Source organism: Acinetobacter sp. 25-47-122, from assembly GCF_056779695.1.
Window position 1 is genome coordinate 173,014 of the sequence record NZ_JBWYIJ010000005.1, and the last position, 57,671, is coordinate 230,684.

The 57,671-nt window shown below is 39.4% G+C and carries 58 protein-coding genes and 1 riboswitch (2 of these 59 only partly in view); of the genes, 41 read left to right on the plus strand and 17 right to left on the minus strand.

The window, feature by feature from the left end:
* The 3 genes in view from AC1M9P_RS06515 to AC1M9P_RS06525 are tightly spaced (at most 1 nt apart) and all read left to right on the plus strand, a layout consistent with a single transcriptional unit that may run on beyond the window.
* Window positions 1-170: the final stretch of a FecCD family ABC transporter permease gene (locus AC1M9P_RS06515; RefSeq protein WP_481587080.1), read on the plus strand. It extends 847 nt beyond the left edge of the window; 170 of the gene's 1,017 nt are visible here — the last part of the coding sequence; its start codon lies off the left edge, out of view; the stop codon is at window positions 168-170.
* Window positions 167-931: an ABC transporter ATP-binding protein gene (locus tag AC1M9P_RS06520; protein WP_481587081.1), complete on the plus strand. Its 765-nt coding sequence runs from the start codon at window positions 167-169 to the stop codon at window positions 929-931. The genes AC1M9P_RS06515 and AC1M9P_RS06520 overlap by 4 nt, the downstream gene beginning before the upstream one ends.
* Before the next feature lies 1 nt (window position 932).
* Window positions 933-1,436, plus strand: coding sequence for a GNAT family N-acetyltransferase (locus tag AC1M9P_RS06525; RefSeq protein WP_481587082.1), 504 nt, complete (start codon window positions 933-935; stop codon window positions 1,434-1,436).
* Window positions 1,437-1,490: 54 nt separating this feature from the next.
* Here AC1M9P_RS06525 and AC1M9P_RS06530 read toward each other — a convergent pair whose 3' ends face one another.
* Window positions 1,491-2,159: an epoxyqueuosine reductase QueH gene (locus tag AC1M9P_RS06530; RefSeq protein ID WP_092766431.1), complete on the minus strand. Its 669-nt coding sequence runs from the start codon at window positions 2,157-2,159 to the stop codon at window positions 1,491-1,493.
* Window positions 2,160-2,495: 336 nt separating this feature from the next.
* On the opposite strand from AC1M9P_RS06530, the gene AC1M9P_RS06535 reads away from it, so the two are divergent.
* The 9 genes from AC1M9P_RS06535 to uca all read left to right on the plus strand — a co-directional run bounded on the left by AC1M9P_RS06535 (window position 2,496) and on the right by uca (window position 13,393).
* Window positions 2,496-3,479 (plus strand): putative oxygenase MesX, encoded by a 984-nt coding sequence (locus AC1M9P_RS06535; RefSeq protein WP_481587083.1) that lies wholly within the window; start codon window positions 2,496-2,498, stop codon window positions 3,477-3,479.
* Window positions 3,480-3,529: 50 nt separating this feature from the next.
* Window positions 3,530-4,573, plus strand: a complete 1,044-nt coding sequence (locus tag AC1M9P_RS06540; RefSeq protein ID WP_481587084.1) for a methionine synthase — start codon at window positions 3,530-3,532, stop codon at window positions 4,571-4,573.
* A gap of 96 nt (window positions 4,574-4,669) precedes the next feature.
* Window positions 4,670-5,164 carry a flavin reductase gene (locus AC1M9P_RS06545; RefSeq protein WP_180027880.1) on the plus strand — a complete coding sequence of 165 codons (495 nt, stop codon included), beginning with the start codon at window positions 4,670-4,672 and terminating at the stop codon, window positions 5,162-5,164.
* 43 nt (window positions 5,165-5,207) lie between these two features.
* Window positions 5,208-6,008: a sulfite exporter TauE/SafE family protein gene (locus AC1M9P_RS06550; protein ID WP_481587085.1), complete on the plus strand. Its 801-nt coding sequence runs from the start codon at window positions 5,208-5,210 to the stop codon at window positions 6,006-6,008.
* 103 nt (window positions 6,009-6,111) lie between these two features.
* Entirely contained in the window at window positions 6,112-7,029 is a 918-nt protein-coding gene (locus AC1M9P_RS06555; RefSeq protein ID WP_481587086.1) for a LysR family transcriptional regulator, read from the plus strand.
* A 300-nt stretch (window positions 7,030-7,329) separates the two neighbouring features.
* Window positions 7,330-8,004 carry a hypothetical protein gene (locus tag AC1M9P_RS06560; protein ID WP_481587087.1) on the plus strand — a complete coding sequence of 225 codons (675 nt, stop codon included), beginning with the start codon at window positions 7,330-7,332 and terminating at the stop codon, window positions 8,002-8,004.
* A 220-nt stretch (window positions 8,005-8,224) separates the two neighbouring features.
* Window positions 8,225-8,336: riboswitch (guanidine-I (ykkC/yxkD leader) on the plus strand.
* Between the two features lie 28 nt (window positions 8,337-8,364).
* On the plus strand, window positions 8,365-9,102 hold the full coding sequence (locus AC1M9P_RS06565) for an urea amidolyase associated protein UAAP1 (protein WP_481587088.1): 738 nt from the start codon (window positions 8,365-8,367) through the stop codon (window positions 9,100-9,102).
* Between the two features lie 14 nt (window positions 9,103-9,116).
* Window positions 9,117-9,770 carry an urea amidolyase associated protein UAAP2 gene (locus tag AC1M9P_RS06570; protein WP_179998177.1) on the plus strand — a complete coding sequence of 218 codons (654 nt, stop codon included), beginning with the start codon at window positions 9,117-9,119 and terminating at the stop codon, window positions 9,768-9,770.
* Between the two features lie 2 nt (window positions 9,771-9,772).
* A complete protein-coding gene (gene uca, locus AC1M9P_RS06575; RefSeq protein WP_481587089.1) occupies window positions 9,773-13,393 on the plus strand; it encodes an urea carboxylase in 3,621 nt (1,206 codons plus the stop codon).
* Between the two features lie 23 nt (window positions 13,394-13,416).
* On the opposite strand, the gene AC1M9P_RS06580 is transcribed toward uca, so the two are convergent.
* Window positions 13,417-15,399, minus strand: coding sequence for an AAA family ATPase (locus tag AC1M9P_RS06580; protein ID WP_481587090.1), 1,983 nt, complete (start codon window positions 15,397-15,399; stop codon window positions 13,417-13,419).
* 225 nt (window positions 15,400-15,624) lie between these two features.
* Entirely contained in the window at window positions 15,625-16,002 is a 378-nt protein-coding gene (locus AC1M9P_RS06585; RefSeq protein ID WP_481587091.1) for a winged helix-turn-helix transcriptional regulator, read from the minus strand.
* A gap of 128 nt (window positions 16,003-16,130) precedes the next feature.
* On the opposite strand from AC1M9P_RS06585, the gene AC1M9P_RS06590 reads away from it, so the two are divergent.
* The 10 genes from AC1M9P_RS06590 (at window position 16,131) to AC1M9P_RS06635 (ending at window position 24,930) form a co-directional block, all read left to right on the plus strand.
* On the plus strand, window positions 16,131-16,988 hold the full coding sequence (locus tag AC1M9P_RS06590) for an SDR family oxidoreductase (RefSeq protein WP_481587092.1): 858 nt from the start codon (window positions 16,131-16,133) through the stop codon (window positions 16,986-16,988).
* A gap of 41 nt (window positions 16,989-17,029) precedes the next feature.
* The gene (locus AC1M9P_RS06595) at window positions 17,030-17,662 is read left to right on the plus strand and encodes an NAD(P)H-dependent oxidoreductase (protein ID WP_035263843.1); all 633 of its coding nucleotides are present in this window, start codon (window positions 17,030-17,032) and stop codon (window positions 17,660-17,662) included.
* Between the two features lie 253 nt (window positions 17,663-17,915).
* Window positions 17,916-18,041, plus strand: coding sequence for a hypothetical protein (locus AC1M9P_RS06600; protein WP_257219874.1), 126 nt, complete (start codon window positions 17,916-17,918; stop codon window positions 18,039-18,041).
* Window positions 18,034-18,477: a CopG family ribbon-helix-helix protein gene (locus AC1M9P_RS06605; protein ID WP_035263841.1), complete on the plus strand. Its 444-nt coding sequence runs from the start codon at window positions 18,034-18,036 to the stop codon at window positions 18,475-18,477. The genes AC1M9P_RS06600 and AC1M9P_RS06605 overlap by 8 nt, the downstream gene beginning before the upstream one ends.
* Window positions 18,478-18,488: 11 nt before the next feature.
* A complete protein-coding gene (gene atzF, locus AC1M9P_RS06610; RefSeq protein WP_481587093.1) occupies window positions 18,489-20,297 on the plus strand; it encodes an allophanate hydrolase in 1,809 nt (602 codons plus the stop codon).
* The gene (locus AC1M9P_RS06615; RefSeq protein ID WP_481587094.1) at window positions 20,294-21,310 is read left to right on the plus strand and encodes an ABC transporter substrate-binding protein; all 1,017 of its coding nucleotides are present in this window, start codon (window positions 20,294-20,296) and stop codon (window positions 21,308-21,310) included. Before atzF ends, AC1M9P_RS06615 begins: the two co-directional genes overlap by 4 nt.
* A gap of 270 nt (window positions 21,311-21,580) precedes the next feature.
* Window positions 21,581-21,829: a TIGR03643 family protein gene (locus tag AC1M9P_RS06620; RefSeq protein WP_481587095.1), complete on the plus strand. Its 249-nt coding sequence runs from the start codon at window positions 21,581-21,583 to the stop codon at window positions 21,827-21,829.
* A 20-nt stretch (window positions 21,830-21,849) separates the two neighbouring features.
* A complete protein-coding gene (locus AC1M9P_RS06625; RefSeq protein ID WP_481587096.1) occupies window positions 21,850-23,019 on the plus strand; it encodes an efflux RND transporter periplasmic adaptor subunit in 1,170 nt (389 codons plus the stop codon).
* Between the two features lie 71 nt (window positions 23,020-23,090).
* Window positions 23,091-24,233 (plus strand): ABC transporter permease, encoded by a 1,143-nt coding sequence (locus AC1M9P_RS06630; RefSeq protein ID WP_481587132.1) that lies wholly within the window; start codon window positions 23,091-23,093, stop codon window positions 24,231-24,233.
* Entirely contained in the window at window positions 24,226-24,930 is a 705-nt protein-coding gene (locus tag AC1M9P_RS06635; protein ID WP_481587097.1) for an ABC transporter ATP-binding protein, read from the plus strand. The genes AC1M9P_RS06630 and AC1M9P_RS06635 overlap by 8 nt, the downstream gene beginning before the upstream one ends.
* Window positions 24,931-25,021: 91 nt before the next feature.
* Here the strand turns inward: AC1M9P_RS06635 and AC1M9P_RS06640 are convergent, their stop codons facing one another.
* Together AC1M9P_RS06640 and AC1M9P_RS06645 are read right to left on the minus strand one after the other, a co-directional pair.
* The gene (locus AC1M9P_RS06640; RefSeq protein WP_416224313.1) at window positions 25,022-25,915 is read right to left on the minus strand and encodes an ABC transporter ATP-binding protein; all 894 of its coding nucleotides are present in this window, start codon (window positions 25,913-25,915) and stop codon (window positions 25,022-25,024) included.
* The gene (locus AC1M9P_RS06645) at window positions 25,915-26,859 is read right to left on the minus strand and encodes an ABC transporter permease (protein ID WP_481587098.1); all 945 of its coding nucleotides are present in this window, start codon (window positions 26,857-26,859) and stop codon (window positions 25,915-25,917) included. The genes AC1M9P_RS06640 and AC1M9P_RS06645 overlap by 1 nt, the downstream gene beginning before the upstream one ends.
* Before the next feature lie 240 nt (window positions 26,860-27,099).
* On the opposite strand from AC1M9P_RS06645, the gene AC1M9P_RS06650 reads away from it, so the two are divergent.
* The 5 genes from AC1M9P_RS06650 to AC1M9P_RS06670 all read left to right on the plus strand — a co-directional run bounded on the left by AC1M9P_RS06650 (window position 27,100) and on the right by AC1M9P_RS06670 (window position 34,236).
* Window positions 27,100-27,537 carry a cation efflux protein, CzcI-like gene (locus AC1M9P_RS06650; protein ID WP_481587099.1) on the plus strand — a complete coding sequence of 146 codons (438 nt, stop codon included), beginning with the start codon at window positions 27,100-27,102 and terminating at the stop codon, window positions 27,535-27,537.
* Window positions 27,538-27,583: 46 nt separating this feature from the next.
* A complete protein-coding gene (locus AC1M9P_RS06655; RefSeq protein ID WP_481587100.1) occupies window positions 27,584-28,903 on the plus strand; it encodes a TolC family protein in 1,320 nt (439 codons plus the stop codon).
* Window position 28,904: 1 nt separating this feature from the next.
* Window positions 28,905-30,122, plus strand: a complete 1,218-nt coding sequence (locus tag AC1M9P_RS06660; RefSeq protein ID WP_481587101.1) for an efflux RND transporter periplasmic adaptor subunit — start codon at window positions 28,905-28,907, stop codon at window positions 30,120-30,122.
* Complete coding sequence (locus AC1M9P_RS06665) at window positions 30,112-33,255, plus strand: efflux RND transporter permease subunit (protein ID WP_481587102.1); 3,144 nt, start codon at window positions 30,112-30,114, stop codon at window positions 33,253-33,255. Before AC1M9P_RS06660 ends, AC1M9P_RS06665 begins: the two co-directional genes overlap by 11 nt.
* Window positions 33,256-33,330: 75 nt before the next feature.
* The gene (locus AC1M9P_RS06670) at window positions 33,331-34,236 is read left to right on the plus strand and encodes a cation diffusion facilitator family transporter (protein WP_035263822.1); all 906 of its coding nucleotides are present in this window, start codon (window positions 33,331-33,333) and stop codon (window positions 34,234-34,236) included.
* A 49-nt stretch (window positions 34,237-34,285) separates the two neighbouring features.
* Here AC1M9P_RS06670 and AC1M9P_RS06675 read toward each other — a convergent pair whose 3' ends face one another.
* Complete coding sequence (locus AC1M9P_RS06675) at window positions 34,286-35,701, minus strand: LLM class flavin-dependent oxidoreductase (RefSeq protein WP_481587103.1); 1,416 nt, start codon at window positions 35,699-35,701, stop codon at window positions 34,286-34,288.
* 207 nt (window positions 35,702-35,908) lie between these two features.
* Here AC1M9P_RS06675 and AC1M9P_RS06680 point away from each other — a divergent pair, with 207 nt between their 5' ends.
* Window positions 35,909-37,159 (plus strand): SfnB family sulfur acquisition oxidoreductase, encoded by a 1,251-nt coding sequence (locus AC1M9P_RS06680; RefSeq protein WP_481587104.1) that lies wholly within the window; start codon window positions 35,909-35,911, stop codon window positions 37,157-37,159.
* A gap of 13 nt (window positions 37,160-37,172) precedes the next feature.
* Window positions 37,173-38,435, plus strand: a complete 1,263-nt coding sequence (locus tag AC1M9P_RS06685; protein WP_481587105.1) for an acyl-CoA dehydrogenase family protein — start codon at window positions 37,173-37,175, stop codon at window positions 38,433-38,435.
* Window positions 38,436-38,593: 158 nt separating this feature from the next.
* Here the strand turns inward: AC1M9P_RS06685 and AC1M9P_RS06690 are convergent, their stop codons facing one another.
* Window positions 38,594-39,913 (minus strand): acyl-CoA dehydrogenase family protein, encoded by a 1,320-nt coding sequence (locus AC1M9P_RS06690; RefSeq protein ID WP_481587106.1) that lies wholly within the window; start codon window positions 39,911-39,913, stop codon window positions 38,594-38,596.
* Between the two features lie 196 nt (window positions 39,914-40,109).
* Here AC1M9P_RS06690 and AC1M9P_RS06695 point away from each other — a divergent pair, with 196 nt between their 5' ends.
* Entirely contained in the window at window positions 40,110-40,319 is a 210-nt protein-coding gene (locus AC1M9P_RS06695; protein ID WP_481587107.1) for a hypothetical protein, read from the plus strand.
* A gap of 46 nt (window positions 40,320-40,365) precedes the next feature.
* Here the strand turns inward: AC1M9P_RS06695 and bioB are convergent, their stop codons facing one another.
* Window positions 40,366-41,355, minus strand: coding sequence for a biotin synthase BioB (gene bioB, locus AC1M9P_RS06700; RefSeq protein WP_481587108.1), 990 nt, complete (start codon window positions 41,353-41,355; stop codon window positions 40,366-40,368).
* 290 nt (window positions 41,356-41,645) lie between these two features.
* Window positions 41,646-42,749 carry a tRNA epoxyqueuosine(34) reductase QueG gene (gene queG, locus AC1M9P_RS06705; RefSeq protein WP_481587109.1) on the minus strand — a complete coding sequence of 368 codons (1,104 nt, stop codon included), beginning with the start codon at window positions 42,747-42,749 and terminating at the stop codon, window positions 41,646-41,648.
* 20 nt (window positions 42,750-42,769) lie between these two features.
* Between queG and AC1M9P_RS06710 the strand changes: the two genes are divergently transcribed.
* A complete protein-coding gene (locus AC1M9P_RS06710; protein ID WP_481587110.1) occupies window positions 42,770-44,281 on the plus strand; it encodes an NAD(P)H-hydrate dehydratase in 1,512 nt (503 codons plus the stop codon).
* 15 nt (window positions 44,282-44,296) lie between these two features.
* Window positions 44,297-44,575, plus strand: coding sequence for an acylphosphatase (locus AC1M9P_RS06715; RefSeq protein ID WP_092766403.1), 279 nt, complete (start codon window positions 44,297-44,299; stop codon window positions 44,573-44,575).
* A gap of 23 nt (window positions 44,576-44,598) precedes the next feature.
* On the opposite strand, the gene ruvC is transcribed toward AC1M9P_RS06715, so the two are convergent.
* A complete protein-coding gene (gene ruvC / locus AC1M9P_RS06720; protein ID WP_035263804.1) occupies window positions 44,599-45,144 on the minus strand; it encodes a crossover junction endodeoxyribonuclease RuvC in 546 nt (181 codons plus the stop codon).
* Window positions 45,145-45,266: 122 nt separating this feature from the next.
* Here ruvC and AC1M9P_RS06725 point away from each other — a divergent pair, with 122 nt between their 5' ends.
* Both AC1M9P_RS06725 and AC1M9P_RS06730 read left to right on the plus strand, forming a co-directional pair.
* Window positions 45,267-45,851, plus strand: a complete 585-nt coding sequence (locus AC1M9P_RS06725) for an FxsA family protein (protein ID WP_035263802.1) — start codon at window positions 45,267-45,269, stop codon at window positions 45,849-45,851.
* 106 nt (window positions 45,852-45,957) lie between these two features.
* Window positions 45,958-46,599: a LysE family transporter gene (locus tag AC1M9P_RS06730; RefSeq protein WP_179998148.1), complete on the plus strand. Its 642-nt coding sequence runs from the start codon at window positions 45,958-45,960 to the stop codon at window positions 46,597-46,599.
* On the opposite strand, the gene AC1M9P_RS06735 is transcribed toward AC1M9P_RS06730, so the two are convergent.
* Window positions 46,543-46,752, minus strand: a complete 210-nt coding sequence (locus AC1M9P_RS06735; protein WP_035263798.1) for a hypothetical protein — start codon at window positions 46,750-46,752, stop codon at window positions 46,543-46,545. The genes AC1M9P_RS06730 and AC1M9P_RS06735 overlap by 57 nt on opposite strands.
* Window positions 46,753-47,059: 307 nt before the next feature.
* Between AC1M9P_RS06735 and AC1M9P_RS06740 the strand changes: the two genes are divergently transcribed.
* Window positions 47,060-47,302 carry a hypothetical protein gene (locus AC1M9P_RS06740; protein ID WP_035263796.1) on the plus strand — a complete coding sequence of 81 codons (243 nt, stop codon included), beginning with the start codon at window positions 47,060-47,062 and terminating at the stop codon, window positions 47,300-47,302.
* Window positions 47,303-47,347: 45 nt separating this feature from the next.
* Here the strand turns inward: AC1M9P_RS06740 and metK are convergent, their stop codons facing one another.
* Window positions 47,348-48,514: a methionine adenosyltransferase gene (gene metK, locus AC1M9P_RS06745; protein ID WP_035263794.1), complete on the minus strand. Its 1,167-nt coding sequence runs from the start codon at window positions 48,512-48,514 to the stop codon at window positions 47,348-47,350.
* A 443-nt stretch (window positions 48,515-48,957) separates the two neighbouring features.
* On the opposite strand from metK, the gene tkt reads away from it, so the two are divergent.
* Both tkt and AC1M9P_RS06755 read left to right on the plus strand, forming a co-directional pair.
* A complete protein-coding gene (tkt, locus tag AC1M9P_RS06750) occupies window positions 48,958-50,946 on the plus strand; it encodes a transketolase (RefSeq protein ID WP_481587111.1) in 1,989 nt (662 codons plus the stop codon).
* Between the two features lie 114 nt (window positions 50,947-51,060).
* A complete protein-coding gene (locus AC1M9P_RS06755) occupies window positions 51,061-51,276 on the plus strand; it encodes a hypothetical protein (RefSeq protein ID WP_035263790.1) in 216 nt (71 codons plus the stop codon).
* Between the two features lie 59 nt (window positions 51,277-51,335).
* Here AC1M9P_RS06755 and AC1M9P_RS06760 read toward each other — a convergent pair whose 3' ends face one another.
* Window positions 51,336-51,863: a nuclear transport factor 2 family protein gene (locus AC1M9P_RS06760; RefSeq protein WP_035263788.1), complete on the minus strand. Its 528-nt coding sequence runs from the start codon at window positions 51,861-51,863 to the stop codon at window positions 51,336-51,338.
* A 330-nt stretch (window positions 51,864-52,193) separates the two neighbouring features.
* Here AC1M9P_RS06760 and AC1M9P_RS06765 point away from each other — a divergent pair, with 330 nt between their 5' ends.
* Window positions 52,194-52,781 (plus strand): YceI family protein, encoded by a 588-nt coding sequence (locus AC1M9P_RS06765; protein ID WP_481587112.1) that lies wholly within the window; start codon window positions 52,194-52,196, stop codon window positions 52,779-52,781.
* Between the two features lie 47 nt (window positions 52,782-52,828).
* Here the strand turns inward: AC1M9P_RS06765 and AC1M9P_RS06770 are convergent, their stop codons facing one another.
* From AC1M9P_RS06770 to AC1M9P_RS06780, 3 genes are all read right to left on the minus strand, one after another.
* A complete protein-coding gene (locus AC1M9P_RS06770; RefSeq protein ID WP_481587113.1) occupies window positions 52,829-53,455 on the minus strand; it encodes a LysE family transporter in 627 nt (208 codons plus the stop codon).
* 94 nt (window positions 53,456-53,549) lie between these two features.
* Window positions 53,550-54,251 (minus strand): glutamine amidotransferase, encoded by a 702-nt coding sequence (locus AC1M9P_RS06775; RefSeq protein ID WP_481587114.1) that lies wholly within the window; start codon window positions 54,249-54,251, stop codon window positions 53,550-53,552.
* Window positions 54,252-54,334: 83 nt separating this feature from the next.
* Window positions 54,335-54,907, minus strand: a complete 573-nt coding sequence (locus AC1M9P_RS06780) for a TetR/AcrR family transcriptional regulator (protein ID WP_035263783.1) — start codon at window positions 54,905-54,907, stop codon at window positions 54,335-54,337.
* A gap of 86 nt (window positions 54,908-54,993) precedes the next feature.
* Here AC1M9P_RS06780 and AC1M9P_RS06785 point away from each other — a divergent pair, with 86 nt between their 5' ends.
* The 3 genes from AC1M9P_RS06785 to AC1M9P_RS06795 all read left to right on the plus strand — a co-directional run bounded on the left by AC1M9P_RS06785 (window position 54,994) and on the right by AC1M9P_RS06795 (window position 57,543).
* Complete coding sequence (locus tag AC1M9P_RS06785) at window positions 54,994-55,764, plus strand: SDR family oxidoreductase (RefSeq protein WP_035263780.1); 771 nt, start codon at window positions 54,994-54,996, stop codon at window positions 55,762-55,764.
* Window positions 55,765-55,786: 22 nt separating this feature from the next.
* Window positions 55,787-56,389: a 2-hydroxychromene-2-carboxylate isomerase gene (locus AC1M9P_RS06790; protein WP_481587115.1), complete on the plus strand. Its 603-nt coding sequence runs from the start codon at window positions 55,787-55,789 to the stop codon at window positions 56,387-56,389.
* Between the two features lie 101 nt (window positions 56,390-56,490).
* Entirely contained in the window at window positions 56,491-57,543 is a 1,053-nt protein-coding gene (locus AC1M9P_RS06795; RefSeq protein WP_481587116.1) for an NAD(P)-dependent alcohol dehydrogenase, read from the plus strand.
* 59 nt (window positions 57,544-57,602) lie between these two features.
* Here AC1M9P_RS06795 and exaC read toward each other — a convergent pair whose 3' ends face one another.
* Window positions 57,603-57,671, minus strand: the end of a protein-coding gene (gene exaC / locus AC1M9P_RS06800; protein WP_481587117.1) for an acetaldehyde dehydrogenase ExaC. It continues 1,443 nt past the right edge of the window; the window shows 69 of its 1,512 coding nt (coding positions 1,444-1,512); its start codon lies beyond the right edge, outside the window; it ends in the stop codon at window positions 57,603-57,605.

A 57,671-nucleotide genomic window follows, 5' to 3' on the forward strand; every position in this document is an offset into this window, starting at 1 on the left:
GCTACAGTATTCCTGCCAACATGATTCTAGGCGGTAGTTTTTTACTGCTGATTGATAATTTTTCACGAGTTTTACTGAGCTTTGAAATTCCAATCGGCATTTTCACCATGCTCCTCGGTGCGCCATTTTTCTTATTATTAATCAAAACACAAAGGACGGCTTGGGCATGATTCATATTGAACAGTTGAACTATGCCTATGGGCATAAACACGTGTTAAAAAATATTCAGCTTGAATTTCCAGCCCATCAGTTCTCGGTGATTTTAGGTCGCAATGGTTGTGGCAAATCTACCCTATTTAAACTGATGGCAGGTTTAGAACAGACCACAGATGGGCAAGTACTTTATGCAGGTCGAGCTTTAGAAAACATAAAAGGTAAAGAAAGGGCCGCGCTACTTGGATTTTTACCGCAGTTCCATAAAACGGTTTTCCCATTTTTAGTTAAAGATGTGGTGATTACAGGTCGGGCTGCATTTAGTCGATTTCGTCCATCTAAACAAGATTGGGATATGGTCGATCAGGCTTTAATTGATCTCGATATCGAACATTTAAAAGAACGCCCTTATACCGAGCTGTCAGGCGGAGAGCGTCAATTGGTGATGATTGCCCGTATTTTGGTGCAAGCACCAAAAGTGATTTTATTAGATGAGCCGACCAATCATTTGGATGTCTATTATCAATCTTATTTGATGAAAAAACTGCGTCAATTGTCACGGCAGAATTTTACTGTGATCGCCATTATGCATGACCCGAATTTGGCATTTTTATTTGCCGATCATTTGTTCTTTATGCGTGAACATGAAGTGATTCGCCCTGATTCAAAAGCGCGTCTCACCGATCCGAAATTTTTAAAAAGCGTCTACGATGTGGAGTTTCATGAAGCCATGATTCAAGACAAGACCATTGTTATCCCTGATCATTCTTGGTTGTAAAATGAATTTATCCTATGAAACACTGCAATCCGCTGATCAATCTGTCATTCAATTTGCTTTAGATTCACGGCAGCTTTTATTTCCAGAACTGTATGGTGCTTGTATTCCAAAAGATATTGCCCAGTTTGAGCAGTACTATGTGGACAGTCCTTTAGGCTGTTTTATCGTGGTCAAAAATCAAGCCAAAATTATTGCAACGCTTGCTTACCGTGCCTATGACGGACGTTTTGATTTGGATATTGCTGAAGGTGCTGTTGAGGTGGTCAAACTTTTTGTACTGCCTGAATATCGTCGACAAGGCATTGCCACGCAACTGTGTCAGTTATTATTTACACATGCCGAGCAACACGGCATAGAAACCTTGTATTTGCATACACATCCCTTTTTACCTGCAGCGGAGCAATTTTGGCGTTTACAAGGTTTCGAAGTGATTAAACGTGAGTGGTTAAAAACTTACAATACCATTCATATGTTAAAAACTATAAAATCTGATCAACAATTTTGAAATTTAGCCATAAGCTTAATTATTTATATAGATTATAGCTAAATACTGAAGTAATCAGTCTAGATCATCCAGAGCATTTGAATAGAATTTCACACCTATTTTGATGCGATCACGCCCTTGGCTCATACGCCAACGATTAGTATCACGTAAGGAATAGACGCAACCACAATATTCCTGTTGGTAAAACTCCTCTTTTTTGCTGATTTCGAGCATACGCACAGCACCACCATTCTTACGCCAGTTGTAATCCCAATAAGTTATCCCTTCATAATGTGAAGCTGAACGATGACCACAGTCGTTGATTTGCTTCATATCTTTCCAACGGGAAATACCAAGCGAACTACTTATTAGACTGAAGCCATTTTCAGCTGCATATAAAGCTGTACGTTCAAAACGCATGTCAAAACACATAGTACAACGAATGCCTTTTTCAGGTTCATTTTCCATACCTTTGGCGCGTGCAAACCAATTGTCTGTATCGTAATCACAGTCGATAAAAGGAATGTTATGTTTTTCGGCAAAGCGAATATTTTCTTCTTTACGAATTTCATATTCTTTGACAGGATGAATATTGGGGTTATAAAAAAAGATCGAAAAGTTGATGCCTGATTCAATCAGGGTTTCCATCACTTCACCCGAGCATGGTGCACAGCAGGAATGAAGTAGAAGTTTGTCGTGACCTGCTGGGAGAGACAGTTTTTGACGTTCAAGTTTGTTTGACATGGTTATATAGGTTTAAATTTAAACCCTATATTTTAAAGATTGAGTTGATAATTAAACCTCTAATAAGCTGATATTTTCTAAGGTTAGGTTGAGATAAATTCACTTGAGCACCATTTGAGTGAACGGAATCGCATCCGTATACCAGTGATCTACTCATTAACTGCATGGATAAGTTAGCTCATCTATTCTAAATCGCTTTGAAATAGCGAATATGCTTTAACATGAGGGATTCTCATCTTAAGTTGAATTTATATCGTTTTACTCACTTTATTATTCACGTTTAAATACAGCCATTCAGAAATTTAGTTTTTTATAAAATTTTAGGTGGCAATCTCCATGAGTACAGCATTTGAGTGTTCAATTAAACGTATCCGTTTTGATGAAAACTATACGCCAGCAGAAAGTACACGTTTGACTACAAACTTTGCTAATTTGGCTCGTGGTGAAAGTCGTCAGGAAAATCTGCGCCGTACACTTGCGATGATCAACAACCGTTTTAATAGCTTGGCGACTGTCGATAATCCTAAAGGTGATCGCTATTCACTTGAGATCGACATCATTTCTGCAGAAATTGATATCGAAGGCAATGGACAAACTTTCCCATTTATTGAAACACTGAAAAGTGTGGTGATTGACCACCAAACAGGTGAACGTATTGAAGGTATGATTGGCAATAGCTTCTCATCTTATGTGCGTGATTATGACTTCAGTGTGGTATTGCCTCAGTTGGGTTGTGGCGTGGGTGAAAAACCTGAAGATTTTGGTAATCTACATGGCAAATTGTATAAACATCTGGTGAATTCAGCAGTATTTAAAGCAGAATTCAACAAAGAACCGGTAATTTGCTTAAGTGTTTCAACCTCTAAAACCTATTATCGTACATCCAATGTACATCCTATTTTAGGTGTGGAATACAAAAATGATGAATATTCACGTACCGATGAATATTTTGCCAAAATGGGCTTACGTGTACGTTATTTCAAACCTGAAGGTGGTAACGCACCACTCGCATTCTATTTCGCTGGAGATTTACTTCGTGATTACACTGATTTTGAATTGATCAGTGCGATTGCGACCATGGAAAGTTTCCAACGCATCTATCGACCTGAAATCTACAACACCAATTCTCCTGCAGGCGTGGAATATAAACCAAGCTTAAGCTATGGCGACTACTCACTAACTCGTATTGTTTATGACCGTGTAGAACGTGCTGAGTTAGCAGTCAAACAAGGTAAATGGACAGAAGAAAATTTCATTAAGCCTTATCAAGACATTTTAAATAAATGGGCTGAAAATTTCGAAGTCGAAACAGCTGCTTAAAACATCCAATTGATATACAGATTCACGAATTTAGAGAAAGAAGATTAGACATGGCACTTACACCACCGAAATTATTACTCCCAACTTCAACTGCGGGTAGTTCACCGAAACCATCTTGGTTAGCTGAGCCTGAAAAACTATGGTCTGCATGGAAACTCGAAGGGGAAGAGCTTCTTGAGGCAAAACGTGATGCATTGAAATTATCATTACATGAGCAAGTCACTGCTGGTATTGATATCGTGAGTGATGGTGAACAAACCCGTCAGCACTTCGTCACTACATTTATTGAGCATCTTGAAGGTGTGGATTTCGAAAAGCGTGAAACCATGCGTATTCGTAATCGTTATGATGCAAGTGTACCTTCTGTTGTGGGCGAAGTTTCTCGTAAACAAGCAGTATTTGTAGACGATGCGAAATTCTTGCGTAGCCAAACCAATCAGCCAATTAAATGGGCGTTGCCTGGTCCAATGACCATGATTGATACTTTATTTGATGGTCACTACAAGAGCCGTGAAAAATTGGCTTGGGAATTTGCCAAAATTTTAAACCAAGAAGCTTTAGAGCTTGAAGCAGCAGGCGTGGATATTATCCAATTCGATGAACCGGCGTTTAACGTATTCTTCGATGAAGTAAATGATTGGGGGGTACCAACCCTAGAGCGTGCACTTGAAGGTTTAAAATGTGAAACTGCGGTTCATATTTGCTACGGTTACGGTATTAAAGCCAATACCGATTGGAAACAAACTTTGGGTAATGAATGGCGCCAATACGAAGAGTCATTTCCGAAGCTACAACAATCTAAGCTCGATATTATTTCGCTTGAATGCCAAAACTCACGTGTGCCAATGGATTTGATTGAATTGATTCGTGGTAAGAAAGTCATGGTCGGTGCAATTGATGTGGCAACTAATCAAGTTGAAACCGCAGTAGAAGTCGCGAATACCCTGCGTAAAGCTTTGCAATTTGTGGACGCGGATAAGCTTTATCCATCAACGAACTGTGGTATGACGCCGCTCTCTCGTCAAGTGGCACGTGGCAAGCTTGAGGCTTTAAGTGCTGGAGCTGCCATTGTCCGTAAAGAGCTAGAAGCTTAATCAAACGTAGTCTTGTATTAATCAGGGCAAATCGTCGCAAGATCATTTGTTCTGTCTAATGTACGACACGTCATATGTATATTTGAGATGAAAGAGATGATTGAAGCAACAGACTTTAGAAATGCAATGTCTTTACTTACAACTGCGGTAAATGTGATTACAACCACAGGCGAAGCAGGGATGCATGGCTTTACTGCATCTGCGGTATGTAGTGTCACAGATACTCCGCCAACACTATTAGTCTGTATGAATCAGTCCTCTCGTTCACATGTACATTTTGTTGAAAATAAAATCTTAGCTGTAAACGTACTGAGTACTCAGCATGAACAGCTTTCGAATGCTTTTGCTTCAAGCAAACTCAGCTCAGAAGATCGCTTCAGACTAGGTGATTGGATTGATTTAAAAACTGGGTCGCCGATTTTAGAAGATGCTTTAGTCAGTTTTGATTGCGAGATTGAGAATATTCAACAAGTCGGTACACATAGTATTTTTTTATGCCGGGTGACTGCAGTAAAGCAAAGTAATCAAGAAGAAAGTTTGGTGTACTTTAACCGTGCTTATCATCAAGTGGGTCAGTTGGAACACGCTTAACTCAACCCCTTAATCCCTTCATCTTTTTAAAAGTTAGTCTATTGTGGAACTTATAACCTTTTTAATCATCGGTGCATTTGCTGGTTTTGCGGCTGGGCTGTTTGGTGTAGGCGGTGGTACGATTATTGTGCCACTACTTTTTATTGTCTTTACCCAAATGGGTTATGATCCTGATGTCATTATGCATCTGGCACTAGGTACATCTTTAGCAACAATCGTTGTCACTTCGATTAGCTCATTAATGGCACACCATAAAAATGGTGCTGTGCTATGGCCTGTATTTAAAAATTTAGCTCTACCCATGGCCATCGGCTGTTTTGCAGGTGCTGGAATTGCTGGTTTGTTACCGGGATTACATCTTCAAATCATGGTCGGCTTATTTTTGATTTGGGTGGCGTATACTATGTTTACAGGCGCGAACAAAGCAATGAATTCAACAATGGCTCTTCCTTCATCAAGTCAGCAAGTTGCAGCAGGTAGTGTCATTGGGATTGCATCTGCACTCTTTGGGATAGGTGGTGGTAGTCTGACCGTTCCATATCTGAATCGTTATGGGGTGGTGATGCAAAAGTCTGTCGGTACATCTGCTGCTTGTGGATTACCAATAGCTCTAGCTGGTGCTATAGGGTTTATGGTTTTTGGTATGACTGCTGAGATCAATGTGCCGAATACCATCGGGTATGTTCATATTTATGCTTTCATTGGCATTAGTGTGATGAGTTTTATAACAGCAAAATTTGGTGCCAAAACTGCACATGCCTTATCGCCAGCAATGTTAAAGAAATGTTTCGCTGTCTTGTTGGTTATCATAGGAAGTATCTTCCTTGTAAAAGGATTGATTTAATTTCACCCAAATGTCTTATCAGCCTAGATAGCTCACTTAATGTGGGCTAAAGCGAAGATTTTAATATGTCCCTAGAGGGATCATGATTTGAGTTTTTTCCCATATGATCGAACTAAAACATTTGAAAATGCTATTGGCTTTGAGAGAGCATGGCTCTTTAGTCGCTGCAGCGAGTGATCTCTGCATTACACCTTCAGCCGTATCTCATCAGTTACGTGAGCTTGATCAGTGGATGGGGGTTGAAGTCGTCAACCGCAAGACGAGACCAATTACTTTTTCTAATGTTGGCTTAAGACTGTTGCAGTTAGCGGATGAAATTTTACCGCAAGTTCAGATTGCTCAAAGCGATATCACGCGTATTATCCATGGGCAAACTGGTAGAATTACATTTTCTTCAGAATGCCATAGTTGTTTTGATTGGCTCATGCCGATATTAAATCAGTATCGAAACCAATATCCTGATGTTGATTTAGATTTCGCATCAGGGTTTGAAGCAAATCCTCATGAATTGCTACAAAATGGCGAATTTGATTTGTTGATTACTGCAGACCCAATTGCATTAAAGGGAGTTGAATATTTCCCAGTATTTGAATATGAATCACGACTTGTTTTATCTACAACACATCCTTTGGTACGTGCAAAAAACATTACTGTTCAAGATTTAGCTGATGAAACGCTGATTACATTTCCAGTAGACAAACATCGTTTAGATATCATGTCGAAGTTGTTCATTCCTGCAAATATTCTTCCAAAAAATATTCGAACCACAGATCTGACCCAGATGCTGATTCAGTTAGTCGCAAGTGGGCGTGGAATCGCAGCTTTACCAGATTGGGTGGTAAACGAATATGAAACCAAAGGGTGGGTCACTTCACGTCGCCTAGATTGCGTTGCACCAGAGGGGTTAAGGCGTACTTTATATGCAGGTTTTCGAACTGAAGATAAGGAAAAAGATTATTTCGATTCATTTTTAAAAAAATTAGCTAAATTTTCAGAATCAAGAAAACTTTATTACATGTAAGAAAGTTTAATCATTCTGAATAAAGTGAAGATTGAACCTCGAATGAATCTTCATATTAATAATGAGCAAAGTTAAGATGAAAATTAGATAGTCGCTATTATTTGTATGAAGACGAATTTTTTGCTTTAGATTATACTTTTTTAACTAAGAGTGATGTCTGACATCGATACATTGGACTCATCATCTGTTTGTAGACAGTAAACGATTTGATCTCAGCCCATTGCCCACCATTTTGGTCATTTATCTAAGTGTTTTTTTTAATTATAAAACTCAATTCATTATAAATTTAAGATTATATCCATGATACAACTCATACCTTCATTTTCAGTTTCAGACTATCTCAGCTTATTTTCGATTATCTGTACGACGCTTATAGGTATCGTTGCTGTCTTTTACGGTCGAAAAACGTATTTTGTGAGTCTGAAAAGTTTTAATGAAAATAAAAATTTATATGAGGCTGCATCTTTTTACATTCGTGAATTTATCTCTGTAAGCCCGAATAAAACAATAGATCCTTTTTTGAAGAAAATTGCCAGTGATCAACTTAATGGCGGTGTCGAGATTCCTTCATTTTTAACCGATATACTTATACGCAAATATGCAGATTACTATTTTTACTTAGTGAAGTCCCTTCGCACTACATGGAAATTTTTTAAAGTTGAAAATGGAGAAATTCAATGTATTTATTCAGAACGGGAATTAGTCTTTAAAGGGTTAGCGTATGGTGCTCTATATACCGTCACCGGTTCCTTAGCTTTTTTTATATTTTCAAATTTTACTTGGTTTTTAGCTCGTTATACCTCAGATAGCGCATTAAACACAGGGATGACTTTAATCATTTTACTTGTATTTCTTTTGTCCGTAGCACTTGGAAGCTTAGTTATGATTTTTAAGTTAATCACTGTGCGTGATATCAATCAGAGTCTAAACCTACTTAAGCAATCAGAAAATAACCGCTCAAAACAAACAAAATAGAATCATGTGTTAGCTTTTTTCTTTGCACAAGAAAATTGCACGCAGGTTAATTTCGGTGCTTACCGAGTATTCTTTACTCCGACTGATTCAACAGGTTTACTTGAATTAAATTCTGTTCAATACAATCAGCTCTAAGAGAAATGTTATATATCAAGCGATAGTAATACTAAAATACAAAAAAGTATTACTTTGGCATAGCCTTTGCATCTATCTACATCATCATAAAGTGATCTAGGGTTCCGATACATGAACAATCATGTATGTCTGCGACCGAGAGTTCACGGCTTAAGTTGCAAGCTCAAGCTACACGGAGGGATAAAAGCCCGGGAGGTAAACCGTAGAAGATTGGGATGGATGCATATGAGCACAATAACTTATCACGAAGATCAAGTCCTTTGGACGGAACGTTTACCGGGTGGACACCATTGGTCAGCACGTATTCAGCGTGGCGCAGTATTACAACTCAAAGCCTTAGGTAAAAATGCCAATGTGGCACTGTACTGCATCAATAGCGAAGATAAGCTCGAACGCTACAACATGCCAGACAGCTTAAAAGGGCAACATACGGCATTTTTAAGTACAGGACATATCCTTGCATCTGACCTTGGTCGCGCGATGATCTCTATCGTCAAAGATGACCATGGCTGGAATGATGCATTTTGTGCACCAAGTACCGCACAACAAATTGAACAACAATTTGGTTCAAAAACCTTTCAAGATGTACGCAACGACATGTACCGTAACGGCAAAGATTCTTTACTGCTTGAAATGACCAAATTCGGCTTATCCGCAACAGACCTTAGCAGTACTTTAAATCTGTTTTCCAAAGTTCAACCAGATGACAATGGCAACCTCAGTTATGTGGCATCTGACAATACTGATCAAGTGATTGAACTGCGCTTTGAAATGGATTGCTTAGTGTTCTTATCATCCGCACCGCATGCTTTAGATAACAGCACGGAATATGCGCCTGCCGATGTTCAATTGTCTTTATACAAAGCACTTCCTTTAAGCGACAGCGATGTATGTCGTGATTCATGCCCGCAAAATCAGCGTGCATTTCAAAACAATAATCGTTACTACGCACTCAGCGCTTAATTGGGGGATACAACATGACTGCATTAGTGAAATTAGAAAAATCAGTTTTAAGCGAAGTTTGTCCTGCCGGTGAAGCATGGATGTGCGAAGTCAAAAAAGGACAGTATTTCCGTATTGTGGATTTAGAAGGCAACCAAGCGGTGGATACGCTGTTTATCTCGGCATCAAACCCTGAAGAGCGTTATAGCGCAACTGATACCTTAGCGATTAATCAACAAATCTATTTAGAAAAAGGCACAGCTCTATACACCAACTTTGGCAACAAAATTGCCACCATCCATGATGATAACTGCGGTCGCCATGACACTTTAGGCGGTGCTTGTTCATGTGAAAGTAACACCGTTCGTTATGCACATGACAAATATCCAATGCACAGTTGCCGTAACAATTTCATGATTGCATTGTCTCAGCATCCAATTGCCAAAAAACATGGCTTAAACGTGCGCCACATCGGTCCAAATATTAACTTTTTTATGAATGTGCCCGTGACCTCTGAGGGGCATCTAAAGTTTGATGATGGTATTTCTGCACCGGGTAAATATGTGGAAATTAAAGCGGAAATGGATTTAATCGTGCTGATCTCCAACTGCCCACAACTGAATAATCCTTGTAATGCCTATAACCCAACCAAAATTCAATTGATCATCCGTGAAGGCGAGGACGCATAACCATGACTAAAAAATATGGATTGAATAAAGTTTTGATCGCCAACCGTGGTGCAATTGCGTGTCGTGTCATTCGTACCCTTAAAAAACTCGGTATCCAATCAGTTGCAGTCTATTCAGAGGCCGATCGTGATTCACTGCATGTGACTTTAGCGGATGAAGCGGTGTATATCGGTGAAGCACCAGCCAGCCAAAGCTACTTAAACGTTGAAAAAATCTTAGAGGTTGCTAAACAAACCGGAGCACAAGCCATTCATCCAGGTTATGGCTTCTTGTCTGAAAATGCTGAATTCTGCGACCTATGTGAATCACAGGGTATTGCTTTTATTGGACCAAATTCTGCGCAGATGCGTGCCTTTGGTCTGAAACACACGGCGCGTGAGCTTGCGATTCAAGCCAATGTGCCATTATTACCGGGTAGTCAATTACTTGCAGATGAAGCTGAAGCCTTAACGGAAGCGAATCGTATTGGTTATCCTGTGATGCTGAAAAGTACGGCCGGTGGCGGTGGGATCGGCATGCGCTTGGTCTGGAATGAAGCTGAACTGAAAGATGCTTATGCAACCGTGTCTTATTTAGCCCAAGCCAACTTTAAAGATGCCGGTTTGTACTTAGAGAAATTTGTGCAAAATGCCCGTCATATCGAAGTGCAAATTTTTGGCGATGGTCAAGGTCAGGTGATCGCACTCGGTGAGCGTGATTGTTCAGTACAGCGTCGTAACCAAAAAGTAATTGAGGAAACGCCTGCACCGCATATCAATGATGAACAGCGTGCCTACATCCAAAATGTTGCCATTCAACTGATGCAGTCGGTAAATTACCGTTCTGCGGGTACGGTTGAATTTGTGATGGATACCGATACACAAGAATTCTATTTCTTGGAAGTGAATACCCGTCTACAAGTGGAACATGGCGTGACCGAGCAAGTCTTTGGTGTTGACTTGGTGGAATGGATGGTGACATTAGCCAGCGGTGATTGGACTGCACCAATTGAAAAACTCGAATCGAAAGGGCATTCGATTCAAGTACGTTTGTACGCTGAAGACCCAATCAAGAATTTCCAACCTAGTGCAGGCTTACTCACCCATGTTGAGTTTGATGACAATGCCCGAAATGAAACATGGGTAGAAACAGGTTCCAATGTATCGTCATTCTATGACCCGATGATTGCGAAGATTATTGTGACTGCGGATGATCGTGCTTCTGCGATTCAAGCTATGACCGATACTTTGGCGAAAACCTCAGTTGCAGGGATTGAAACCAATCTTGAATATTTACAAAACATTATCGACTGTGAGGTATTTAAAGCCGGCACACAAACTACACGCTTTTTAAATACTTTTGAGTGGAAAACCCAAAAGATTGAAGTGTTACAAGCTGGCATTCAAACTGCTGTGCAAGATGTTACAGGACGTTTGGGCTACTGGGATGTTGGTGTGCCACCATCAGGTGCGATTGATCCATTATCACTCAATGTTGCGAACCAATTGCTTGGCAATGCGTATAACACTGCAGGCTTAGAATGTACGCTACAAGGTCCAACGTTAAAATTCCATTGTGACAGTCAAATTGTGCTTGCCGGTGGCGATATGCCATCAACACTAGATGGCGAAGCTGTGCCAATGTGGCAAACCATCAATGTGCGTAAAGGTCAGATTTTAAAATGTGGCAAAATTACAACAGGTTGCCGCACCTATATCGGCATCAAAGGCGGGCTAAATGTACCTGAATATTTAGGTTCACAATCAACCTTTACCTTGGGTCAGTTTGGTGGTCATGCCGGGCGTAACTTACTGATTGGCGATATGCTCCCAATTACAGCATTCACAAGCGATGAAATTAAAGCTCTTGCACCTGAACAAGTGCCTTCATTTAGCCATGAATGGGAAATTGCGGTGATGTACGGCCCACATGGTGCGCCTGATTTCTTCACCAAAAATGATATTGATACCTTCTTTGCCAATACCTTTGAGATTCACTTTAACTCAAGCCGGACCGGTATCCGTTTAATTGGTCCAAAACCTGAATGGGCGCGTATCGACGGTGGTGAAGCAGGTCTGCATCCATCCAACATTCATGACAATGCCTATGCCATTGGTGCCATCGACTTTACCGGTGACATGCCAATTATCTTGGGTCCAGATGGTCCAAGTCTCGGTGGTTTCGTTTGTCCTGCAGTGGTGATTCATTCTGAACTATGGAAACTCGGTCAGCTTAAAGCCGGTGACAAAGTGAAATTTGTCCCTGTAAGCTATCACCAAGCCAAACTTTTAAATGAAAAATATCATGCGCAATTAGAAGCTTCAGATACAGAAGCGGTGGCATTTGATGAGTCGTTCTATCCTGAACTCGCAACTCTAAAAAATGCGGTTCTCGATACCTTAAAAGGTGAAAATGGTGCGCCTGATGTGGTGTATCGTCCTGCCGGCAATAACTATATGTTGGTTGAATATGGCGAGTTGGTGCTTGATCTAAACTTACGTTTCCGTATTCATGCCCTCATGCAATGGGTTCAAAAACAGAATATTCAGGGCATTATTGACCTAACACCGGGTATTCGTTCGCTACAAATCCATTTTGACTCGATCAAACTCGATCAGCTTGATTTACTGCGTTTATTGCAAGTGGCTGAAGCTGAATTGCCTGATGTGACCGAGATGCAAGTCCCATCACGGACTGTATATTTACCACTGGCTTGGGAAGATTCACAAACGCAACTTGCCACCGAGCGCTATATGCAAACCGTTCGTCCAGATGCACCGTGGTGTCCGGACAATATCGAATTTATTCGTCGCATTAATGGCTTAAAAGACAAACAAGCCGTAAAAGATGTCGTCTATAACGCAAGTTATTTGGTGATGGGCTTAGGCGATGTGTATTTGGGAGCACCTGTAGCAACACCACTTGATCCACGTCAGCGTTTAGTCACTACTAAATATAACCCTGCACGGACTTGGACCCCTGAAAATGCTGTCGGCATTGGCGGTGCCTATATGTGTGTCTATGGCATGGAAGGTCCGGGGGGCTATCAGTTTGTTGGTCGTACTACGCAAATGTGGTCACGTTATCGTAAAAATGCTGACTTTGAGCAAGGTAAGCCATGGTTACTACGATTCTTTGACCAAATTAAATTCTATGAAGTCTCTGAAACTGAACTGATGCACATGCGTGAGGACTTTAAAGCAGGTCGCTTAAAATTGCGTATTGAAGAAGGCGTGTTGAACTTAAAAGAGTACAACGACTTCTTAACTGAAAACCAAGCATCGATTTCAGCATTTAAGGCTGTGCAACAAGCGAACTTTGATGCTGAACGCCGTCGCTGGCATGAGGCAGGACTTGCAGAATATGTCTCTGAAAGTTTAGATGCTGTGGATGATGGTGAAGGCGTAGAAGTGCCTGAAGGGGGCTGTGCGGTGGAATCGCATATGCCGGGTTCAATTTGGAAAATTGAATGTCAGTCAGGGGATATTGTGGAAGAAGGTGCAACGCTTGCGGTGATTGAAGCAATGAAGATCGAGATTCCGATTATTGCGCCTGAGCGTATGAAGGTTGAAGCGATTACCATTGAAAAAGGGCAAACGGTGAAAACGGGACAGGTATTGTTTACGTTGGCTCCAGTGGCTTGATGAAATAGAAATAAAAAGACCGCTTAGGCGGTCTTTTTATTTGGTAAAGGATTTTCCGATATAATGTGTTCGAATATTTTCTCACATAATTCTTTAGCAGAATCAGTTAATTCCCATTCAACATGATCCATAACTGTTAGAACTAAGCGACAAAATTTAAGTTTTTCTTTAATAGTGCCTGATTGATCGGAAAAACATTTTTTAGGTTTGCCATCGTCAGTTTTAGGATCACCATCTTTAATTTGATCATCGATAATTTTTCCAATTCCATTTTTAGCATGGAAATAATTTTTAGAAATATTTAGCTTTAAAATGTCGAAACCTTTTTTTGTATCTGCTTGCATGCCATCTATGGATGGATGATTGGAAAGGATATTTCTTTTTAGCTCATTATCCTGAAAAGCATCCTTTAAGCCTAAAAATTTAATACGGCAAGCATGGTAAATAATGTTTGATGGAAGGGTATTCTCAGTTTCTTTACATTTTAAAAGTAAAAATTTTTCACCAAGATTTTCTTCTAGAATTTCAGCTCTGTTACTTTTATTTTTGATATCACCATCTGCAATAAGTAAGACGCTACTTGTTGTTAAGAGAGCATTTAAACCGCGATCATCTAAATGATCAGTAAATTTATCTCTGAAGTCCCAATGCGTTAAGTTGCTACCTGCATATTCTACAAAAGTGTAGTGATAATTCGGCATTAGCCGTTGAATATCTGATGAGCGAAATTTATATAAATCTAATTTATTAGGTTTTCTTTCAACGAATAAGGCTTCTTCTTGTTTTAAAACTTCTAAATATTTCTGCATATATTTAGTGATATACAGCCGATCTGTAATACCCTCTACCCAAATAGTACAGTTTGCCAAATAAACCGAAGAAGGACGTACACCGAGAGAAGCAAGTAAGTCACGATCTCGGTCACAACGATAAATCTTAAACTCGAATTCGCTCGAGTTATCTTCTTTAGGTTGCTTCACAAATTTTTGAATCATGACTTGGTCTGATTCATCTGCCATATCTAAAAGATGATTCGAGTGTGTGGTAAAAAAGTAATAATGTGGCGTTTCATTTAAGTAAAAATTCATGAGTTGACGAACCATACCTGCATGCATATGAAGTTCTGGTTCTTCTATAAAGAAAGCATGTGTTTTATCTTTGTTGATAAATGCTTCATAAGTCAAAATGATGGCTTGTTGCAGACCATCACCTAATTGAGATATAGCAAATTGTTTATCTTTACCAATTTTAATATTCACAACGTCTTGATCATGTTTAGGAATCAATGAAACAGCTTCGTTATCAAAGAAATATTGGCTTAATTTTTCTTCATAGCTTTTAATTAATTCGCGTTGTTCAGGCTCACCTAGCAAATGAATTTTAAGTTCATGGTATAGGCATTCACCTGTAATAATGTTTTTAGAATTAAATTTATCTCTATTGGGGAAATAATCTTTTTGAGCACGTTCGATGTATGGTTGTTTGTTTTCTTGGTTAGTGACCGGACGCATTCCACGTAGAATAGGGATATAAAATCTATTTAAAAAACAACCAGAAATTTTTACAATTTCTTCATCACTTATCTCGAAAAGACTATAATCCTCAAAAAATCCTTTTAAATTATTATCTCTTTCTAAAAATCCTTTAATGGAAGAATTTAAATAGATTAACTGATTTACTTTATTATTTTCCAAATCTTGAATTAGATCTTTATAATTATGTTTAATATTGGAATAGCTTGAACTATATCCAAACTGTGTTTCTAAATTAGGTAAACGTGTCTTTAAAATTTTTAAATTCTTGACCAATTTTTGTAAGTTATAAAATCCACTAGGATAATTACTAATAAATAGATTTCTTAAAAATCTACTTTTTCCTGCATTATTCTTACCAATGAAAAAATTAAGACGTTTTATTTCTATTACTTCTTCATTATCGGTTTCTGTATCATTATCTGAACTGTAACCTTCTAAATTTTCAGCCCAGTAATATAATTTTTCTGTCATAAAAAGTCCCTATATTTGGTGACTAATTTAGCAGTAATTTATTTCTTTTCAAATTGATAAAAATTACCAATACTCTATAAAAATGAGCTCAGTAGCCCAATTGATCTTTATAAAGTGAAATTGAGATCGGCAGGCTATTGCTTGGTCTATCAAGTCATCGATGCAAAAATTGTGGTACTGGTCTTAGACTTAGACCGCCTTGATTCGATCAATAAAAAAATATAATTATTTCAAACTCTCTTTATGCTCTTGTCCCCAAACCGCCATTTGCACCATCAACTTTTCTAATCTCCGACCTGATGGCGTAAGATCATACATTGAAGTCGTTTTACCCGTGGTTTCATCAAGAGACTCAATTTTTTCAACAACATTGTTCAATTCAAGTTCTTTGAGCTCTTTAGAAATCATTCTTGGTGTAATGCCTTGCAGCAGACGTTCAATCTCATTAAAACGGCGTGGCTGTTTAATCATGGTTGCAACAATCGCAAGTTTCCATTTGCCATTAATGACGTTCATGGCATTTTTAAGCGCCACAATAAACATCAAATTACATTGGTCATCTTCGCTTAATGTTTCAGCATTCTCTTTCATAAAATCAGCCATCTATCCTCCCATCTCGTCATAAAATTTAATCAAATGAAATCCTAAATTCACTATACAACAGTATAGTGATCTCGTTTTTTAACTCGCCTATAAATTACATCATTGCAAAAATAATCCAAGGTTATTGAATGATTTTAGTTACTGGTGCTACTGGCCATTTAGGGCGAAGTGTAGTGCAACAATTAAAGCAACAGCTACAAAACAATGAATTTGCTGTATTAGCGAGAAACTTAGAAAAAGCCAAACCTTATGTCAACGAACATATTGAAGTCCGTGAAGGAGATTTCAATCAACCTGAAAGTTTGATCAAAGCCTTTCAGGGTATCGACAAGCTACTTCTCATTTCAACGATGGAAATGAATCGCTTTGAACAACATAAGAATGTCATCGACGCTGCGCTTGAAGCAGGTGTTCAACATGTGTATTACACAGGTTTGTCCATTCAAAATATCGAAAATTCAGCGGTGAAGGATTTGATGATCAGTCATTTTCAAACTGAAGATTACCTCAAAGCAAGCGGACTGAAATATACACTCCTACGCAACACCATGTATGCAGAAGCGATTCCACAAATTATCGGTGAACGGGTCATCGATACAGGCATCCAGCTCTCTGGGGGTGCCGGAAAAGTGCCTTATGTGCTAAGAGCTGAGTTAGGAGAAGCAATAGCAAATGCCTTAATTCAAAATGATCATGAGAATAAGGTCTATGAGTTAGTCGGCAGCCAAGCTTATAGTTATCAAGTTATTGCTGATGAGCTAAGTCAACTCAAAACAATACCAGTGGAATATCACGATCTCACTGAAGAAGCCTATCAACAGTTGTTAAAAAGAATCGGTTTGCCCGAATTTCTGATCTATCTCACACATGGCACAGTCGTAGATATTAAACATCAACAGTATGAAGTTCAAAGCCAAGATTTAGAACAACTTTTAGGTCGTCAAAGCCAATCACTCAAATCAATGTTGGCAAGTTTATACGCTTAAAGAATTAAAAATATTCACATTCAAATATTATAGGTAAATACATGAAATTATTAGAAGCTTTACAGTGGCGTTATGCAACCAAACAAATGACTGGTGAAAAACTACCGCAAGAATTAGTCGATCAAATTCTTGAAGCTGCGCGTTTAGCACCGACCTCAGCGGGCTTACAACCGTTCCATATTATCTCGATCAGTAACCAAGAACTTAAAGAGAAAATTTCACCAGTTGCATTGAATCAACCGCAAATTACCCAGTCATCGCATCTTTTGGTATTTACGGCTTGGGATACGATTCCAGACGAGCGTATTGATGAACGCTATAACGCAATGAATCGTGAGCGTCATTTACCTTTAGATACGACCATGGATGTGGTGCAAAACTTAAAGAACCTGTTCTCGACGTTTACTGAAGAGCAGCAATACCACCATACTGCAAAACAAGCACATATTGGCTTTGGAATGGCAATTGCGGCAGCAGCTGAGTTAGGTGTAGATGCAACGCCAATGGAAGGTTTTGATAAAGATGGTCTGGATGAATTATTAGGTTTAAAAGAAAAAGGCTTAAAGTCTGTGGTGCTATTGGCACTAGGTCGCCGTAATCCAGAAAAAGATTGGTTAATTGGATTGAAGAAATTCCGTATTCCGCGTGAGGAGTTCGTCACTGATATCCAGTAAAGTATTTCATTAGAACAAGAAGACAAAATAATAACTATTCGAGTTGACCGTCTATCTCCAGAAAGGCGGTCTTTTTGCATTTCTGAACATTGAACAAATCAAGTGCACAATTTTGATTCATGCACATTTTTGAATCTTTCCGACGACTTTTTCCTAGCTCTCTTTTATATATCTCAAGAAAAGTTTTGGCACGTTTTCTGCATTTAACTAGTATTACCAATTCTTTTTTTTGTAATACCTAGAGGTGCTGCAGATGACGACAAATCAATCCAAACAATCGAAGCATCCCATCCTTCAATTCTTCATTGAACTGATGAGCGTCCGTGCGGGTTTACACCTACAACAATCTCAAAAACCTAAGGAGCTCAAACGTGCCTAAACAGAAGCTGGCGCGGATCAGCATCACTTTACCTGAAAATACATTGCAGGCTATGGATCAAAAAATTGTAGATCAACATTATGAAAGCCGATCTCAAGCCATTGTTGACATGATTAACCACCATTTGATCAATGACCTCGTCAGCCGAAATGAGGTCATGGTCGGTACTTTAACCTTACTGTATGACGTCAGTTTAAAGCCATTAAGAACACAACTTATTGATTTACAGCAACAGTTTTTGACTCAGGTGATTAGTTCACTACATATCCAATTAGATGATGACAAAGTCATGCAGGTGATGTTGATGCAAGGGGTCAGCAGTGACCTAAAAGCGATCAGTGAGCAATTTAAAGCATTAAAAGGGGTAATTAAGGGGCATTTAGAGCTGATGGATGCAGTCATGCCACCTATTCCTCAAAATTCGGAACACGTATAAGGAGCACCGCCGTGCAGACATTATGGACTATACAAGATTGGCAACAGGCTTATACAAATCAAACTATTCAGTTGAATGACTTAAAGCGTTATGTTGATGAACTCTGCAATGATGATCACGCTTGGATTTCAATAGCCAGTGCAGAGCAAATACAGGCGCAGATTGATGCATTGGTCCATCAGGATATCGCTGATCTTCCGTTATATGGCGTGCCATTTGCTGTCAAAGACAATATTGATGTTGCTGGATTTTATACCACTGCGGCGTGCCCAGATGCGGCTTATTTAGCAACGCAAGATGCAACCGTAGTGGCTAAGCTTAAATCTGCTGGTGCAATCGTGGTGGGCAAGACCAATCTAGATCAATTTGCCACGGGATTGGTTGGCGTACGTTCACCCTATGGGGCAGTAAAAAACAGTTTCAATCCGGATTATATCAGCGGTGGATCAAGCTCTGGCTCAGCGGTTGCAGTAGCAAATGGGTATGTACCATTCGCCCTCGGTACTGATACAGCGGGTTCTGGCAGAGTTCCCGCGGGTTTCAATAATATTGTCGGACTCAAACCAACCAAAGGCTGGTTTTCAGCCACAGGTTTAATCCCTGCATGTCGAAGTATTGATGTGATCTCAATTTTTGCAACTCAAGTAGAGGATGCTTGGACGGTAGCGCAATTGATGCAAGGTTATGATGCGACCGATGCTTATTCAAGACAGCATCCGAGAACAGTTCCGACACAATTTTCGAAGGGCAAGATTGCAATCCCAGATCACTTAGAATTTTATGGTGATACTCAAAGTGAGCAAGCATTTCAAACAGCCATTACTCGAATGAAATCGCTCGGTTTTCAAGTTGAAGAGATTGATTTCACAGTATTTAATCAATTGGCTGCCGCATTGTATAACCGCTCATGGGTTGCGGAGCGTACGCATGCCGTCGAACACAAAGTTCGACGTGAGCAATGTCATCCGGTAATTAAGCAAATTATTGATCAAGCTGATCAATTCAATGCTGTAGACGTGATGCAAGATGAGTATCAGCGTGCAGAATGGGCTAGACAGATTAATCTTCAATTAGAAAATTATGATGCGTTGATGGTGCCAACAGCTCCTTCGATTTATCGCATTGCAGATGTTGAAGCAGATCCGATCCAAAAGAATTCGCATATGGGGGCTTATACCAATTTTGTTAATTTTGCTGATTTATCAGCATTGGCACTTCCGAATGTCATCCGTGATGATGGTTTGCCAAGTGGTATCACCTTAATTGCTGGCGCTTGGATGGATCAAGCTTTGGCACACTTCGGTCAGCAATGGCAAGCGACTTCAGGATTAAATTTAGCAACGTCAAAGCAAGGCTATCAAATTCATAAATCAATAGGATCTGAGCACACCGTTAAATTGGCAGTGGTGGGAGCACATCTTACAGGCATGCCGCTGAATTTTCAGTTAACGAGCAGACAAGCCACCTTGGTAAAAAAAACGCGTACTGCGCCGTATTACAAACTATTTGCTTTAAAAAATACTCAACCACCTAAGCCGGGGCTACAACGAGATACATCAGGTCATTCTATTGAAGTGGAAGTGTGGGATGTACCAAGAGCATTGTTCGGTGACATTGTTGCTGAAGTCCCAGCACCACTTGGTATTGGCAATGTACAACTCATTGATGGAACATGGGTGAAAGGCTTTATATGTGAAAACCATGCTTTAGCAGATGCACTTGATATCAGTCACTTTGGTGGATGGCGTGATTATATTCAAGCCTCAAATTTTACCAATACTAAATTTAAGTGCACGAGCATTGGTGAGGTGGTGCAATGAAAACGATGGTATGGGGAGTCATTGGAACTGCACTGTTATTCGTGGGTTGTGATAAAACCGCAAAAATTCCAGAACCAAGTCAACATGCTCAAGCCGAAAAATCAATGCAACCGATTCGGATTGGTTACAGTGATTGGCCGGGATGGGTGGCATGGCAAGTTGCTATTGAGAAAGGGTGGTTTAAAGAAGCTGGATTAAACGTAGAGTTTAAATGGTTTGATTATTCAGCCTCTATGAATGCTTTCGCAGCAAACCAATTGGATGCGGTTTCTGTTTCTCATGGGGATAATTTGGTCATTGCCTCAGGTGGAACGCGGGGCATTATGATTTTAGCAACTGATTATTCATCAGGGAATGATGTCATTCTTGCTAAAGAGGGCATTCATAGTGTGGCAGATCTTAAGGGTAAAACGATTGCAGTCGAAAAAGGGCTAGTCGATCATAATTTATTGAATACCGCACTTTCAGATCAAAATATATCAGCCAATGAAATCAAACTAATTAATGCAGCAACCAACGAATTACCCCAAGTATTTAGCAGCCAAGATGTTGATGCCATTGCTGTATGGCAACCTGTAGCAAATCAAGCTTTAAAAAGCGTAGCTGGGTCCAAAATCATTTATAGTTCTCAAGATAAACCAGGATTGATCTATGATACGTTGACGGTAAATATGACGCATTTATCTAGGCATCAAGCAGAGTGGAAAAAAGTGCTACAAGTATGGGATCGAACCGTCAAATTTATTCAAGACCCTGAGACGAGAAACGATGCTTTGATGATTATGTCTAAGCGTGTTGGTGTTGAACCTGAGCAATATGAACAATTTATTCAAGGCACACATTTGTTGGATCTTGAGGCAAATCAAAAGGTATTTAAACGCTCCTCAACTTTAGATTCTATTTATGGATCAACTTATCATGTCAATAAGTTTAATCTTGAAAATGGAGTTTATACGGTAAAACTAGATATTGATGGGCTGATTTATCCAAAATTGGTTGAATCATTTAAATAAAAAAAGCCCAGTGCAGAGGGGCTTGCACTGGGCACAAAGTTGGACTGAATGATTGGTCGGTAGAGTAACAGAGTTGCCTACCTTGTATGGATTAAGAATAGATAAAAATGGAAAAACTAGGAAACGGATTAAAATTATGAAATCAATCGTTTTATACGATGAACGCGTTAGCGTGTAAGAAGTGTCTATAAATCAACAAAAAATCACATATTTTTCACGAATCAACAATTAACATAAAAGTTTGATACGTATAAAAAAGGATCATGTGCGTTGTATACAACAGCTGATATTTCTAGAATTATTGAAATGGCCTGGGAAGATCGGACACCCTTTGAAGCCATTCTGCTGGAATACGGATTAAACGAAAGTGCAGTTATTCGATTGATGCGACAACAATTAAAAAAAAGTAGTTTTGAAATGTGGCGTAAACGTGTTGCGGGACGGAATACTAAGCATCTTCACAAGCGCTCACCAGATATTTTAAGAGCTTACTGTACTCGACAATACAAACTGAAGTAGGCCTATTGGGAGATAAAGCTTTGCGTATTTTAAAACAACGAAAATGGTGGATTCTCATTCTGCTCATTTTGATTGGTGGGATATATTTCATTTTCCGTTGGTGGCAAGGTCCCGTAGTCGAAACTTACCTAATCGAAGAAAAACCACTGATTCAAACAGTGGTCGCTTCAGGTCGTGCTGAAAATGTAGCACGTAGTGAAATTGGGAGTGAAATTTCGGGTGTGGTGATTGAGCGACGCGTGCAAGAAGGTCAACGAATAGCAGAAGGAGATGTACTGTTAATTATTCAATCTGATGATTTAAAAGCACAAGTCCGTGAAGCAGAAGTTGCGCTAGAGGAATTGCAGAAAATTCGCTATCCACAAGCGCAGGTTGAATTGAAAACGGCAGAATTCCAATTGCAACAAGCCAGTCGCGAAGCAAGACGTCGTCAGCAAACGGAACCGGGAGTGCTTTCTGTTGAAGAAAAAGAACAAGCTTTAGAAGCTGAACGCTTAGCCAGAAATCAATTATCTGCGGCAAAACTGAAGGCGCAAAGCCTTGCTCCAGGTCAAGTGGAAGAAAAAACCTTAAGCGAAAGATTAAATGCGCTACGTGCCCAATTGGCAAAAAGTGAAATTCGGGCACAAGTATCGGGTACGATCTTGACGCGTGAAGTCGAAAAAGGGGATGCGATTCAACCTGGAAAAGTGCTCTTTACAGTCGCAGTTGATAGTCCAACGCAAATTAAAGTGGCGGTGGATGAACAAAATTTACCTTATCTGAAATTAGGTCAAAAAGCTGAAGTGATTGCAGATGCTTATCCAGAGCAAGCATTTCCAGCTGAAGTTAACTTTATTGCACCTAATATTGATCCTCAACGTGGTACGGTTGAAGTCAAATTGGCGGTGAATTCTGTACCCATTTTTTTGAAGCAAGATATGACAGTCTCAGCGAATGTCGAAACAGCACGTCGAAATAAAACCAAAGTAATAGCCAATGACGCGCTTATTGACCCTTCAACCACGCAAGCTGAAGTTATGGTGATAAGAGAGGGTAAGGTCCAACGTCAATCTGTAAAATTAGGGTTGCGTGGAACCACCATGACTGAAGTTTTATCAGGGTTGGATCATAATGATCAGGTCGTAATAAAGCCTGATGAAGTAAAAGCGGATCAGCGTGTCAGAACTAAGCAGGTACAAGCACTTTGAAGATAAAGCGTTTATGGACCAATTGGCTCATCGCTGTTGGGTTTTTACGCGAGGGTCGCAGTCAAACACTGATGATTATTGGTGGTGTTGCTATTGGTGTTGCCGTTATTGTCTTTATTAGTGCATTAATTCAGGGGCTTCAGTCCAATTTGATTGAGCGTACGTTGGGTACTCAGGCACATATTAGTTTACATGCACCAGATGAGGTCAATCGCGTCGTTAAAGTGCCTGAGGGCGTAGCACACATCATCCATGAAGATCAAAGGGCTCAAAGACTTAAGTCGATCAATAACTGGCAAGAAGTTCTTGAAAATCTAGACAATATCAAGACGCTCAATGCCGTTTCCCCCATGATTTCAGGACCTGCACTGGTAAAACGGGGGGAAGCGATTCAGTCAGTTGCGATTATGGGGATTGATTTACCACGTTATCAACGTATTGTACCTTTGCAAGAGTATCTAAAAACTGGTCAGCTTCGTTTAAAAGCAGATGATGTACTCATCGGAAGTGAGTTGGCCAAAGACCTTGGTGTGCGCGTAGGCAGTAAAATTCGCGTTGATAACGGTCAAGATATTAACGCCGTCATGAATGTAACGGGTATTTTTGAACTCGGGGTCAAAGAACTAGACTCACGCTATATGTATATCGATCTAAAGCGGGCACAGTCTTTATTGGGTTTGCCGGGTGGGGTTACCATTATTGATCTTCGTATTTCTGATATTTTCTCCGCAGATCAGGTCGCAACGCAAATTCATCGTCTCACTGGATTAAAAGCTGAAAGTTGGATTGAAAGTAATGCGCAATTGATGAATGCGATTTCAGCGCAAAGTCTTTCAACCAATATGATTATTATATTTGTTGGAATATCTGTTGCATTTGCGATCGCCAGCGTACTCTCCATTACAGTGGTACAGCGTACACGTGAGATCGGAATCTTGCGTGCTACAGGTGCGAGCCGAGAACAGATTTTGATAATCTTTCTCATTCAAGGTGCGATTTTCGGCTTACTTGGTTCTATTGTCGGAATCCTGACCAGTTATGCATTGGTTTGGTCATTTAATGAATTTGGCCCAGGGTTATTCTACATTCCAATTTCACCTTATTTGATTGGATCCGCTTTATTACTTGCAACATTGAGCGGTTTAATTGCAGCGGCGATTCCTGCCCGTCGTGCAGCGCGTTTAGATCCTGTGGAGGCAATCCGTCATGTCTAATCATGATGAAGTACTACGTTTAGAGGCTTTGAAAAAGTCTTATAACATTGGACAACCCAATGAAATAGAAGTGCTGCATGGGATTAATTTTGCGATACATCGTCAAGATTTTGCTGCGTTAATTGGACCTTCTGGTTCAGGTAAAAGTACGTTATTAAATATTTTAGGTTTACTGGATCAACCCACCAGTGGTGAAATTTATTTACTTGGTCAACCAACCAGTCAAATGGAAGATCAACAAAGAACGGAATTGCGTGGGAAGAGCATAGGATTTGTGTTTCAGTTTCATCATTTGATTCAAGCGTTCACCGTTATTGAAAATGTTTTGATGCCTCTAATGTTGGCGCATGGCAAACCCAATCAACAAGCTTTAGATCGAGCACATGATTTGTTAAAAGCGGTAGGATTGAGTCAATTTGCACAACGAAAAGCCAGTCAACTTTCTGGTGGGCAGCAACAACGTGTCGCAATCGCCAGAGCTTTAATCACTCAGCCTACTTTACTCCTCGCTGATGAACCTACAGGTAATTTGGACAGTCAAACAGCGAGCGAAGTCTTTGAGCTGTTTCGTGAAGTAAATGAGCAACAAAATTGTGCGGTATTGTTAGTGACCCATGATCCACGATTATCCGCTACATGTGATCGAACCATTCAATTGGTAGATGGACGAATTGAACGTGATGAAATGAAGTCGTGATTAATCCAAGGCTGCATTTAAAATGGTGTGGTCAAAAGGATTGATGTTGCATGCTTTATCCTGACCGTTAGTGTGATCAGGATATAGCGCCTTATTTAGAATGACTGACCTTGGTCATTCTTGGAATTTTAGGTAAGTCGGCGAGTGCTGGATCAAGTTCATCTTCTTCAGCATGTACCAAAGCATCTACACGTTGTCTTAAATATTTAAATTTTTCAGTGAGCATCAATTCATGCTGACGTGGTCTTGGTAGATCAACCTCAATGATTTCCTTAATTTCGCCAGGATTGGCCTTCAATGCCACAATCCGATCGGCCAGTAAAATCGCCTCGTCCATATCGTGTGTCACAAAAATAATCGTGATATCGATATTGGCCCAAAGATCGATCAGATGCTTTTGCATTTTTTGACGCGTATGAGGATCTAAAGCTCCAAAGGGTTCATCCATTAAGAGAATTTTTGGCTGATTCACGAGCGCGCGAGCGATGGCAACGCGTTGTTTCATCCCTCCAGAAAGTTCATGAGGGTATTGCTGCTCAAATTTTTCAAGTCCGATAATGTTGATCCATTCGCGGGCTTGCGCCTCAGCTGTAGCATTGCTGGCACCTCGCATGAGTGGACCAAACATGACATTTTCTTTTACCGTTTTCCATGGAAACAGTGTGTAGCCTTGGAAAACCATGCCACGCTCTGGACTCGGTCCTGTGATGGTTTCACCGTCTACCAGTAATTCACCACTGGTATATGGATCAAGACCTGCCACAATACGGCTAAAGGTAGACTTACCGCATCCTGAAGGACCAATAACACAGATAAATTCACGTTTATGAATTTTTAAATCTAAAGCATTTAAAATGGTGCGCTCAGTTTTTCCGTGGCTAAATTTCTGGGTGAGATTTTTCGCTTCTAAAATGACGGGACGAGCGTAAATTTTGTCAAAGTAAGCGCGGGCATCAAAATCTGAGGGTTGAATTAGTGAAGACATTAGCGAGCTCCCGTTTTCCATTTAAATAAGTGCTGTCCAAGTTTCATTAAAATCACGTCGCAAATCAGACCAATCAAACCGATAATCAAAATTGCGGCAAAAACATTGTCAAAGTTTTGATAGCGAGCTTGTTGAGTGATGAACCACGTGATACCGGATGTACTTCCTATGAGTTCTGCAACGATTAAATAGGTCCAAGCCCAACCTAAAAGTACACGAAGGTTTCGATAAATTTCTGGGAGTGCAGCAGGGATGACCACATAAAATAAACTTTTGATTTTATTAGTTCCTAAGGTGAATCCAGCTTCAATAAGACTGCGGTCGACCAGACGGGTGGTATTGGCAATAATCAGAATTTGTTGGAACAAGGTACCAATCACAATAATGGCAATTTTAGGTGCGTCATTAATGCCCAAAATCGCAACAGCAAGAGCGCCAAAGGCTGGTGCAGGCAGATAGCGAAAGAACTCTACAAAAGGTTCAGTTAACTGAGAAATTTTATGAGAAAAACCGCAAAGAATACCCAAAGGAATCCCGATCAAAGAAGAAATAAAAAATGCGGTAAACACCAGTTTAATGCTGTGCCATAAACTTTCATGAAACCATGGTGCATTTGCTTGAGCGGGTGGCGTTGTAAATGCGGTCACTAAGGCTGTAGCGACTTCATCTGGTGCGGGTAGGTAAATGGGATTGACCAAAATTCCCCGAGGTGGTGGCAGTCCTTGATCGACTGCCAATTGCGCTTCAGCATAATAAACTTCTCTACTGACACGGCTATCGAGTTGTAAAAATGTTGTGCTACCAGAATCTGTGATTTGAACTTGGGGATGCCAAATAAAAGGCAAATAACTCACTGCACACCAGATTAAAATTGGAATTAAAAACGATCCAAAACCAAGCAAAAATTTATGCTTTTGACTCAATTCTCGTGCAACATAGCTCATCGTTGCCACCTCAGTAATACAAAAAATAAAATTCGTATGATTAGGTTGCAAAATCGATGCCATTTTCGAAGCGTGCTTTAAAAGCGCTAAATTTTTAAGTTTTCATTCATTTTTCTTATGTACATTCTTTCAATATCAAGGTTTCGATCATCAAAATATGATGGAGAATTACAACTCTTCACTTGATGGTGATCACTATCACGTTTTAAATGCAGATAGAAAAGATGAGAGCCTGCTTAAATGAGATCGGCTAAATTTGTGACATTCTTAGCATGTATGTTCATGTTCCAAAGCCTTTGGAATGTGGCGGCGGCTTTTTGTGTTCATGAAAGCGACTCAACATCGACACAAAGTTTTCACTTTGGTCATCATCAACCTGTACTTTGCCAAGCCGATCTTTCAAATAAAAGTCCGAAGTCCCAAATTGAAAAAGGCTTCGTGCTTGGTGATGATCAAAGCGTGACGCTAGAAGAAAAAGCGCAAATCGATGTTTTGGATCATCAAGATCATCTGCCGTCAATGTCTCAGTTTATTCTTGCTGTAAACGAGAATTTGCCTTCATCACAACACATCGAAAAGATTTACCAAAATCACTTTCTTTGGATTAATGCCTATCAATCGCCTCATTTAGGTAAAATCCCTCCGCCTCCTGAATTAACCCCGCTATTGGTGGGGTAGCCTAAAAATTTCCCACCACTTATTTTTAAATTAGTGGGAAATTCATATGTCTTTTAAATTAAAACATTCCATTCGATTATGGCTGGTTTTAGGTTCGCTTAGTTTGGGTGCAAATGCTCAAGCAATGACAGTCAATTCGCTTGAACAAGCACTCGTTCAAGTGTCTCAATATCAACAATCAGAACAGATTTGGCAGCAACGACAACAAATGTCAGAACTTGCTGTTAAGCAAAGTCGACTTTGGCAAAACCCGTCCATCAATCTCTCTCGAGATGGTTTTGGTTCGAGTCAAGATCAAGAATTGAGTCTTGGTATTAGTCAGCCGATCGACATTTTTGGTCAAAGACGGATTCAAAAAAATATAGCGCGTTTGGCTGGGCAACAAAATGAATTGCAAGAAAAGTTGTGGGAAGCACAAAGCCAATTAATCGTGAAGTATGCTTGGTCACAGTTTTTAATTTCGCAATCTGAAGCACAAATTCAAAAGTCTCAACTGCAAGTCAGTCGTGAAACTTTAGACAGCGCTAAAAAACGATATCAGGCAGGAAGCATAGCCTTGGTTGAGTATGAACGAGCGCAGATTGAAGCGGCAGAAAATGAACGCAATTATCAGCAAGCCATTTTAAATAAAGAAATTGCAAAACGTAATCTTTCTAATCTCTGGGGAGAAACTGAAGCAGAGGTGAAGGTTGATTCAAATCGGATTTATTGGCCTGACCAAGTTGAACAGAATGTTCAAAATTATATTTCTGCAGGTTATTTAGAAAAGCTTTATGCACTCAATGTTGTGCAGGCTAATCAACGAATTGAGCAGCTTAAAATTAGAGCAAAATCAAATCCAAACTTGAATGTAGGGATGACGCGAACAAAAGCGCCCAATGAGACAAACGATACTAGTTTATCTGTGGGTGTCGATATTCCTTTCAATATTTTTAATCGTCAGCAATACCAAATTCCGCTTGCACAACGTCAGCAATCTCTACTTGAGCGTCAACAACAAAGAGAACTCAAACAACAAATTTTAGAGATTGCAAACTCATTTCATCAGGTGCGTGGCTTAAAACTACAGTATGACGCTGTACTGAGACAAAAAGACTTGTCTGAAAAAGTACAGATGCGCTCTTTGCTCGGTTTTAAAAATGGAAAACTTTCAATCACTGAGGTGCAACAAGCAACGACACAATTACAAAATATTCGGCTCAGTCAAATTCAGCTCTTAAGAGAGGCATGGCAAACCGCACTAGCTGCTGAGGCATTAAGTATTGGTACCAGTTATGAACAAATTAGTCGTTCAGATGCCTATACCCAATTACTCAAAGAGGCTGTGTCACAGTCAGAAAATTTCATCAATATAGGGGCAGAATAAAATGAGATCTATACAACAAGGAAAAATAAACCAAGCATTCCTCATCGCTCTCATTATTGGGGTGACGATAGTTATCGGGATTTGGATTTTTTTCAAAGATAATAAGAAAACAGCAATTGTTGAGAGTGAAGAGCAAGCTGAAACGTCGAATGGCGCAGAAGCTGAGCATGCAGAAGAAGATGAGATTGAACTCACATCTAAACAGCTAGTCGAACATAGTATAAAAATAGAATCAGCTCAATTAGGTGCAATTCCGCGATACACAAACTTGCCTGCAAAATTGATGGTAAATACAGATCAACAAGCGCATATTTCCCCTAATTTTGCTGGTCATGTTGAACAAGTGAATGTAGCACTGGGACAAGAAGTAACTAAAGGTCAAGTACTTGCAGTATTAAGTGTCCCAGAGCTCATTGACCAACAAGCGAATTTGAGAATGGAGCAATCCAATTTAGATTTGGCACGCCAAGATTTGCAACGTGAACAACGGATGTGGTCGCAGGGGATCTCCGCAAAACAGGATTTGCAACGTGCTGAAAATGCATATCGTCAAGCACAAATCACAGTGCAAAGTGCCAATGCACGTTTACAAGCTTTGGGAGCTTCAGCAGGTTCGAATGGTCGTTTTACTATTCGTTCGCCTATCTCGGGTGTGATCAGCCAAAAAGACATCGTGGTAGGTGAAAATGTGCAACTTGCAGATCAGATTTTCATCATCGAACAATTAAAAGATTTATGGCTCGAATTTGTGCTACCTGCAGATGCGAGTAATCAAATTCGTGCACAACAAAATATTCAATTCAAATCTTTACAATCAGGTCAGACGTATACAGCAGTTGTGCAATCGTTAACGTCGCAAGCAGATGCGCAGACTGGTCGTTTGATTGTTCGCGCTAAAGTTCAAGGAAAGGCAAGTGAGTTAAGACCAAATTTGATGGTAAATGTTGAACTTCAAAGTCCCGATGCATCGAATGTATTACGCGTTGCAAAAAATGCAGTGCAACAAATCGAAGGTAAATCAGCAATATTTATTGTTACAGAACAAAAAAATGGAAAAGTCCACTTTAAAGCACAACCCATTGAAGTAGGTGAAATGTCTTCAGATGGTCAATGGGCAGAAATTAAGTCTGGTCTTCAAACGGGGCAAAAATATGTCAATCAAGGCAGCTTCTTACTGAAATCGGAGTTAGAAAAAGGAGAAGCTGACCATGGGCACTAATCATGACATGCCGAAGGCTGAAGGGCTATTTGAGCGAATTATTCAGTTTTCAATTCAACATGCGATTTGGATCATGCTGTTTGCCTGTGCTTGGATTGCTGTTGGAGTTTATAGTTATCAAAAATTGCCAATTGATGCAGTTCCAGACATTACCAATACACAGGTTCAAATTAATACTCAAGCCAATGGATTTACTGCGCTCGAAGTTGAGCAACGCATTACGTATCCAATTGAAAATGCCATGGCGGGGATACCAGATCTTGAATTAACACGTTCGATCTCTAGGTATGGTTTATCTCAGGTGACTATTGTCTTCAAAGATGGCATTGATATTTACTGGGCACGTCAACAAATCAATCAGCGTGTTCAAGAGGTTCAATCCGAATTACCTGATGATATCGCACCTACCATGTCTCCAGTATCTACGGGGCTGGGTGAAATTTATCAATGGGTACTAAAAGCTGAGCCAAAGGCTAAAAAACCTGATGGTTCTTCATACACAGCAATGGATTTACGCGAAATTCAAGATTGGATCGTGCGTCCACAATTGCAACGCGTAAAAGGCGTTGCTGAGGTGAATAGTATTGGAGGATTCAATAAAACATATGTTGTTTCGCCAGACTTGAATCGTATGCAACAACTACAAGTCAGTTTGACGCAACTTCAACAGGTTCTCACTGAGAACAATGAAAATCGTGGAGCAGGATTTATTGAAGATGGAGGTCAACAACTGACAGTACGAGTTCCTGGAACACTGAACACGATACAGGATATTGAAAATACAACGGTGGTTACCTTAAATGGAAATCCTGTCCGTGTTTCAGATATTGCTTCAGTGTCGATTGGACATGATCTTAGAACAGGCGGAGCGACCTATAACGGAGAAGAAACCGTACTCGGCATCGCCATGATGATGATGGGTGAAAACAGCCGTAGTGTTGCACAAGCGGTTGATCAAAAAATTCAAGAAATTCAAACCACACTGCCCGAAGGCGTAAAAATTGAAACTGTTTACGATCGTACCACCTTAGTCGAGAAAGCCATTAAGACAGTTCAAAAGAACTTAGTCGAAGGAGCGATTTTGGTGATTGTGATTTTATTCATTTTCTTGGGAAATATTCGAGCAGCTTTAATTACAGCATGCGTGATTCCACTTTCGATGTTATTTACATTATCAGGTATGGCACAGCAGAAAATTAGTGCCAACCTTATGAGTTTAGGTGCGCTAGATTTCGGAATTATTGTAGATGGGGCGGTGGTAATTGTCGAAAACTGTATTCGCCGATTAGCTCATGCCCAAGAACAGTTAAGACGACCTTTAACACGTTCAGAGAGATTTAAAGAAGTATTCCTTGCTGCTCGTCAAGCGCGCCGTCCTTTAATTTTTGGTCAAACGATTATTTTAGTGGTGTACTTGCCCATTTTTGCGTTGAGTGGTGTTGAAGCAAAAATGTTTCACCCTATGGCACTCACCGTAGTATTAGCACTTATTGCTGCGATCATTTTATCCATCACTTTTGTTCCTGCAGCGGTAGCCTTATTTGTAACAGGTGAAGTGAAGGAGAAGGAAGGGCGTTGGATGGTATGGATGAAGGAAAAATATCTAAAAGCATTGGATATGACTTATTTATATCGAACGGTCATGTTAACGCTCGCAGTCAGTATTTTAGTTTTAACAGGGTTGTTGGCAACACGTTTAGGAAGTGAATTCGCACCGCAATTAAGCGAAGGTGATTTTGCTATTCAACAAATGCGTTCACCCAGTACCAGCTTAGAAGAATCGTTAAAAATGCAGGAAATGACTGAGAAACTTTTGCTTCAAAATTTTCCAGAAATTAAAAATGTTTTCGCACGAACTGGTACTGCTGAAGTGGCGACAGATGTGATGCCACCCAATATCTCAGATGGATTCATTATGTTGAAACCTCGTCAAGAGTGGCCGAATCCCAAAGAAAGCTTAGATGATTTAAGGTCACGTATTGAAACTTTTTTGGAGACTTTGCCTGGCAACAATAGTGAATTTTCTCAACCCATTGAATTGCGTTTTAATGAGCTCATTTCTGGAGTCCGCAGTGACATAGGTATAAAAATTTTTGGCGATGATATGCAGGTGTTAAACGATGAAGCTGCCAAAATTGCCAGGATTGTGCAAAAAATCAGTGGCAGTACCGCAGTCAAAGTAGAACAGACTTCAGGTTTACCTTTGTTAAATATAGATGTAAATCGTTCTTTAGCAGCGCAATATGGTCTTTCGGTTCGTGAAATACAAAATTTAGTCGCTTCAAGTATCGGTGGTCAACAAGTCGGTGAAATTCTACAAGGCGACCGCCGTTTTGATTTTGTTATTCGACTTACTGATCAAGATCGGACAGTCATGGGGATTGCACAATTACCCATACAACTCCCCAATGGTGGGACAGTAAGACTGGCAGATGTGGCTACAGTGTCAAATATTGATGGTATGAATCAGGTGAGTCGTGAAAATGGCAAGCGTAGGATTATTGTGACGGCAAATGTTGAAGGGCGAGATCTGGGTTCATTTGTCCAAGAGTTGCAATCTAGCCTCACGACATATGCATTACCGAGCGGCTATTGGATTGAGTATGGTGGACAGTTTGAGAATTTGGCATCTGCCAAAGCTAGAATGACTATCGTGATTCCATTGGCTTTGATTACGATTTTTATCCTGCTGATGGCTGTATTCAAAAATATCAGAGAAAGTTTATTGGTGTTCACGGGCGTACCCTTTGCTCTCACGGGTGGAGTCTTATTTTTATGGTTACGTGATATTCCTATCTCAATGTCTGCCGGTATTGGTTTTATCGCTTTATCAGGTGTCGCTGTTCTGAATGGACTGGTTATGTTGACCTTTATTAAGGAGCTAAGAAGTGAATACAGTTTAAAAGATGCCATTTGGCAAGGTGCAGTGTTGCGATTACGTCCTGTGCTGATGACGGCTTTTGTGGCGTCTTTAGGATTTGTTCCAATGGCCCTCGCTACGGGTACGGGTGCTGAAGTACAGCGACCGCTTGCGACAGTGGTTATCGGTGGAATAATTTCGTCTACAATACTGACGCTACTACTTTTACCTGTATTGTATAGGTGGATGAATCAAGCAAAAGCAGAACAATAAATTAAACAATAGCATTATGTATATGAATCAGATCCTCACTTTATTTTAAGTGAGGTTTCTGATGAGGAGTATAAAATGGGTAGTTCGCATAATCATGATCACAGTCATGTGGAAGTCAGTAAAGGCAACGCAAAGAAACTGACTTTTGCACTCGCTTTAACCACGACCTTTCTAATTGTTGAGGTCGTTGCAGCATTCCTTACCCAAAGTTTAGCTTTATTGTCTGATGCTGCACATATGTTTACTGATGCTGCCGCTTTAGCCATCGCGTTGGTTGCAATTAAGATTGGTCAAAAACCTGCAGACAACAAGAGAACTTTTGGATATCAACGGTTTGAAATTTTGGCAGCTCTATTTAATGCGGTGATGTTATTTATCGTTGCAATTTATATTTTGGTAGAAGCGATTCATCGATTAAGTAATCCGCCTGAAATTCAAAGTGTTGGAATGATGATTGTTGCCGTCATTGGCTTAATCATTAATTTAATTTCGATGAAGATTCTTTTCTCAAGTAGTCAGGACAGCCTCAATATCAAAGGGGCATATCTAGAAGTATTAAGTGATGCACTTGGTTCTGTGGGTGTGATCATCGGCGCTGTGATTATTTATTTTACAGGTTGGGTACTCGTTGACACGATTATCGCAGTCCTGATCGGATTTTGGGTCTTACCCCGTGCTTGGATTCTCGCCAAGCAAAGTGTCAACATCCTGCTCGAAGGTGTGCCTGATGAAATTGATATTGAAAAGCTCCGTGCAGATTTATTATCGCTTGAAGGAGTCACGGATATTCACCAACTCAAAGTTTGGGCAATCACATCCAAAAAAGTCATGCTCACAGTTCATTTGGTTGCACCGAATGTCGATCCTAAACGTTTACATCAACAAGCTTTTGAAATGTTAAGTCATGATCATCATATTACTGAAATGACCTTGCAGATAGAAGATGATGCATATCACCATGAACTAGAACATCAGCATTAAAAAAGCCCCCGAAAGGGGCTTTTTTTAGATTTAGAGAATTTAAATGGATCTACACAGATTCAAGTGTTGCGTTTTTGGTTGTGGTGTGCAGCCCATTCGTTGATGACCTACGGTATTGAGCACCACGATGATCATCGGGAAGTAATGGTCCATGACCAAACAACTTTTCTCTCAGTGTCCCCTTGGTATATTCTGTAGGATAAACACCGCGACGTTGTAACTCAGGAATGACGTATTCGACCACGTCTTCAAAAGATTGATGTGCCAAAATATAAGCCAAATTGAATCCATCAATGCCAGTTTCATCCACCCATTCTTGAAGACGATCGGCAACTGTGCTTGGTGAGCCGACAATCACGGGTCCATTTCCACCTACACTGGTCCATTTTGCAATTTCTTCAATGGTCCAAACTTTGTCTGGATCTGCTTCTACGTAAGATTGCAACATAGATTGAATAGCATTGGTATGAATATATTCAACCTGGTCTGTAGCTTTGAATTGTGAAAAATCTACACCAGACCACCCTGAAGCGAGTGTTAATCCACCATCATAACTTCCGTAAGATTGATACTCTGCAAATTTAGCCTGCGCTTTCTCATCAGTTTCATCGACCACAATCGCAAGCATCGTATAAATTAAAACAGCGTTTGGATCTTTACCTTCTTGAACAAGATTATGGCGAATTCCTTGTGCTAACTTTTTTACAGCAACTTTCGTTGGTGCAGATATAAATACGCATTCTGCATTTTGACTTGCAAATTTCTGTCCACGCTTTGATGCACCTGCTTGGTATAATACAGGTGTGCGTTGCGGAGAAGGTTCACAGATATGAATACCTGGCACGCTAAAATATGTACCTTCATGAAGGATTGGATGAACTTTGGTGTGATCCGCAAAAATACCAGCAGCTTTGTCGCGTCGTACCGCATCATTTTCCCAAGAGCCTTCCCAGAGTTTATATAAAACTTCCAGATACTCGTCTGCAATATCATAACGATTGTCGTGACTTACTTGGGTTTTTAAACCTAAGTTTTTGGATCCGCTTTCTAGATATGAAGTCACAATATTCCAACCCGCGCGACCTTTGGTGAGATGATCCAACGTGCTCATACGTCGTGCGAAGGGATAAGGATGTTCGAATGAAATAGAGGTGGTTACGCCAAAGCCTAAATGTTGGGTGACTGCTGCCATTGCTGGAACAATTTGAATTGGATCATTCACAGGAACTTGAACAGCACCATTTAAAGCATGTTGAGCCGATTGATGATACACATCATAAATACCCAAAACATCTGCAAGAAAAATACCGTCAAAAATACCTTTTTCTAATATTTTTGCTAAATCAGTCCAATATTCCAAATCTTTATATTCCGTAGAGCGATCGAGCGGATGACGCCATAAGCCTGGGGACTGATGTGCAATGCAATTCATTTCAAAAGCATTAAATCGTATATGTTTAGTCATAATGAAAATATAAAATAATTAAATGTTTATATTCTGATTATATGAAATGTCATACTTATTATTTAATGAGAAAAACTGCAATATACATAATAAAAAAATAAATGATTTATTTTGTTTGAAATTAGATTAGTAAATAAAATAATCGTATAAAAAATTAAAATAATTAGTGCTAGTTTAATTTTATTCAATTTTTTTGAAGAGAATAAAATGACTGCACAAATAGATATAAAATTGCATGAGGCTGAAATTTCAAAAGAATTCTACCAAATTCATCAGCCAGCGCATGTGATTAAGACAGATGAAGAAGCGATTCAAATCGCACAACAGCTCGCTGAAGATTTTGCAAAGGAAGCCTCCATTCGTGATCATGAACGCCGTTTACCTTTGAGTGAAATTAACAAGTACTCTCAATCAGGGCTTTGGGCAATTAATATTCCAAAGCAATATGGCGGTGCAGGAGCGAGCTACAAGACTCTCGCTGAAGTTGTTAAAACCATTTCTAGCGCTGATCCATCACTAGGTCAAATCGCACAAAATCATTGGGTGTTTCTAGAGCATATCCGTTTAGATGCCACCGAAGAACAAAAACAATTCTTTTTTAAAGCAGTACTGGGTGGAGAGCGTTTGGGGAATGCTTTCTCAGAAAAAGGGTCTAAGACGGTTGCCGATCTCACCACAAAAATAGAATTTGATGCTTCTGGCAATGGGATTGTGAATGGTCAAAAATTCTTTGCAACTGGAGCTTTACTGGCACACCGCATTCCAGTTGTTGCGATTGATGCTGAAGGAAAACCATTTGCTGCAATCGTGCCACAAGGGACAGAAGGTGTAAAAATTACCAATGATTGGAGTGGGTTTGGTCAGCGTACAACGGTCAGTGGATCAGTCGAATTAAACAACGTTAAAGTAGATGCAAAATTTATCGTTCCAATTTATCAAGCTTTTGTAAGACCGACTGCAGCTGGAGCAATTTCTCAATTTATTCAAGCTGCTGTAGATGCTGGGATTGCGCGTGGTGCGATTCAAGAAACGATTCATTACGTTCGTAACTTTGCACGTCCATGGATTGATTCAGGTTTAGATAAAGCAAGTTCAGATCCATATACCATTGCTAATATTGGTGAATTGAAAATTAAGCTGCGTGCTGCTGAAGCGGTTCTGGATTTGGCAGGATTAGCGATTGATTTAGCGCTTGAACAACCGACCGAAGATCAAATTAATGAAGCAACATTGCTCGTGGCTGAAGCAAAAGTCTTGACGACTGACATTGCGATTTTAGCAGCGAATAAATTATTTGAGCTTTCTGGCACGCGTTCGACCTTATCGGAATTAAATTTAGATCGTTATTGGCGCAATGCTAGAACACACACCTTGCATGATCCCGTGCGTTGGAAATACAACATTGTAGGAAATTATTTTCTAAATGATGTCCCACCACCACGTCATCCATGGAGCTAAGGAGAAATTTATTATGACTATATTAAATCAGAATGAAGAACTTTCACTTGGTGCCAACTATGAAGAGGTTGCAGCAAAGTTTCGACCGATTTTTAAGCGGATTGCAGAAGGGGCCGTTCAACGAGAAACCGATCGTGATTTGCCTCATGAACAAATTAAATGGTTAAACGATGCAGGTTTTGGTGCATTACGTGTGCCAAAAAAATATGGCGGTGCAGGTTTTACCCAACAGCAACTTTTCCAAATCTTAATCGAGTTGGCGACAGCGGATTCAAATATTGTGCAAGCTTTACGTGGACATTTTGCATTTGTCGAAGACCGTTTAGTGGCGCATAAAGATCAATCACAAGCGTTTTGGTTTAAGCGATTTGTAAATGGTGAAATCGCAGGAAACGCTTGGACAGAAGTCGGTAATGTTGAGATAGGCGACGTCATTACCCGAGTGAAACAAAATCAACAAGGCGAATATGAAGTTTCAGGAGAAAAGTTCTATTCTACAGGTACTATTTTTGCCGATTGGATTGATCTTTTTGCCTATGATGAGACCACTGATCAGCATGTGATTGCAGCGGTCTCAACTAAAGCTAATGGAATTAAAGTACATGATGATTGGGATGGATTTGGTCAAAAAACCACTGGAAGCGGGACGCTAAAAATCAACCAAGTGTCGATTGAACGAGATCATATTTACCCGTTTGATCAGCGTTTTAAATATCAAACAGCTTTTTATCAAGTTGTACATCTAGCAACACTGACCGGCATCGCATTTTCTGCGGTGGAGACCTTTAGTGAGGAAGTGCGTAAGCGTACTCGAATCTTTAGCCACGGGAATGCTGATCTTGTCCGTGATGATGCTCAGATTCTACAAGTGATTGGTAAGGCATCTTCCCAAGCATTTGCCAGTCAAGCCATTACTTTAAAAACAGCTGCAGCACTGGATGATGCATATTTAAGTCACTTTAATGCTTCATCTGAAAAAGATCATGAGATTAACCAAATTGCGGAACTAGAATCTGCTCAAGGGCAGGTCGTCATTTCAGATCTTGTACTTGATTTAACAACTAAACTATTCAACAGTTTAGGTGCTTCAGCTAGTGCTTCATCAAAACAGTTAGATCGTTTCTGGCGTAATGCAAGAGTTGTATCCTCACATAATCCGATTATTTATAAGGAGAAAGTGGTGGGTGCTTTTGTCGTGAATCAAACTGAATTGCCATTTGTATGGCAAATTGGTAATAGTCCTTTGGCGAAACATTTGAAAACTCAAGCTGCCTAATTGATGTAATTTCGATGATGCTAAAAAGGTCCTGTTAAGGACCTTTTTACTAGGTTCGTAAATAAGAGCTCTAATAGCCTAAGCGATTTAGATAGATCACTTTAAAAAACACTAAAAAAAGACACTAAAGAATAGTGTCTTAAAGATTTAAAGCGAGCTCAAGAAGCCTTATCTGTTTGTAGAAGCCCTGATTCGTCAACTTTACCGATACGCCATTGATAAGGGGGCAATGCACCATTTACGCTAAAGTCTCCGACAATTCGATCTTTATAAATTCTTGGGTTGTGTGATGCGAGCGTACGAATATTTCGCCAGAAACGATCTAAAGCTAAGTTTTTATCAGTGGCTGATGCTCCTAGAGCATCAAAAATGATGGTCGAAGCATTTAATGCAAGTGTGGTGATAATGGTTTGAGATTGAGCAACCTCTAATTCAGCTATGGCATTTTGATCTGCTTCGAGTTGTTCATTATCATTCAACCCAGCTTCAAAAGCACGTTGTATAGCCTGTGCATTTTTTCCAATAATTGCTGCAGTGGTGTACGCTACACCACGAATTTGACCCACCACTTGTAGGATTTGAGCATCATTACGGACGAAGGAAGCATTGGCATGCGTATAATTTCTTTCACGTTTATAAACCTCAGCTGATACTTCATAGCTTGCTGCTCTTGTAAGCCCTGAAATAATTGCCAATTGAATCAGTTGATAGAATGCTGCTGAATATTTAAAGCGCTGTTGGTCTCCGATGACATCTTGTTGATTCACAACAACATCAGTGAACTTAGTAGTACCACTTGCTGTAAGAATTTGACCAAAACCATTCCAGTCATCCACAATCTCAACACCTTCAGCATGTCGAGGGATTAGAATACTGGCTGATTCTCCATACAAATCAGTAATACCCACATCAATCCAGTCTGCATACAAGCTTCCTGTGGTATAAAATTTTTGTCCATTCAATATCGTGCGTCCCTCAGCATCTTTGGAAAGTCTCGTTTTAAATTCATGAATGGACTCATTTCCACCTTCAGACCATGCGCTTCCAATAATTTGACCTTGAGCCACTCTAGGAAGCCATATAGATTTAAACTGTGGGTCGCGGCTGAGCAGTAAATCTTCCACAAAGCCAAAATGTACGCGAAGTGCCTGCGGTAAATTTGCATCAGCTTCGGAAAGTTCGATCAATAGATTAAATAATTCTGGAATCGTTGCATCAAATCCCCCTTGCGAACTGGGTAAGCGAAGTTTCGTAAAACCGATGTCTTTTAACCATTGAATCTGTTCAAAAGCTAAAATTCGTTTTTTTTCGCGTTCAGATCGCGAAGCTTTGATTTTTTCAAATGTAGGTCTGAATAACGAGGCGAGGCTTTCATAACGTGAAGAAGGTCCTTGTCCCCATACAGCATTAATTTGTGTGGTCAGTGCGCTGGGGTGGTGTTGCAATGCAGTTTGAGGTTTTAAATCAATAATACTCATAATAATCAGTCTTTATTCTAAATTAAAATAAAATAATAGCGCTTATAAAATGTGTGGAAATCGATTTATTGTGATATGTAAATATAATATATTGGATTAATAAAAAATTAGGTATTATCTTAAATAAAGAAAATGATATTCAATAAAATGAATTGAGATATAATAATATTGTGATTGGAGAAAGGATTTAAATTAAATGAGTAAAGATTTTAAATCGAATACTTATATTTGTGATGATCATGCCATAGATACGATTTATTGGTTGATGCACCACCAAGATAGTTATGATCGCTTTGAGTTTGATGCATTTCGTCAAAAAATAACGGTACACCATGCCAATGGAACAGATGAAATTAAGCCAGGACAGTATCTTAATGCCAGTTATGGCATATTGATCACATCATAAAAAACCGAAGCAAAGCTTCGGTTTTTAATTGAGCGAAGCTTTGAAATTAACTTGCCATTGCATCTATAGTCAGCTCTGATACAGTCGGCTTCGCTTTTTCTGCTTTTAGACCTAACTTATCGAATAACTGCTTATCTTTGCCTTCACCAGCATTAGGTGTCGTTAAAAGCTTTTCACCTGAGAACAAAGAGTTAGCACCTGCCATAAACGCTAAAGCTTGATCAGAATCAGAAAGAGATTCACGACCCGCTGAAAGTCTTATATAACTTTTTGGCATGATAATGCGCGCTACGGCAATCGTGCGAATCCATTCAGTCACATCGAGTTTTTCAACATCTGCTAAGGGTGTGCCTTCGATCGGTACAAGCATGTTGATTGGTACCGATTCTGGATGAATAGCTAAGGTCGCAAGTTCATGTAATAGACCAATACGATCTTGAGTATCTTCACCTAAGCCAACAATTCCACCGCTACACACTTTCATGCCTGCTTGGCGTACAAAGTCTAAAGTATTTAAACGATCATCATAAGTACGTGTGGAAATCACATTTGGATAGTACTCACGAGAGGTATCTAAATTGTGATTGTAATAATCTAAACCTGCTTCTTTTAAACGTTCCGCTTGTGATTGATTGAGCATCCCTAAGGTCATACAAGTTTCAAGTCCTAGAGCCTTTACCTCACGTACCATTTCAAGTACATAAGGCATATCGCGTTCATGAGGATTTCGCCATGCAGCACCCATACAAAAACGAGATGATCCAGAAGCGAGAGCTTCTTTGGCTTCATTAATTACTTTTTCAACAGCAATTCTTTTTTCGGCTTCAAGTTTGGAATCATAACGTGCAGATTGAGAACAGTATTTACAATCTTCAGGGCATTTCCCCGTTTTGATCGATAGTAATGTGCTGACCTGAATGGTATTTGCATCAAAGTATTGACGATGCACGCGTTGTGCTTCGAAAACTAAGTCCATGAAGGGTTGTTCATAGAGTTTTTGTATTTCTTCACGCGTCCAATCATTGCGTACTTGCATAATTTATCCATCAATTAAAAAGCTACTTATTTGATCATACTGTAATTTTAATAAAGCAAAATCGTAAAATATGACAATAATGACTCAAAAAAATTATCAAATTCGCCAACTCAATAGAAATTAATCATTGTTGATTTAGTTACAAACTTGACTATTTTTATGCGTTTTTCGCCGCAAAATTATTTTTTGGGAACTTGATGTTGAGAACTTGTTGCTAACGTGTGCTTAAAATTTCAGATCATGCTCAAAATGGTGATTTTGTCTTGTCAAGTCATCTTGGAAAAGTAGTGTTAATTGTTTCTTTTTGAGTGTTGTTCTTGTACTGCCCAGTCAATATGGATTTGCACAATCTCACTAGACTGATTTCTTTTTAGTATCAATTGCTCAATATTGTTTGGATGATAGGGTGCATTCCCGATTCCAATCGCAATATTCCGCATAAAGCTTTCATAGCCTGTTCTACGCAGTGGACTGCCTTCTGTGTTGGCTAAGAATGTTGCTTCGTCCCATTGCCATAATTCCATTAAAGAAAGACGATCCAGCCCATGACGGGGATGGAAATCAGTAACCGTTGTGGTTTGTGCGAAACTATTCCAAGGACAAATCAGCTGGCAATCATCACATCCGAATACGCGATTACCTATGCCATGGCGTAGTTCTTCAGGAATCACACCTTGGTATTCAATGGTCAGATAGGCAATACATTTTCGGGCATCTAATTGATATGGCGCTACAATCGCCTGCGTTGGACAAATATCAATACATGCTGTACATGATCCGCAATGTGCACTGGCAGGCTCGTCAAAGGGTAATTCAAGTGAACTAAACAGTTCACCGAGTACAAAAAACGAACCCGATTTTTTGTGGATGAGCAGGGTATGTTTACCTGTCCAACCCATACCTGCAGATTCAGCGAGTGATTTTTCAAAAATAGGGGCTGAATCGGCGAAAGGTCTTGATTCAAACGGACCGACTTTTTCACGAATAAGGTTTGAAAGTGTTTTTAATTTACCGCGCATGGTTTTATGGTAATCCCGTCCGCGTGCATATCGCGCAATAACGGCAGAATTAGGGAAATCAGGTACTGTTCGAGGTTGAGGTCGTTCAACCAAATAATTCATTCTGACGCAGATAATACTTTTTGTATGGGGAACCAACAGTGTTGGATTAGCACGTTTTTCCAAATTTTCTTCGAGGAACTTCATGTCACCATGAAATCCTTGATCTAAATATGCTTTTAATCGAGGTAATTCATCTTGAGCATCAGGTCGGGCAATGACACAATCAGCGAAGCCCAGTTCCAATGCTTGAGATTTAATCCAAGCTTTAAGCGCATGAGGATCAAATTGCTGTGTTGGAATACGAGCTGGTATAGATGAGAGAGATTGAGTCATAAATAAAAAAAGGAACGATAATGCATCAACAAGTTTATCACAGCAGTGAGATACAAGCTTGGGAACAGCGCTGGTTTGACGATCAAAATAGTGCTTTTGGTCTTATGCAGCAAGTTGCTTGGATGATGGCACAAGAAATCATCACAATTCTTCAAGGTATTGAAAAAAAGAAAATCCGTATCGCAGTCTGCTGCGGCAAAGGAAATAATGCAGGGGATGGTTATCTTGTTACGTACTATTTAGCACAGCACTCTTTATCACGACATTGTTCATTCAACCAAAATCTAGAAATCGATATTTTTTCTTTTTCACAAGTCGATCATCACTCGGCTGACTCCTTGCAGAGTGCTTATAAAATGAGTCAATCCATACCACTTAAGCAGTTCACCGATCTGAACCATTGTAAGGGTTATGATGTCTATATTGATGCATTGTTTGGAATTGGAATTAATCGTACTTTAAGTGAAGACTGGCAGAGAATTATCCATCATATTAATGAGCAAGACGGCGTCAAAATTGCGATTGATATGCCGAGCGGTTTAGATGCAAATACAGGTCAACCATTACCAATGGCTATTCATGCTCAGCATACGCTTACCGCACTCGCATATAAGGTAGGGCAATTTGTAGGGCGTGCACAGGATTTTATAGGACATCTAAAACTCATTCCCATTTTACCATGTGACTCAGATTTAAAACCTGTGGCCCGATTAAGCCCAGTCAAAACAATTTTGCCGCGACGACACTCTACAGGACATAAAGGAACGTATGGGCATGTGCTCGTGATTGGCGGTCATGCACAAATGGGAGGTGCGGTGATTATGGCGGCTGAAGCTGCATTTGCCGCTGGGGCGGGTAAAGTCACGATCGTGTGTGATGCTAAACATCATTCAGCAATTTTGTCACGATCTCCCAATGTAATGGTGCAGGATATTAATCGTTTCGATCCATCACAACGAAAAAATTTGCTACAGCAAGTCGATTCGATTTGTTTTGGAATGGGGTTGGGACGTGATGATTGGGCAGCTGAGCAATATGATCAATGGATGAGTATTCTGTCCTCTATGAACAAACCGACTGTACTCGATGCTGATGCATTGTGGTTCCTATCTGAAAAGCCCATTCGACTCAATGAGAGAACTTACGCAACGCCACATCCTGGTGAGGCTGCAAAACTTTTACACTCTAGCGTGGCGGAAGTTGAGCATGACCGCATCAAAGCAATTAAACGATTACAAACACTGTATGCTGGTGAATGGGTATTAAAAGGTGCAGGAAGTTTAACGATTGACGCGCAGCAAACCATTTGGATTTGCACCCAAGGTAATCCAGGAATGGGTACAGGTGGAATGGGGGATATCCTTGCAGGAATGATTGCTAGTCTTAAAGGACAATTGTCTAATTCCATCCAGCTTCATGAAATTGTTAACTTACATGCCGTGGCAGGTGATGTATTGGCTCAACAGGGTGAACGTGGTTTGTTAGCTCAGAATATGGCTCAAGCGATTTATCAAATAGTAAATCTAAAATAAAATTCAGGGATAGATATGCGATATTTAAAATTAACGATACAAGGTCTTGTTCAAGGGGTCGGATTTCGTCGCTGGTTTATGGAACAAGCCTTAAAGTTGCATTTAACTGGTTACGTTAAAAATATGGATAATGGGGATGTGGAAGCTATCATTGTTGGCACATATAAAGATGTAAATGACATGATCAAACTGGCCATGGCAGGGCCTCATAATAGTAAAGTTAAGCAAATCTTCTATGAGGACTTAATTGACATCAAAGAGCGTGATTTCGATAACTTTCAAATTCGCCAATAAGTGCATTGAGTGTCGAGAGACTTTTAACGTCGACGACTACTGCTGCGGCTTCGTCCACGTGCCATTCCACCTAAAGCATTTAAGACAGCCAATTTACTCATACTGCCAGAGGCATGTGCATGGCAAATTGCTGCGGCAAGTGCATCTGCAGCATCGGCTTGTGGTTTAATACTTAAATTAAGTATGCGCATAACCATCATTTGAACCTGTTCTTTATCGGCAGCGCCATAGCCAACAACAGATTGTTTAATTTGACGCGCAGTATATTCAGCCACTTGTAGATCTAAATTGACCAATGCCGCTATAGCTGCACCGCGTGCTTGACCAAGTTTTAAGGCAGAGTCAGGATTGACCGCCATAAATACCTGTTCCACAGCAGCTTCGGTAGGACCATGAAATTTAACGATTCTTTCAATGCCTGAAAAAATTCGTTTTAGACGCTCAGGCATGTCAGGTGTTTCAGTGCGAATTGTTCCAGCATCAACAAAAGTGAGTTTTTGCCCCTCTTTTTGAATAATACCGTAACCTGTTAGACGTGAACCAGGATCAATTCCGATAATTAATGACATTCCATGACTTTAAAAATAAAATAATGCCCATATTGTTACATAAGCGTATGAAAAAAGCTTGATACAGATTGAGCAGATGATTACGACCCTATATTTAAATTTTTGAGATTAGATTACATTTCATGAAATTAGCTCTTATTGTTTTAATCGGTATAGTCCTTGAAATCTTCGTATGGGTCGGTGTGGGTGATCTAGTCGGAAGTATGTGGTATGTATTCTTCTGGTTTATTGCTGCATTCTTTATTGGTTTAAATATGGTTCGTTCTCATGCATCAGGTTTAATGCCACAGATGCAGCAAATGCAACAAGGTCATATGAGTGCTGATCCGAATTTGACCAATAACTTACCTAAAATTATTGCGGGTATTTTCCTTTTGATTCCGGGGTTAATTTCCGATCTATTCGCCTTACTTATTCTAATTCCACCTGTTCAAACAGCATTTAAAGCGGTGATGATGAAAACCATGATGAAGCGTCAGCAAGCCATGATGGAAAAAATGATGGGTGGTATGATGGGAGATATGGGCGGCATGGGTGGTCAAGCAAATGGTCAGAATCCATTTGCAGATTTAATGCGCCAAATGCAAGAAATGCAAAGCCAGCAGCACGGTCGTGGTTCAAATGACTCTACTATCATTGATGGTGAAGCAAGAGAAATTACACCTGAAGCAAAGAAAATTGAAATGAAAGACGTTAATCAAAAGTAAATTGCGCATGTTCAAAACCAGATGTAATGTCTGGTTTTTTTATTTTTGTATCTCGATTTTCCTAAAAAACAGTATAATTCAAACAATTTTTATTCATTTTTGATTTATGTCTCTATTACTTACCATCTGTGTCCTACATCTTGTTGCTCAATTGAGTCCTGGACCTGATATTTTGTTGATTGCCAAATGCGCAGCGTCAACCACAATCGCAAACACGTTGAAAGTTATTTTAGGTATTTCTATTGGAATTTTATTTTGGGTGATTTTAACCTTATCAGGTTTTGCACTTTTGATTGCCCAATTCCCATGGATTCAACAAGTCTTAATGTTAGTCGGTGGTTTATTTTTGGCAAAAATGGGCTGGGCGATGCTAAAGGGTGGTTGGCAAACCTATAAGTCTTTCAAACTTGATGCAATTGATGAAAATCAGTTACCTTTAAAAGCTGAAAAATACTTTCTGATGGGGTTGTTTACAAACCTATCCAATCCTAAAACACTGATTTATTTTAGTAGTGTATTTTCACTTGCCTTAACTGCTTCAGCACCAGAGATGTTGAAAATACAACTGGCAGTCATTATTCCGATTCAAACGTTTTTAACCTTTACGTTTTTGATGGTCGTTTTAGCACGACCTAAAATTAAACAGCTCTACCAGCGTTCAGGGCATTACATAGATATGGCATCGGGTGGTCTATTTTTGATCTTTGCAGTCTGGTTGTGGATAGATGCGCTTATTTTGCTTAACTGAATCCTGATCTAACTCTTCTGTTTGAGTCAGAACGAGCGTGTCTTGCTGATAACGTCTTGGTCGCAAAGTTGCTTCAGTATTTTCAGAACCTTGATAAGAGCGACTTCTGTTTGCTCTTTCTCTCAAGCCGCCTTTCTTAATTAATTGAACCATCGTCATATCATCATTTTTTAACTACGTTTATTTTACTTCAATTTATGCTTTCCATGCGGATATGATGGGCGAGTGCGTGAATAAAATATGGATAATCTCTAAAAGAAAAAAGAATGATAGAGCAGGTTGTCAAAAAAAATTCATATAGATATCTGATAATACAAGATATTGAATGAAGACATAGATGGTTGCTGTTTTATAGCTACATCATGAGGTTGATTATTGGTGAAGGCTTATATAGTATAAATATTAGCCTCTAAGGTGATGTAGATAAAAATAAAAAGACAGTCAAATCGGGAGGATGAGTATGCTGTATCAGTATCATTGTGCGTGTTGCGACAAGGTGGTTGCTTCGACAGACAAAGTGTGTTCTGAATGCGGATCACAAAATATCAGAACACCTTATGGTTTTTGGATATTTTGTATCATTGCGTGTTTAGCCGCAGCCATTGTGTTTAAAGTGGCCCATTTATATTTACAAGATAACCAAAATGTCCCTGTGAAGCAGTCGTTTTTGGACACGCTTCATCAAAGTGATAAAGCAAATTGAATCTATAAAAAAGCCCACATCAATGTGGGCTTTTTTATTTGGAAATTACAAACCAGCTGATGCTTTAAGCGCTTCAACCTTGTCTGTCTTTTCCCAAGTGAATGCAGTATCAGAACCTTCACGACCAAAGTGACCATATGCAGCAGTTTGCTTATACATCGGTTGAATGAGATTCAACATACGTGTAATACCATATGGACGTAAATCGAAATGCTCTCGTACCAATGCAATAATCAATTCTTCAGAAACCTTAGCAGTATTGAATGTATTGATTGAGATAGATGTTGGTTCAGCAACACCAATCGCATAAGACACTTGAATTTCACATTTATCGGCTAGACCAGCGGCAACAATATTTTTTGCAACATATCGACCAGCATAAGCAGCAGAGCGGTCTACTTTAGATGGATCTTTACCAGAGAAAGCACCACCACCGTGACGAGCCATACCACCATATGTATCTACAATGATTTTACGACCTGTTAAACCACAGTCACCGACTGGACCACCAATCACAAACATACCAGTAGGGTTGATGTGGAATTTGGTATCCGCATGGAACATATCTGCTGGAATTACTTTTTTCACGATTTCTTCAATGACAGCTTCTTTTAAATCAGTCTGTGAAATCTCAGGATCGTGTTGAGTCGATAATACGACCGCATCTAAACGAACAGGTACGCCATTTTCGTATGCAAAAGTCACTTGGCTTTTCGCATCTGGACGTAACCATGGCAAACTTCCGTTACGACGAAGTTCTGCTTGTTTTTCCATAAGACGGTGCGCATACGAAATAGGAGCAGGCATTAAAACATCTGTTTCGCGACTCGCGTAGCCAAACATTAAACCCTGATCGCCAGCACCTTGATCTTCAGGTTTTTGACGATCTACACCTTGAGCAATTTCAGGAGATTGTTTGCCAATCATGTTGATGACAGCACAAGTTGAACCATCGAAACCTAAATCAGAATGATGGTATCCAATGCCATTTACGGTTTGGCGTACAATTGCTTCAAAGTCTACATTTGCAGTTGTTGTGATTTCACCTGCAAGAACAACAGCACCTGTTTTTACAAGCGTTTCACAAGCAACCCGCGCATATGGGTCTTCTTTTAAGATTGCATCCAAAATAGCATCACTGATTTGGTCAGCCATTTTATCTGGATGGCCTTCGCTTACAGATTCTGAAGTAAATACAGCGTACTCGCGCATAAGTCCTATCACAGTTATTTCTAAAGACGCAATATGGTACATCGACTTAACGTTAAGGACTAGCTTAACCTGACTAAAAAGCATGAATTTATGTCATTTTTGTGTTTTTTTAATTGATATCATCATCTGTTAAATTGATAAGTGAAAACTTTTGTATAAGACTTATTCTTTTTAAGACTGAGATGAAATAAAAAACAGCTTAAGTGGGTACGAAAGAATGTGAATACATGATTCAACATCAGTACTTTAAAAAAAGGCCAAGCCACTAAAAAATATTGGATTGAATTGTATATTGATAAAACCGACTCGCATTGTATGAATTTTTTCGCTTTAGGGCTGAAATATACGTTTCTGGGCTTTACGCTGTTTGATTTTTTTAAGACAATACACCCAGTTTTTGAATTTTATTCATTTCCCATCTTTAATTTATCGGACACTGATCTATGACAACCCCGCTGAATGAACGTCGCATTGCTAACGCAATTCGTGTACTTGCAATGGATGCTGTGCAAAAAGCAAATTCTGGACATCCAGGTGCACCAATGGGGATGGCTGATATTGCTGATGTTGTATGGCGTCAATTCTTAAATCACAATCCGACAAACCCTCAGTGGGCTAACCGCGACCGTTTTGTATTATCAAATGGTCATGGCTCAATGCTTCAATATGCATTATTACATTTGACTGGCTATGATCTTTCAATTGAAGATTTAAAAGCATTCCGTCAATTGCACTCAAAAACACCGGGTCACCCAGAATTAGGTTATGCACCTGGTATCGAAACAACCACTGGTCCATTGGGTCAGGGTATCGCGAATGCTGTTGGTTTTGCTTTGGCTGAAAAAACCTTAGCAGCGCAATTCAACAAAGAAGACATTAAAGTCGTTGATCATTTCACTTACTGTTTCTTAGGTGACGGCTGTTTAATGGAAGGTGTTTCTCATGAAGCATGTTCATTGGCAGGTACTTTGGGGCTAGGTAAATTAATTGCTTACTATGACGACAATGGTATTTCAATTGATGGTGAAGTAGAAGGTTGGTTCTCTGACGATACAGAACAACGCTTCTTAGCTTATGGCTGGCAAGTATTGAAAGTTGATGGTCACGATGCAGATGCATTACGTGCGGCAACTTTAGAAGCTAAAGCTGAAACGAAGAAACCAACAATCATTATCTGTAAAACGATTATTGGTTTAGGTTCACCAAACAAACAAGGTAAAGAAGATTGCCATGGTGCACCACTGGGTAACGACGAAATCGCATTAACACGTGAAGCGTTGGGTTGGACTGAAGGTCCATTCGAAATTCCTGCTGACGTTTATGCTGCATGGGACGCGAAAGAAAAAGGTCAACAAGCAGAAGCAGCTTGGAACGAAGTATTTGCACAATATGAAGCAAAATATCCAACTGAAGCGGCTGATCTTAAACGTCGTTTAAGCGGTGAATTACCTGCTGACTTCGTTGCAAAAGCGGATGCGTATATTGCTGAAGTAAACGCAAAAGCTGAAACCATCGCAACACGTAAAGCAAGCCAAAATGCAATCCAAGCATTTGCCCCAATGCTGTCTGAAATCTTAGGTGGTTCTGCTGACTTAGCAGGTTCTAACTTAACACTTTGGAAAGGCGCACAAGGCGTTCAAGACAATGCTGCAGGTAACTACGTACACTATGGCGTACGTGAGTTCGGTATGACTGCAATCGCAAACGGTGTTGCACTTCACGGTGGGTTCATTCCTTACGTAGCAACATTCCTCATGTTTATGGAATATGCACGTAACGCAGTACGTATGTCTGCATTGATGAAACAACGTGTGATTCATGTTTACACACACGATTCTATTGGTTTGGGTGAAGATGGTCCAACACACCAACCAATTGAACAAATCGCATCTTTACGTGGTACACCAAACCTCAACACATGGCGCCCATGTGACACAGTTGAAGCAGCAATTTCTTGGAAATCTGCGTTAACACGTTCTGAAGGTCCAACTGCGTTGATCTTCTCTCGTCAAAACTTAGCATTCCAAACACGCACAGAAGCACAAATTGCTGATGTTGCGAAAGGTGGTTATGTATTGGCTAAAGAAAAAGGCGAATTGAAAGCGATTATCATTGCAACAGGTTCGGAAGTTGCATTGGCAATGGAAGCTTATGCACAGCTTGAAGGTGTGCGTGTTGTGTCTATGCCATGTGCTGAAGAATTTGTTAAGCAAGATGCTGCTTACCGTGAGTCAGTTCTTCCATCTAATATCCGTGCGCGTGTAGCGGTTGAAGCGGCGCATGTTGACTACTGGTGGAAATTTGTAGGTCTTGATGGTCGTGTGATTGGTATGACTACGTATGGTGAATCTGCACCAGCGAAAGATTTGTTCCAACACTTTGGTATTACGACTGAAGCAGTTGTCGCAGCAGTGAAAGAAATTACTGCTTAATTCTTAGAATTAAGTGTTTTAAAAGGCGTCCCAACTGTGGGGCGTCTTTTTATTTTTATGTATCTATATAGATACATTCATTCCCTAGATTTCAGATTGGAAGTGAGTAGCGCAATGAGTTTGTATGAGCAAATTAGTGATGAAATTACTTTAATGGATGCGGGTGAGCAAAAGTGGATTGGTGAAGACTTACCACTTGAAGCGATGGTAGCAGTAGAATTATTGCTACAAGATATGGCTGAAGAGAAAATCATTAAAGTACGTCGAAAAAATCGTGAAAAAACTTCAGGATTAAAACAGATTGATCGTATTCTGATTGAAAAGCTTTAACAGTCATAAAAAAGCCTCTTATGAGGCTTTTTTATTATCCTATTTTTATTATTTTACAGTTAATTAGCCGTAGTTTCTGACACGGTAAAATTTAATTTTGGATCAGCATTTTGTTGAATTGTCCATTCACCACTTACTCTGAAAGATGCTGCTGAAGCATAAGTATCTTCCATAAACTGGAAATACGTGATTAAGCCATCTTTAACTATTGCTTTAATTGAAAAAGGTGAAGTAAAAGTGCGCTTAGCGTAAACAGATGTATAAGTAAATTGACCGAATACAGCCACTGTTTCATCTTCAGCTAAAATATCTGTGATTTGAAAATCATCGATCGTCCAATAAGTTCCGACATTAGAAAAAGTATAAATGTAGACATCACGACCTGTAGAAGTACCAGCCCAAGGTTCAATTTGTTTAAGTTCAGGATTATTAAAATTTAGCGAAGTATAAATGGCATCTTCAGCCACTAACTTTTCTGAAGCAATCGCTACTCTTGATTTATCAGTATTATATAAAAAAGCCAATACGACATCTTTAGGTGCTTTAGTTTTAAGCGCTTTATCAATCGCTTGTTGTTGTTCACTCATCATTATTCTCCAGTTCAAAGCGGTAATTTTAGTATTATAAATGAGACAAAATATTAGTATATTGTATAAATGTTTAATTTAATCTCATATTTAAGATATGTGTTGATGTTAACTGCTTATTAGGAGAAAGCTTAAAGATGAAAAACATGATCTATACACAAGTGATAGTCATAATCTGATCAAATTGATTTGATAAAAGTGACACCTTCTTAAGGTGCGTTCTAATCTTGCAACAAACTGTTCTATCTGTACTGATGCAAGAATTTCAGAATGCTATACATTATTCACTATCCATTTCATAAATGTTTTAAAAAATTCGAGGAAAAATTGATGAACTTTAAAACAATAGCGTTAAGTGCCGTAGTGCTTTCTGTAGCAACAGTTTCAGTTGCTAAACCAGTTGAGTATAAAATTGATCCAACTCATACAGCGACAGTATTTACTTGGGATCATTTTGGTTTTTCTACACCCTCAGGTAATTTTAGCGATATCCAAGGGACGATCAAAGTAGACAATGAAAAGCCTACGAATTCAGCAGTGAATGTTACAATTCCACTTTCAAGTATCAATACAAATGTTAAAGCATTAGATGAACATTTATTGAAACCAGATTTCTTTGATGCTGAAAAATATCCGAATATCACTTTTAAAAGTACTAAAGTTCAACCAAATGGTAAGAACAAGTATAAGATCACAGGTGATCTAACGATTAAAAATGTTACTAAGCCTGTCGTACTAGATGCTGTTTTGAATAAACAAGCTGAACATCCTATGACGAAAGCTCAGTCTATTGGTTTCAATGCAACGACTTCATTTGACCGTTCTGCATTCGGTGTTGGAGCATATGTGCCTAATGTAGGCGACAAAATCACGGTGAATATTACGACTGAAGCTTCAGTCGCAACTGATAAGAAATAATATTCTTCAAAAACAGTACATTTAAGAAAGCACCTACGGGTGCTTTTTTAATCGCGATTAAAAATTAAGAAACATCCAAAACTGATAAAAATACTACCTGTTATAAGATCAATCTTCTTGCTGATTTTTTGATATATTGTGTTTACTTGTTTAGCAGAAAAAATAAAAGCAACTATCGCAAACCAAATCAAGCTTTCAATAAAAATTAACATTAACAGTGAACTCTGCTGTATCAGAGTTGCATCACTATTCATCGCAAGCGCAAAAACACTACTGAAGTAAACTAATGCTTTAGGATTTGCCATATTGGTGAGAAAGCCTTGAATGAGTAAAGAACTGTATTTTTTCTTGACTATGCCTTTTGTAACGTAAGCTGAAGCAGGTTCTAATTTCGTTAGCCCTGATTTAAAGAGTTGAATGCCTAAATAAATGAGATAAACCCCTCCTAAAATCATCATAATTGTTTGGAGCCAAGCCATTTTTTGGAATAGATAGTGTAATCCACTCATAGCACAAATTGCCCAAACTAAAATACTAAGAGAAATTCCTAATGCTGCAAAAAGTGCATGTATGCGAGACTGTCGAACGGCACTTTGCGTGACAAATAAAAAATCTGGTCCAGGACTAATAAGTGCAAAGAAATGAACGATGGCTAAACTGAACAGTGGTGACATTTATATCTTCATTATAATTTTTGGATATTGAATTTAGGTATAGCATAATCCAATATCCTGATCTACAGTTGGGTTGAAGGCATTCAAATCAAAATCATTTAATCTGTTCAATAAAATGGCTTAAGATTGAACCTGCCACAGATTCTAGCTTTTCAGCATAACGGTGGTTATCTGCACGTAATTGAGTAATATCGATACCCGCTTTACGCAATTCGCAAGTATGACCAATCAACCATTTCTCTAAACTATCTGAGGTCACTTCAGGATGGAACTGGAGTGCTAAAATATTAGATCCAACTTGAAAAGCCTGATTTTTATAAATTTGAGTGCTCGCCAGAAGTTTCGATTGCGCGGGAAGATCAAAGGTATCACCATGCCAATGCAAAACTGGCACACCATTTAAAGAATTTAGAACGTTGTCTTGCTCATTTATAATATCTACCGTACTCCAGCCAATTTCTTTGGTGTGGCCGGCATATACTGCACTACCCAAGGCTTTTGAAATGAGTTGAGCACCTAGACAGATGCCAAGCGTAGGGCGTTGAAGTTTTAATCTTTCTTTAAGTAAGTCTATTTCTGTTTGTAGGAAAGGGTAATCTTCTGTTTCATAAACACCAATCGGTCCACCCAAAATAATGGTCAGACCTTTGTAGTTTAATGCTACTGAAAGATCATCCACACCTGCATCAAAATATCTGACCCGATAACCCAGTTGATATAGTGTCTCCTCAAAAGAACCTAGATCTTCAAAGGCTAAATGCTGTATTGCATATACTGTTTCAGGAAGCTTTCTCATGATGTGACGTTCTTAAAAGAATGATGAGGAAATTATAGAGCTTTTGGAACTAAGGTTTCTTCCATAAAACAATATAAAACGATTTATTTCGCAATCCCATTTTTTAATAATGTCTTGAGCATAGCTAGACTAGAATTGAGAATATCTTTTTTTAAGCGTTCATCTTGAACTCCACGTGCTAATAGTACGGAGCCCACCATTTGACAGAGTATTGCCCAAGCGAAATCAGGTTCTGGAGCATGCTGCGCAAATAGTTTGTAACCACGCTGAAGTTCTTTTTCAAAACATTGTTTAATGTCAACATCAGCGCGTGAAACTTCAGCAGCAAGTGAGGGTAAAACACAGCCTTTTTCTGGGTGTTGAACGTGTAATAGAGAAAGATATCGGTTCATTTCAAAATCTAACCAAGATTCTGGATCTTGATGAGGATTCATTTCCCACTGTTGAATACTTGCTCCGATTTCAGATTCGATTAAGGCTTTAAATAAGTCGTTTTTTGAAGAAAAGTGAGAATAGAAAGCACCGCTGGTCATATTTGCAGCGTGCATAAAACCATCAACCCCAGTATTGTTAAAACCTTGTTTTTTTGCGAGTTCACCACTGGTTTTTAAAATTTCGCGACGTTTTTCTTCTTTGTATCCTGCTTTATATCTCATATTGAATATTCAATAACCATTGACTGTGCCTCAAAACTATAACATAGTGATCGTTATAATAACGATCGTTATTTAATGGAGAGATGATGAACGATCAGCAGTCAGAAATTAATCATTCAGAAGAAAAATCAACATATAACAAGGTCGCACTGATCATTGGTGCAGGAGATGCCACAGGCAGTGAGATCGCAAAACGCTTTGCACGAGGTGGATATACTGCTTGTATGACTCGACGCAATGCAGACAAGCTTGCACTTGTCATCCGAGAGATTGAAGCACACGGTGGTAAAGCTTATGGATTTGCTTCAGATGCAAGAAAAGAAGATCAAGTGATTCAACTGATTGACACAATTGAACGTGACATTGGTCAGATTGAAGTATTGGTTTTTAATATTGGAGCAAATGTGCCGTGTAGCATTCTAGAAGAAACAGCACGTAAATATTTTAAAATCTGGGAAATGGCTTGTTTTAGTGCTTTTTTAAATGGTCGTGAAGTAGCTAAACGGATGGTCGCAAGGCAGCGCGGCACTATCATTTTCACTGGTGCAACAGCAAGCATCCGTGGTTCATCATATTTCAGCGCTTTTGCTGGCGCTAAACATGCGTTAAGAGCCTTAGCCCAAAGTATGGCAAAAGAGTTAGGGCCTCATCATATTCATGTTGCGCACATCATTATTGATGGGGCGATTGATACTGATTTTATTAAAGATACTTTCCCTCATTTGTATGAAAAAAAACAGCATGACGGTATTTTGAATCCTCAACATATAGCTGATAACTATTGGCATATTGCTCATCAACCACGAGATGCTTGGACACATGAATTGGATTTGCGACCATGGTCTGAACAGTGGTAATCATATTTAATAAGGATAAGACATGACTACACAACAACAAAAAGTTGAATTTTATTTCGATCTTGGCAGTCCATTTAGTTATTTGGCTTTTTATAAGCTACAAGAAATCACCAAAAAATATAATGCAGTGATTGATTACACACCAATTTTATTGGGTGGAATTTTTAAATCGACTGGTAACAAGAGTCCAATTGAGGTGCCTGCTAAAGGGATCTATTCAATGCAAGACTTAAGTCGTTGGTCAGATTATTATCAGATTCCGATGCAAATGAATCCATATTTTCCAATGAATACATTGACTTTAATGCGTATATTAACGGGAGTCAAAATCTCTCATGATGAATATTTTGAAGTGATTTTGACCAAGCTTTTCGATGCGATGTTTAGAAAGCCCTTGAATTTAGCCGATCCAGAAGTTCTGATAAATTTATTTCAAGGTGATGCAATCGACGGTCAGCAACTTTTGGATTTAAGCCAATATCCGGTGGTAAAACAAAAATTGATTGATGAAACAAACCATGCCGTACAACGAGGGGTATTCGGAGCACCTACATTTTTTGTACGGGAAAATATGTACTGGGGGCAAGATCGCTTGCATTTCGTAGAGCGCGAATTACAAAAATAAGTGAAAAAGAAATTAGATTGAGACTCAGCTAAATTTATTAAAAATATTGATGTGATATAACGAATAAGAGAGTACGAAATTAATAGCTTGAGGAAGTCACGATGACCCATAATGTTTTAGCTTACGCAGCGCTTGATTCTAAAAGTCCACTGGTTCCATATACTTTCCAGCAACGTCAAGCTCGCCCCGATGATGTCATTATTGATATTGAATACTGCGGTGTATGTCATTCTGACTTACATCAAGCGCGTAATGATTGGGGTTTTAGTCGTTACCCAATTGTACCGGGTCATGAAGTAATTGGTCGTGTAAAAAGCATCGGAACATCTGTAACTAAGTTTAAGGTTGGAGATCTGGTCGGAATCGGGTGTATGGTAGATTCATGTCGTACTTGTTCAGCTTGTCACCAAGGTTTGGAGCAATATTGTGAAGCTGGAAATACACAAACGTATGGTAGTTTAGATCGCCATGATCAAACACCTACTTATGGTGGCTACGCACAAACGATCATTGCGAGCCAAGATTTTGTATTGAAAGTACCTGAAAATTTAGATACTCAATCCATTGCACCCATCTTATGTGCAGGGATCACGACATGGTCGCCGTTAAAACATTGGAATGTCGGTAAAGGCTCTAAAGTGGCTGTTGTTGGACTCGGTGGTTTAGGTCATATGGCGATTAAACTTGCTCATGCGCTTGGTGCAGAAGTGACTTTATTTACACGATCAGCAAATAAAGAACAGAATGCACGTGATTTAGGTGCAGATCATGTCGTGTTATCAACAGATCCAACACAAATGAAATCAGTGAAAAATCAGTTTGATTTAATTATTGATACTGTGCCTTATGATCATGATCTAAAGCCTTATATTCCGACACTTGCATTGAGTGGGACACTAGTATTGGTAGGCTATCTCGGAGAATTTAGCAGCAATTCCGTACCCATGATTATGGGAAGAAAATCAATCGCTGGATCGGTGATCGGTGGAATTCAAGAAACTCAAGAACTACTTGATTTTTGTGGTCAGCACAATATCGTGTCAGATGTAGAAGTCATTGATATGCAAAATATTAATGAGGCATTTGAGCGCATGCTTCAAAGCGATGTGAAATATCGTTTTGTGATTGATATGAAAAGTCTACAAGCCAGCTAATCCATTAAACTCCTGTAGCAGAAAAGAAGCGGCAATCTGCCGCTTCTTTAGCTTTTGTTTTAGAAGAAACCCATTGGTTTAGTAGAGTAACTCACCAATAAATTTTTAGTTTGTTGGTAATGATCCAG

Coding starts and splice junctions, on each gene's coding strand:
- AC1M9P_RS06520 (WP_481587081.1), top strand. CDS start 167: ATGATTCATATTGAACAGTTGAACTATGCCTATGGGCATAAACACGTG.
- AC1M9P_RS06525 (WP_481587082.1), top strand. CDS start 933: ATGAATTTATCCTATGAAACACTGCAATCCGCTGATCAATCTGTCATT.
- AC1M9P_RS06530 (WP_092766431.1), bottom strand. CDS start 2,159: ATGTCAAACAAACTTGAACGTCAAAAACTGTCTCTCCCAGCAGGTCAC.
- AC1M9P_RS06535 (WP_481587083.1), top strand. CDS start 2,496: ATGAGTACAGCATTTGAGTGTTCAATTAAACGTATCCGTTTTGATGAA.
- AC1M9P_RS06540 (WP_481587084.1), top strand. CDS start 3,530: ATGGCACTTACACCACCGAAATTATTACTCCCAACTTCAACTGCGGGT.
- AC1M9P_RS06545 (WP_180027880.1), top strand. CDS start 4,670: ATGATTGAAGCAACAGACTTTAGAAATGCAATGTCTTTACTTACAACT.
- AC1M9P_RS06555 (WP_481587086.1), top strand. CDS start 6,112: ATGATCGAACTAAAACATTTGAAAATGCTATTGGCTTTGAGAGAGCAT.
- AC1M9P_RS06560 (WP_481587087.1), top strand. CDS start 7,330: ATGATACAACTCATACCTTCATTTTCAGTTTCAGACTATCTCAGCTTA.
- AC1M9P_RS06565 (WP_481587088.1), top strand. CDS start 8,365: ATGAGCACAATAACTTATCACGAAGATCAAGTCCTTTGGACGGAACGT.
- AC1M9P_RS06570 (WP_179998177.1), top strand. CDS start 9,117: ATGACTGCATTAGTGAAATTAGAAAAATCAGTTTTAAGCGAAGTTTGT.
- uca (WP_481587089.1), top strand. CDS start 9,773: ATGACTAAAAAATATGGATTGAATAAAGTTTTGATCGCCAACCGTGGT.
- AC1M9P_RS06580 (WP_481587090.1), bottom strand. CDS start 15,399: ATGACAGAAAAATTATATTACTGGGCTGAAAATTTAGAAGGTTACAGT.
- AC1M9P_RS06585 (WP_481587091.1), bottom strand. CDS start 16,002: ATGGCTGATTTTATGAAAGAGAATGCTGAAACATTAAGCGAAGATGAC.
- AC1M9P_RS06590 (WP_481587092.1), top strand. CDS start 16,131: ATGATTTTAGTTACTGGTGCTACTGGCCATTTAGGGCGAAGTGTAGTG.
- AC1M9P_RS06595 (WP_035263843.1), top strand. CDS start 17,030: ATGAAATTATTAGAAGCTTTACAGTGGCGTTATGCAACCAAACAAATG.
- AC1M9P_RS06600 (WP_257219874.1), top strand. CDS start 17,916: ATGACGACAAATCAATCCAAACAATCGAAGCATCCCATCCTTCAATTC.
- AC1M9P_RS06615 (WP_481587094.1), top strand. CDS start 20,294: ATGAAAACGATGGTATGGGGAGTCATTGGAACTGCACTGTTATTCGTG.
- AC1M9P_RS06630 (WP_481587132.1), top strand. CDS start 23,091: ATGATTATTGGTGGTGTTGCTATTGGTGTTGCCGTTATTGTCTTTATT.
- AC1M9P_RS06635 (WP_481587097.1), top strand. CDS start 24,226: ATGTCTAATCATGATGAAGTACTACGTTTAGAGGCTTTGAAAAAGTCT.
- AC1M9P_RS06640 (WP_416224313.1), bottom strand. CDS start 25,915: ATGTCTTCACTAATTCAACCCTCAGATTTTGATGCCCGCGCTTACTTT.
- AC1M9P_RS06645 (WP_481587098.1), bottom strand. CDS start 26,859: ATGAGCTATGTTGCACGAGAATTGAGTCAAAAGCATAAATTTTTGCTT.
- AC1M9P_RS06650 (WP_481587099.1), top strand. CDS start 27,100: ATGAGATCGGCTAAATTTGTGACATTCTTAGCATGTATGTTCATGTTC.
- AC1M9P_RS06655 (WP_481587100.1), top strand. CDS start 27,584: ATGTCTTTTAAATTAAAACATTCCATTCGATTATGGCTGGTTTTAGGT.
- AC1M9P_RS06660 (WP_481587101.1), top strand. CDS start 28,905: ATGAGATCTATACAACAAGGAAAAATAAACCAAGCATTCCTCATCGCT.
- AC1M9P_RS06665 (WP_481587102.1), top strand. CDS start 30,112: ATGGGCACTAATCATGACATGCCGAAGGCTGAAGGGCTATTTGAGCGA.
- AC1M9P_RS06670 (WP_035263822.1), top strand. CDS start 33,331: ATGGGTAGTTCGCATAATCATGATCACAGTCATGTGGAAGTCAGTAAA.
- AC1M9P_RS06675 (WP_481587103.1), bottom strand. CDS start 35,701: ATGACTAAACATATACGATTTAATGCTTTTGAAATGAATTGCATTGCA.
- AC1M9P_RS06680 (WP_481587104.1), top strand. CDS start 35,909: ATGACTGCACAAATAGATATAAAATTGCATGAGGCTGAAATTTCAAAA.
- AC1M9P_RS06685 (WP_481587105.1), top strand. CDS start 37,173: ATGACTATATTAAATCAGAATGAAGAACTTTCACTTGGTGCCAACTAT.
- AC1M9P_RS06690 (WP_481587106.1), bottom strand. CDS start 39,913: ATGAGTATTATTGATTTAAAACCTCAAACTGCATTGCAACACCACCCC.
- AC1M9P_RS06695 (WP_481587107.1), top strand. CDS start 40,110: ATGAGTAAAGATTTTAAATCGAATACTTATATTTGTGATGATCATGCC.
- bioB (WP_481587108.1), bottom strand. CDS start 41,355: ATGCAAGTACGCAATGATTGGACGCGTGAAGAAATACAAAAACTCTAT.
- queG (WP_481587109.1), bottom strand. CDS start 42,749: ATGACTCAATCTCTCTCATCTATACCAGCTCGTATTCCAACACAGCAA.
- AC1M9P_RS06710 (WP_481587110.1), top strand. CDS start 42,770: ATGCATCAACAAGTTTATCACAGCAGTGAGATACAAGCTTGGGAACAG.
- AC1M9P_RS06715 (WP_092766403.1), top strand. CDS start 44,297: ATGCGATATTTAAAATTAACGATACAAGGTCTTGTTCAAGGGGTCGGA.
- ruvC (WP_035263804.1), bottom strand. CDS start 45,144: ATGTCATTAATTATCGGAATTGATCCTGGTTCACGTCTAACAGGTTAC.
- AC1M9P_RS06725 (WP_035263802.1), top strand. CDS start 45,267: ATGAAATTAGCTCTTATTGTTTTAATCGGTATAGTCCTTGAAATCTTC.
- AC1M9P_RS06730 (WP_179998148.1), top strand. CDS start 45,958: ATGTCTCTATTACTTACCATCTGTGTCCTACATCTTGTTGCTCAATTG.
- AC1M9P_RS06735 (WP_035263798.1), bottom strand. CDS start 46,752: ATGGTTCAATTAATTAAGAAAGGCGGCTTGAGAGAAAGAGCAAACAGA.
- AC1M9P_RS06740 (WP_035263796.1), top strand. CDS start 47,060: ATGCTGTATCAGTATCATTGTGCGTGTTGCGACAAGGTGGTTGCTTCG.
- metK (WP_035263794.1), bottom strand. CDS start 48,514: ATGCGCGAGTACGCTGTATTTACTTCAGAATCTGTAAGCGAAGGCCAT.
- tkt (WP_481587111.1), top strand. CDS start 48,958: ATGACAACCCCGCTGAATGAACGTCGCATTGCTAACGCAATTCGTGTA.
- AC1M9P_RS06755 (WP_035263790.1), top strand. CDS start 51,061: ATGAGTTTGTATGAGCAAATTAGTGATGAAATTACTTTAATGGATGCG.
- AC1M9P_RS06760 (WP_035263788.1), bottom strand. CDS start 51,863: ATGAGTGAACAACAACAAGCGATTGATAAAGCGCTTAAAACTAAAGCA.
- AC1M9P_RS06765 (WP_481587112.1), top strand. CDS start 52,194: ATGAACTTTAAAACAATAGCGTTAAGTGCCGTAGTGCTTTCTGTAGCA.
- AC1M9P_RS06770 (WP_481587113.1), bottom strand. CDS start 53,455: ATGTCACCACTGTTCAGTTTAGCCATCGTTCATTTCTTTGCACTTATT.
- AC1M9P_RS06775 (WP_481587114.1), bottom strand. CDS start 54,251: ATGAGAAAGCTTCCTGAAACAGTATATGCAATACAGCATTTAGCCTTT.
- AC1M9P_RS06780 (WP_035263783.1), bottom strand. CDS start 54,907: ATGAGATATAAAGCAGGATACAAAGAAGAAAAACGTCGCGAAATTTTA.
- AC1M9P_RS06785 (WP_035263780.1), top strand. CDS start 54,994: ATGAACGATCAGCAGTCAGAAATTAATCATTCAGAAGAAAAATCAACA.
- AC1M9P_RS06790 (WP_481587115.1), top strand. CDS start 55,787: ATGACTACACAACAACAAAAAGTTGAATTTTATTTCGATCTTGGCAGT.
- AC1M9P_RS06795 (WP_481587116.1), top strand. CDS start 56,491: ATGACCCATAATGTTTTAGCTTACGCAGCGCTTGATTCTAAAAGTCCA.